The organism is Nocardiopsis deserti, from assembly GCF_008638355.1.
GTDB lineage: Bacteria > Actinomycetota > Actinomycetes > Streptosporangiales > Streptosporangiaceae > Nocardiopsis > Nocardiopsis alborubida.
On sequence record NZ_VWVS01000001.1, the window covers coordinates 574,094 to 631,764 of the forward strand.

Here is a 57,671-nt window from a genome sequence, read left to right on the forward strand (position 1 = left end):
TGCCCGAGGGTGGCGAGGTCGCGACCCAGTTCCACCCCGACACCCTCGACGGCTGGTCCCCGGACGTGCAGACCTACGAGTACGACCCCGACCTGGCCAGGGAGATGCTGGCGGACGCCGGGCAGGAGGACCTGACCCTGGAGTTCTGCTACCCGACCGACGTCACCCGCCCCTACATGCCCGCGCCGCGCGACATCTTCGACGTCATCGCCGCTGACCTGGAGGCGGTCGGCGTCACCGTGGAGCCGGTCACCTACGAGTGGACCGAGTACGTCCCGCGCACCAACTCCGGCGAGTGCCCGCTGTACCTGCTCGGCTGGACGGGCGACTACAACGACGCCTACAACTTCATCGGCACCTGGTTCTCCGGGTACAACAGCGAGTTCGGCTTCCGTGACGAGGACCTGTTCGAGGCCATGGAGGAGGCGAGCACCAACCCGAACCAGGAGGAGCGTGTCGCCGCCTACCAGGAGCTGAACAACCAGATCATGGACATCCTGCCGGGGCTGCCCATCTCCAGCTCCCCGCCGTCCATCGCCTTCGCCGAGAGCGTCAACCCGCCCAACGTCAGCCCGCTGACCCAGGAGAACTTCGCCGAGGCCTCCTGGAAGTAGCCCGAAGCAGTCCGGCCGACCTCCCCGCGGGGAGGGGGAAGGGGCCCGACCGGCCACCGGTCGGGCCCGCCCACTGCCCGGGGCCGCGGTCCACGGTCCGTCCGGGACCGCGCGCCCCGCGCCGCGGCACCACCCGGCAGGGCGCGCCGCCCGCGCGCCGCCCGGGCTCCTGACCAACCACCCGCTCGAACTCCCGCCGCGATCCGGCGGGGACGCTTCGCGTCCATCGTTCCCACCACTGGCGAAAGGCGGCGAAGGTGCTGCGATTCATCGTCAGGCGTCTCCTCCAGCTGATCCCGACACTGGGCGGCCTGTCGATCCTGCTGTTCGTCTGGCTGCAACGGCTGCCGGGCGGACCGGAGTACGCCCTCCTCCCCGACGACGCGACGGCCGAACAGCGTGCCGCGCTGCGTCGTTCCCTCGGCCTGGACGAACCGATCACGGTTCAGTACCTGGCCTTCCTGCGCCGTATCCTCCAGGGCGACCTCGGGACCTCGCTCTCCACCGGGCGGCCGGTCACCGAGGAGTTCCTCACCCGCTTCCCGGCCACGTTCGAACTGTCGCTCACCGCGATACTGATCGCGGTCGCCGTCGGCGTCCCCCTCGGCTACCTCGCCGCGCGCAGACGCGGCTCCGTGCTGGACTTCGCGGCCGTGGGCGGATCCCTCCTGGGCATCTGCACGCCGGTGTTCTTCCTCGCCTTCATCCTGAAGGTGGTCTTCGCCGAGCAGCTCGGGATGTTCCCCTCCGCCTTCAGGCTCTCCCCGGGACTGTCCCGCACCGACCTCACCGGGTTCGTCGTCCTCGACGGCCTGCGGACCGGGGAGTTCGACGTGGTGTGGGACGCCCTGCTCCACCTCGTGCTGCCCGGGGTCGCGCTGGCCTCGATCCCGCTCGCCGTGATCGTCCGGATGACCCGCGCCAGCGTCCTGGAGGTGGTCGGCGAGGACTACGTGCGCACCGCCAACGCCAAGGGGCTGCACCGCAACACCGTGCGCACCCGCCACGTGATGCGCAACGCCATGCTCCCCGTGGTCACCTCCGTCGGACTGCTCACCGGAAGCCTGTTCGCCGGGGCGGTGCTCACCGAGAGCGTCTTCGCCTTCCCCGGCATCGGCTCGTTCGTCTACGCCGCCACGCAGGGGCGCGACTACCCGGTCCTCACCGGGTTCATCCTGCTCATCGCGACCATGTACGTGTTCATCAACCTGTTGGTGGACATCTCCTACAGCCTCCTCGACCCGAGAGTGCGGGCCCAGTGATGCCGACGACACCGAGCTCCCAGAACAGGTCCGAGCCCGTGGACGCCCCGGAGCCCGAGGGCACCGCGGCCCAGCGCACGCCCCTCCTGGGACGCAAGGCGGCCAGGGTCGACCGGCTGGCCGAACTCATGGGCCAGCACGAGCAGGGCGAGCACGGCTCGGGGATCTGGCGCACCGCGTTCGAACGCATGCGCCGCAGCCCCATGGCCATCACCGGCGCCGTGATCGTCGTGGTGTTCGTCGCCGTGGCGCTGTTCTCACCGCTCATCGCGCCCTACGACCCCGTCTCCCAGAGCTGGGGCGACGAGGTCTTCCCCAACCGCAACGTGTTCGTCGGCCCGCGCGCCGAGAACTGGCTGGGCCTGGACAACCTCGGCCGCGACCAGTTCTCCCGCATGGTGATCGGCGCCCGCCAGACCCTCCTGGTCGGCGTGGTCGCCACCCTGGTCGGCTTCGGCGTCGGCGCGGTGCTCGGCGGCGCGGCCGGGGCCGCCGCGGTCCTCGGCGGCCGTTGGGGGCGTCAGGTCGACAACGCCGTCATGCGCGTCATCGACATGATGCTGGCGCTGCCCACCCTGCTGCTCGCGGTCACCATCGCCGCTCTGGTCGGCCCCAGCCTGACCACGGTCATGTTCGCGGTCGGCGTGGCGCAGATCCCCATCTTCGCCCGCCTCCTGCGCGGCGCGATGCTCTCCCAGGGCAACCGCGACTACGTGCTGGCCGCCCGCGCGCTGGGCGTGCGCAAGCACAAGATCGCACTCGTGCACATCCTGCCGAACTCGCTCGGCCCGGTGATCGTGCAGTCCACGCTCACCCTGGCCACCGCCATCATCGACGCGGCGGCCCTGTCCTACCTGGGCCTGGGCAACCCGGACCCGGCCTTCCCCGAATGGGGGACCATGCTCGCCGACGCCCAGCGGTTCCTGTCCAGCGCGCCGCAGCTGGCCGTGTACCCGGCGCTGGCCATCATCGTCACCGCCCTGGGCTTCACCCTGCTGGGTGAGGCGATGCGGGAGGCGCTCGACCCCAAGCTGAGGAAGTGACATGAGTTCCAGCACGCCGCTGCTGGCGGTGGACGAGCTGTCCGTGGTGTTCGACGGACGCGGCTCCGACGAGGTGCGGGCCGTGGACGGGGTGTCCTTCACCCTGGAGGAGGGTCGGGTGACCGGCCTGGTCGGAGAGTCCGGCTGCGGCAAGAGCGTCACCTCGCTCGCCCTCATGGGCCTGCTCCCCGACCGGGGGGTGAAGGTCGGCGGCAGCGCCGTCATGCAGCTGTCCGACGGCCCCGTCGACCTGCTGAAACTGCCGCAGAAACGGATGCGCGACCTGCGCGGCTCCCAGCTGGCGATGATCTTCCAGGACCCGCTCAGCTCCCTCAACCCCGTGGTGCCCATCGGCCGCCAGGTCACCGAGATCCTGCGCCGCCACCGCGGACTGCGCGGTTCGGCCGCGGAGAAGGAGGCCGCCGACCTGCTGGACCGGGTGGGCATCCCCGACCCCGGACGGCGGCTGCGCGAGTACCCGCACCAGCTGTCGGGCGGCATGCGCCAGCGCGCGCTCATCGCCATGGCGGTGGCCTGCCGTCCCCGCGTGATGATCGCCGACGAGCCCACCACCGCCTTGGACGTCACCATCCAGGCGCAGATCCTGGAGCTGCTCCGGGACCTGGTCACCGAGGAGGGCACCGCCCTGCTGATGATCACGCACGACCTGGGCGTGGTCGCCGGGCTGTGCGACGACATCAACGTCCTGTACGCGGGACGGGCGGTGGAGACGGCGCCGCGCGCGCCGCTGTTCGCCGACCCCACCCACCCCTACACGGTCGGCCTGCTGGGCTCCATCCCCCGGCTGGACGCCCCTCGCGGGGAGCGGCTCACCCCCATCCGGGGTTCGGTCAACGACAACATCGCCTGGACGCAGGGGTGCGCGTTCGCGCCCCGCTGCGACCACTACACGATGGAGTGCCTCCAGGGGCCTCCGGAGCTCGTGGCGGTGGGTGCCGCGGCGGGCGTGGAGGGTGGCGGCCGCTCCGGGGAGAACCCCGCGGCCGCACACGTGCACCGGTGCGTGAACCCCGTCCGGGACGCGGACGCGGCCGACCGGCCCGCGCTGGACGGCCCGGACGGTCCGGACGGCGACGACGAGGAGGAGCGCGGATGAGCCTGCTGCGGATCAACGACCTCAAGGTGCACTTCCCCATCAGGAGGGGGGTGCTCTTCGACCGCACCATCGGTCACGTGCGCGCGGTCGACGGCGTCAGCCTGGAGATCGAGAGCGGCCAGACCTACGGCCTGGTGGGTGAGTCCGGCTGCGGCAAGACCACCCTGGGCCGCGCGGTGCTGCGGCTGGTGGACGTCACCGAGGGCGAGGTGCTCTTCGGCGGACAGGACCTGGCGGGTCTGGACGAGGAGTCGATGCGCCGCCAGCGCAAGAACCTCCAGATGGTGTTCCAGGACCCGCTGGGCAGTCTCAACCCCCGGCAGAACATCGGTTCCATCCTGCTGGAGGGCTTGCAGACCCACGGGATCGGCGGCCCCGCGCCGGGGGAGGGGCCCTCCGGCGGCAGGGAGCGCCGCGCCCTGGTCCTGGAGGACCAGCGCAGGCGCGTGGTCGACGCCCTGGAGAGGGTGGGCCTGTCGGCGAAGGCGCTCACCCGCTACCCGCACGAGTTCTCCGGCGGCCAGCGCCAGCGCATCGGCATCGCCCGCGCGCTGGTGCTGGAGCCCGACCTCATCATCTGCGACGAGCCGGTGTCGGCGCTGGACGTGTCGATCCAGGCGCAGGTGCTCAACCTGCTGGAGAGCCTCCAGAAGGAGCTGGGACTGACCTACCTGGTGATCGCGCACGACCTGGCGGTGGTCCGCCACGTCAGCGACGTGGTCGGGGTGATGTACCTGGGCGGCCTGGTGGAGGAGGCCTCCAGCGACGACCTGTACGAGACGCCGATGCACCCGTACACGCGCTCGCTCATGTCGGCGGTGCCGGTCCCCGACCCCGAGGTGGAGGACAGCCGCGAGCGCATCCTGCTGGCGGGCGACCTGCCCTCGCCCGCCGACCCGCCCAAGGGCTGCCGCTTCCACACCCGCTGCCCGTGGCGGCAGGAGGAGCGGTGCGACACCGAGCGGCCAGAGCTGCGCCCCGTCGGGAACGCCGCCGAGGGCGGTACCCACCGGGTGGCCTGCCACTACGCGGAGCAGATCCTCTCGGGTGAGATCCGCCCCAGGGAGGGGATGGCCGAGCGCATCGTGCACGGCACCGGTTGAGCCGACCGGCGGCGGGCGGTCATCCGGGATCCGGGTGGCCGCCCGCCGTGCCGTGCGGGGTCACCGTGCGGAGGCCCGTGCGTTGGCGTCCTCCCGGGCCGCGACGTCGGCCAGCATCCGGTTGCGGCCGTAGCGCTGCCACAGGTAGGCGGCCAGGAGCAGGGCGAGCCCGTACAGCCCCCAGGGCAGGGGCGCCAGACCCAGGACGAGGAGGGAGACGGGCATGAGCACCAGGCCCGCCATCCAGCCCCTGAACCCCTGGAAACCGCTCAGGTAGCTCCGCACGTTCGCGGGGACGGCCAGGATCCTGGCCAGGTGCCAGGAGGGCAGGGCGACCAGGACCAGGGTGAACACGGCGCCGAAGATCCGCGCTGAGGCCTCCTCATGCGTCGCCAGCGCCCCCGTCAACAGGCAGAACGGTGTGACGACGGTGGCGTAGTGGTTCACCCGCAGCCCGATGCGCAGGATCCCCGCGTACATGATCCGGGAGGCGCCCTGGGCGCGCGGGTTGAGCGCCATCAGCAGCGCGCCGTGGTCCGCCGCGCCGCGCAGCCTGCCCCGCATCGCGCTGAGCGCGCTCAGGCCCCGGACCGCGTCCTCGTACTGGGGGTCCAGCTCCAGGGCCCGCCGGTAGGCCGTCTCCGCGTGTTCCAGCAGCTGGAGCGAGCGGTACACGTCCCCCGCCTGGCTGTGCGTGGACACCCTGTCCGGATCCAGCGTGGCCGCCCGGTTCAGCGCATCGTGGACGGTGTTGAGCGACTGCGGGTTGCGCATGCCGATGGACAGGTGCAGACGGGCCAGGGCCTTGGCCGCCAGCAGGTGGTGGACGCCCTCGTCGGGCTTCCTGGCCACCAGGTCGTTGAAGACGCGCAGGGCCTCGTTGGTGTGCCCGCCCAGCAGCAGGGACTGGCCCAGCACGTTGAGGGCCGTGGTGTCCCCCGGATCGAGCCGCAGGCACTGGCTCGCGTCCCCGTGCGCCTCCGGAAAACGGTGCAGCTCCAGGTGGCAGACGGCCCTGAGCCGCCAGGCGGCCGCGCTGTCGGGGTACTCGCCCAGCAAGCGACCGGCCTCGGCCGCCCCCTCCTCGCACCGTCCGGTCTGCAACAGCATGTGGATCCGTTGCAGCGACTCGGCGACCTCCTCCGTCACCGCCGGGATCCGCCGTGCCCGCGCAGGTACTCGGCCAGCTCCTGGTAGCTGTTGTCCTTGTTGGCGAAGGCCACGGCTGCGCGGGCGCCCTCGAACCAGTCGCCGGTCGAGGGGCGCACCTCCGCCAGCGCGTGTTCGAAGTCCGCCATGCCGATGGGGCGGACCCGGCCCAGCCGGGAGGAGTCCAGCAGCGCGCGCTCGGCGGCGCTGTCGCACAGGTGGGACAGGTCGGCGCCGGACAGGCCCTCGGTGCGGCGGGCCAGCGTGGTGACGTTCAGCCCCTCGGTGGGGCGCTCGGTGAGGCCCGCGGTGAGGATGGCGGCGCGGGCGGGCTCGTCCGGCGGGGGCACGAACAGCATGCGGTCCAGGCGGCCCGGGCGGCGCAGGGCCGGGTCGATGTCCCAGGGGTGGTTGGTGGCCGCCAGCAGGAACACGCCCTCGTTGTTCTCGGAGACCGAGTCCAGCTCCGTGAGCAGCTGGGTGACGACGTTGCGCAGGTAGGGGCCGACCTTGTTGCGGCGTCCGCCGATGGCGTCGAGCTCGTCCAGGAAGACGACGCACGGGCTGTACTCGCGGGCGCGCTGGAACAGCGCCTTGATGTTGCGCTCGCTGTTGCCCATGTAGCGGTCCAGGACGTCGGCGAGGGAGACGGTGAGGAAGTCCGCGCCCATCTCACCGGCCACGCCCCGGGCGAGGAAGGTCTTGCCGCAGCCGGGAGGTCCGTACAACAGCAGGCCGCCGCGCAGGCTCTTGCCGAAGGCCCTGCGCAGTTCGGCGTTGCGCATGGGCGCCAGGAAGGCCGCCTCCAGCCGGTCCTTGACGGTCCGCATGCCCGCGACGTCGGCCAGGGTCGTGCGCGAGGAGGTGAACTCGTAGTCGTCGGGCCGCAGGGGGCCGCCGTCGTCGTAGGAGGGCCCCGGCTGCTCCCTGCGCTCGGCGGACGGGGGCGCCGGACGGTCGGAGGGCTCCTCCGGCGCGGGCGGGGGAGCGGAGCCCGCCGGGTCCGGGACCCGGGGCGGAGCGGGGGAGTCCGAGGCGGGGGGTGACGGGACCGTCGGGGTCGCCGCGGTCGTTCCGGACGAGGGCGCCGGGGACGCGGGGGCGGCCGGGGCGGCTGGCGCGGCAGAGGGTGCGGGGGGCGCCTCGGACGGAGACGCCTGAGGTGCCTGAGGTGCCGGGGGAGGCGACGCGGAGGCGGCCGCGGGCTGCTGACCGGGGTTCAGCGCCCGCGCCATCAGCTGCCGGGCCCGCTCCGAACCGGGATCCTGCTGTAGGGCGGTGGCCAGGTGGGGAATGGCCGTCTGGACGTCTCCGGCGTCCAGCAGCAGTCCGCCCAGGTGCAGACGCAGGACCGCGTCGTCGGGGGCCGCCGTCACGGCGGAGGTCATGCTGGCGATCAACAGGGGGTCTGGGGAGGACAATCCTCGCTCCTTCGTGGTCACGGGACGTCACTGATCCTCGCGGTGGGAATTGTAGCCACGATGGCAGAGAACCCTTGTTTCGCCCTGACCGGAACAGGGAACCCCTCGCGTCCCTGTGCCTCCGGACATGACACCTGTCATCGCGAAACCGCGTGATCCTCACGGCCGACGGATGACAGCGGCCTCTTCACGCCGCGCCCCCGCTCCCGGCAGGCTGGGCTGGACCCGGGCCTCCCGTCGGTTCCGGTCCCGGCCCCCGCGGGGGCGGTTCCACCCGGCTCCCCCCGGCGGGCGGCCCCCTCCGAACCCGTGACGACTCCTGATGGTGGTGCTCCGCCCGTGCTGTTGGCCCTCCTCCTGTTGCGCCGCGCGACCCTGGTCCTCCGGCGCCTGGCGGACCGGCTGCGGCTCGCCCACCTCGCCTCGGGAGCCACCGCCTGGCTGGCCTCCGACCACTGGCGGGACGACTGGCAGCTCACACCGATGGTCCTTGGCGCACTGGGCGCGGGCCTGGCGGCCGCCGCGGTCACCGTCGGCGCCTGGTACCTCCTGCGGGGCCCGGTGGGGGTCGCAGGGCGGCACCGGCCGCACGCGCCGGTGCCCGTGGCGGCGGCGGTCTTCTGCCTGACCCTCGGTTCCCTGACGGTGTGGACCCTGGCAGTCGGTGCCTGATCCGGTTCCCGGGGACATGGTCAGGTGCAGGTGAGGGGCGCTCCGTATTTTTGGCGATCTGTAATGCGATTATCGGTCTTTGTATGGGGGAGCCAAGGTAGATTGGCTCACTGTCTGCACGTGAGCCCGATCAGTCACACGGGCATCCCTCATCACAGGAGTCCCCCTTGTCCCCCAACCCCGGTGCGGGCGCGTTCGGCGCCCGGCTGTTCCTCGGTGCCGCCCTGGTCGCGGGCACCGTTCTCGGCGGCGCCTCCGCGGCGTTCGCCGCTTCCCCCGCCAGCGCTCCCGGAGACAACGGGACCGTGAAGATCCACGACCCGTCCACCTCCGAGCAGGACAACCGCAACGAGCCCAAGGTCTGCGACTTCCAGATCGTCGCCGACAACTTCGACGCGGTCCAGGAGGTGTCCTGGGAGATCCTGGCCAAGGCCGGGAACGGCGGCTGGAAGGACGTCGTGCTGGAGGGCACCCTCGTCCTCGACGGCGAGGGCTCGGGCAGCACCGAGACCCTCGAACTCGACGACGGACACTACAAGCTCGACTGGACCTTCGAGGGTCAGCGCGGCAACGACGCCAAACACAAGGTCTTCAAGGTCGACTGCGGGGACTCCCCCGAGGAGCCGGGGCCGACCACCCCCGAGGAGACCCCTGACGAGGAGCCCTCCGCGCCTCCGGCCGAGGAGGAGACCCCGGACGAGTCCCCCGCCCCGACCGACCCCGTCGAGCCCACCGCTCCCGAGGAGACCGAGGACCCGACCGCTCCCGCCGACCCGGCTGACCCGACCGCGCCCGAGGGCACGGAGCCTGAGGCCGACGAGGGCAACGCCCCGGACGGTGCCGAGCCGTCCCTGCCCGTCACCGGCTCGGCCCTGACCGCTCTGGTGGCCGCCGGAGCCGTCGCCGTCGCCGGCGGTGGCTCGGCCGTCTACTTCGCCCGCCGCAGGAAGAACGCCGACGCGCAGGAGTAGGACCGCAGGACCGCAGGACCGCAGGACCGTGAGGGGGGTGGCCGCGACCGCGGCCACCCCCTTCCGCTGTCTTCACCCGCTCCGCCCGCAGGGCCGCACGGACCCGGGCCGCCGCGGCCTGACCCGGGGACGGCCCCGGCGGCTCCCCGAGATGGCACGGCTATCGTGGGGCACCCGCCATCCGCCGGGACGGAGAACCCGCGCACTCCCGGCGTTCCGACGGAAGGAGCCCCCTTGCCACCGTTCCTCGCGGACGCCGCTTCCGACAGCACCGAACCCCTGACCGGCTGGACCATGGTCCTGGTCCTGGCGGTCCTGGCGGTCGCCCCGGCAATCCTGATCGCTTCGGGCTGTCTGGGTGCTCGGGGTCTGCTCCGCCCCAACCTGGTGTTCGGCATCCGCACGGCGTACACCCTCTCCGACGACGACGCCTGGTACACCGTGCACTCCCTGTCCGCGCCCTGGACGATCGCCTCGGGGGCGGTCATGGCACTGTCCGTCGTCCTGCCCCCCTTCTTCACAGACGACGTCCGTCTCCAGACGGCCGTGATGCTGGCGCCGGTGGGCGCGGGCCTGGTGCTGCTGTGCCTGGGCGTGCGGCGCGCGGAACGGGCCGCACGGACCCGGGCCGCCCGCGACACCGACGCCCGCTGAAGGGAGCGGAGGCGGACACCGCGCGGCGGCTGTGCGGTCGCTCACACGGGGGCCCGGAGCGCCAGGTGGGGCGGTCCCGTGCGCGACGGGCGGCGAGACCATCCGCCGGAACCGGGAGAGGGCGCCCCCGGCGGGCAGGATGCTGGCATGAGACCTTCGCTGGACACCGTCCCCGGCACCGGGGCGTTCCTGTACGACCGGGACTGCGGGTTCTGTAAGCGCTCGGTGACCTTCGCCCGCGACCGGCTGCACGCCCGCAGCCGGTTCGTGGCCTGGCAGGACTTCGACCTGGACTCGGCGGGGCTGACGCCGGAGCAGACCGACGCCAGCGCCTGGTTCGTGTACGCGGACGGACGCCGCTTCTCCGGGGGCGACGCCGTCGCCGAACTCCTGCTGCACGGGCGCCCGCTCACCCGGCCGCTGGGCCGCCTGGCGCGCCTTCCGCTGCTGCGCGCGCTCAACCGGGCCTCCTACCGCTGGGTGGCCGCCAACCGCCACCGCATCCCCGTCCCCGGAGGAGCGCCCTCCTGCGGCCTCGATCCCGAGGATCCCCGTCCCGGGGGCGGATGACCCGGCGCCCCGTAACCGGTGGCCGGTCGGCGGACACCGGTGCGCCGACCGCGCGTCCGACCGGCCGGGGGCTTCAGGCCGTGCGCAGGGCCCGGCACACGTCCAGCAGCCGCTCGCGCAGCACCGCGCCGCGCTCGGCGAAGTCCCGCTGCGCCTCCATGTACTCCGCCTTGCCCTCGGCGGTCTCGATCCGCACCGGCGCGTACCCCCACGCAGCCAGGTCGTAGGGGGAGGCGCGCATGTCCAGCGTCCGGATCTCCCGCGAGAGTTCGAAGCAGTCCACCACCAGCTCGGAGGGCACCGCCGGGGCCAGCTTGTACGCCCACTTGTACAGGTCCATGTTGGCGTGCAGGCACCCCGGCTGGTCCAGCTCGTCCTGCCGCTCCCGGCTGGGCTGGAGCGTGTTGAGCGGTCGCGCGGCGTCGGTGAAGAAGCGGAACGCGTCGAAGTGCGAGCACCGGATCCGGTGCGTCTCCACGACCCGGTCTGTACCCTCCCGGCCCAGCCGCAGAGGCACCTGTCCGTGCCGCACCTCCCCGGCCCGGTACACCATCGCCCACTCGTGCAGCCCGAAGCAGCCCAGGTGGGCGGGGCGCCCGGCGACCGACGACAGCAGCCGCTCCACGAAGTCCAGCACCGGCCGCGCCGCCAGGAACGCCGCGGTGTCCAGGCCCACCGCGCCCCCGGGCAGCTCGGTGTAGAACCGCTCGTCCAGGCGGGCGCGGGCGCCCTCGCCCAGCAGCACCGTCCCCGCGCCCGGGTGCCAGCGCCGCAGCTGCGCGGGCTTGAGGTTGTAGTAGGTGAAAAGGAAGTCCTCCACCGGGTGGCGCACGCCCTCCCGGCGGCGGCGCAGGTGGTCTCCGACCAGCGCGTCCACGCGGTCGCGGTGCCTCTCGGCGCGCTCGCGCCACCGCTCCTCGGGCAGGGCGGCCGGCGCCCGCGTACTCGCTTCCGTCACGGCCCCCAGGGTATGCGCGCCGCGGGATCTCCCGTCCTCCGTCCCTCGGGCGGCCAGCGGGGCGGAGCCTCTCCGGCCACGGCGAACCGGGCAGCGGATTCTCTCCGACCCCGCGTCCCGTCTCACACGTTCTTGTACGATCCGGCGCATGGGCGTGCGGAACTATCTGGTCGAAGGCGTTTCCGGAACCGGCAAGACCTCGGTCTGCGGAGAACTGCGGCGGCGCGGTCACCACGCCGTCGACGGTGACCTCGAACTGGCCTATCAGGGCGACCCGGAAACCGGCGAGCCGACGGACGGCATGAGGCACGAGCATCATGTCTGGCATGTCGACAGGGTGAGGTCCCTGGTCGCCGACCAGGGCAGCGCGGTGACGTTCTTCTGCGGCGGGTCCAGGAACTTCCCGGAGTTCCTGGACCTGTTCGACGGCGTGTTCGTCCTCGACGTCGACCTCGAGACACTGAACCGGCGGCTTGGCGAGCGGCCGGAGGGCGAGTGGGGCGGACGCCAGTCGGAACGTGACCTCATCACGCGCCTGCACCGGACGAAGGAGGACGTTCCGAAGGACGGTGTCGTCATCGACGCCACCAGGCCGCTCGCGAGCGTCGTCGACGAGATCATCCGCCGGGCCGCGGGATAGACGCTTCCCGCGGCGCGGGTTCCACGCCGGTCCACGCGCTCCCGGGCACGGCTCAGTTCGACTGCTGCACGGGCAGGTGGCGGCCCAGGTAACCGATGTAGACGCGGTTCGTGGTGCCCGGCCCCAGGTGGGGGTAGAAGTACAGCCGCGGACAGATCCCGTACTCGATGTCGAGCTTGATGTGCGCGTACATGGGCAGCCGCCCGCTCGGCTCCACCTCCTCGGGCACCCGGAAGAGGCGCTTGTCGTTGAGCTTGCCCCGGTTGCGCACGTGGTCCGACTCCTGCGAGGCCAACCGCTTGACGGGGATCACCTGGTACCCGTCGGGGGTCTCGCGCAGGTAGGAGTGGAAGCCCAGCCCGGTGCCGGGGTTGTCGAACTGGTAGCGCGCGTAGTCGTTCAGGGCCAGCAGTGCCTCCCACGCGCGGGTGACCCACAGGGGCTCCTTGCGGCTGTCGGACAGCTCGTAGACCGTGGCGTCCTCGATGGTGAAGTACAGGTGCGGCAGGACGGAGTCGTCGGTGATCCGCTCCAGCAGTTCGCGCACGCTCATCGGGGCCCGCCGCTGCGGGTCGCTCGGCGCGGGCGCCGCGGCCAGCCGGAACAGTCCGGCCTCGCGTGCCTGCTCGCGCAGCCAGCGGGCCTCGTAGCGGGCGGCGCGCGCCTGCTCGCGCGCGGTGTCGAGCTCCTCGCCCAGGTCGGCGGTCTCGGCCAGGAGCTCGTGGCGCTCATCGGAGAGCTCGCTGACCCGCGCGCCGAGCCGGGTGACCTCCTCCCGCAGCCGCTGGGCCTGCTGTTCCAGGGCCTCGCGTTCCAGCGCCGAGGCGGTCCCGGCCGGATCGGCCCCGCCCTGCGCCGCCTGGTGCACGATGGCCGCGCCCCGGGCCGCGGGTACGCTCACCCGCGGTCCCGCCGTGCTGGGGCCGGACCGCCGCAGGTCGTCGGTCTCCTCGTCCAGCAGGGCGTCCACGGCCTGGAGCGGTTCGGGCAGGCCCACCTCCAGCGCGTTGTCGCGCACCCGCCGCGAGAGGGCGGCGCCCACCCAGTTGCGGATGCGCTCGCCGTCGCGCGCGGTGTCCAGCGTGGCCGGGCTCATCCGGGGGTGGCGGGCGGCGTCCGCCTCGTCACGTAGGTCCACCCCCGGTAAGAAGGTGCGCACCCCGCCGGAGGGGACGTCCAGGCCCGGCGGCAGGAGCGCGCCGACGCGCTCCAGGGCGGCGGCGTCGAGCACGTACCCGGAGCACATGCCGGTGCAGCGCGACAGCGCACCGGCCATGGCCCCGCGCCAGTCGGCGACGGTCACGTCCCGGGGCGAACCGGTGGCCACCACCGCCATGCGCCGCAGGGGGTCGCGGATCGTGGCCACGAGCGTGTCGACGAGGTCGTCGTCGCGCCCGCGCACGATCCGGGGCGCGGGCGGCAGCGGGTGGCCGCCGTCGTGGCCGTGCACCGCCTCCAGGAGCATGCGCGCCGCCTCGGGCGGCATGACGTCCAGCCGGGGCTGCTCGGAACCCTCCCCCACCAGGGGGGAGGGGGCGACGGTCATGTCGATCCACACGTACCGCCACGGGGACAGCGCCGGGTCGACGACCGCGGTGGCGACCGTCCGCCACACCCCGTCCGTCTTGTCGGACTCGGTGGTCAGACGCAGGAAGGACAGGCCCTCGTCGGGGTTGTCGTGCCGGACGACCAGGGCGCGGGAGCGGTTGCTCAGCTCATGGCGTCCCGACACGGAGAAGTCCACGCGCGCGCCCGAGTTGCCGCGCTTGCTCAGCCACCGCGACAGGACCGTCGAGGTGACGGCGACCAGGTCGCCGTCGTGCTCCGGGACCGCGACGAGCGTGCGGTAGACAAGCGGCAATGGGCACTCCCGGGATCCCGTCGGCGGTGGCGGACCCGAGGGTCCGGCCGAACCCGCTGGCAGAGCCCTCCTCACCACTGTGGACGAAGGAAGCCGCCGGCGCCAGTCGGCCGACCAAAGATCCCCGGTCAGGCTGTCGGATCCTCAGACGATACCGCCCGTCAACCCGGTGTACACCCCCCGCTGTCGGCACTGTTCGGAGCACGGAGCCGTGTGCGTGTCGGCCTTGCGCCATCGTGGCCAACTCCCGTGCCCGGGTTGGCAACCGTGGACAAGGCATGCCGGGAGAGCTGGGCACTAGCGTCACGGGCATGTCTACGCGTCCGTTCTGGCTGGCCGGCACCGCCGCGACCGGCGACACCGAGATCACCGTCGTCAACCCCTACACCGGCGAGGACGCGGGTACCGTCTCCGTGCCCACCGCCGAGCAGATCGAGGAGGCCGTGGCCGCCGCGCACGCGGTCGCCGCCGAGGCCGCCGCCCTGCCCGCCCACGTGCGGGCCGACGCCCTCGACCACGTCTCCCGGCGCATCGGCGAGCGCGCCGAGGAGATCGCCCGCACCATCACCGCCGAGAGCGGCAAGCCGATCAAGTGGGCCCGCGCCGAGGCCGGACGCGCCGTGTCCGTGTTCCGCTGGGCCGCGGAGGAGGCCCGCCGCGACAGCGGTGAGCTCCAGCGCCTGGACACCGATCCGGGCGGCACCGGTCGCATGGCCCTGGTGCGCCGCGTTCCCAAGGGGCCGGTCCTGGGCATCTCGCCGTTCAACTTCCCCCTCAACCTCGTCGCCCACAAGGTCGCCCCGGCCATCGCCGTCGGAGCGCCGATCCTCCTCAAGCCCGCCCCCGCCACCCCGATGACCGCACTGATCCTGGGCGAGATCATCGCCGAGACGGACCTGCCCGGCGGCATGGTGTCGGTGCTGCCGATGCCCAACGACCGCGCCGCCTCCCTCATCACCGACGAGCGCCTGCCCGTCATCTCCTTCACCGGCGGCGCCTTCGGCTGGCAGCTGCCCCGCCTGGCCCCGCACAAGCACGTCACCCTGGAACTGGGCGGCAACGCCGCAGCCGTGGTGCTCGCCGACGCCGACCTGGACTGGGCGGCCCAGCGGGTGGCCCTGTTCGGCAACAACCAGGCCGGGCAGGTGTGCATCGGCGTGCAGCGCGTCATCGTCGAGGACGCCGTGTACGACGAGTTCGTGTCGCGCCTGGTGGAGCGGGTGGAGGCGCTCGGAGTGGGCGACCCCGCCGACCCGGCCACCGACGTGGGCCCGCTGGTGGACGCGGCCGCGGCCGAGCGCGTGGCCTCCTGGATCGACGAGGCCGTCACCGCCGGGGCCAAGCTCCTCACCGGCGGCACGCGCGACGGCGTGACCGTGGCGCCGACCGTGCTCGCCGAGGCCCCAGGCGACGCCCGGGTGGTGCGCCAGGAGGTCTTCGGCCCGGTGCTGGTCCTCCAGCGCGCGGCCGACACCGACGCCGCCTTCGCCGCCGTCAACGACAGCGACTTCGGGCTCCAGGCGGGGGTGTTCACCCGCGACCTGCCCACCGCGTTCCGCGCCCACCGCGAGCTGGAGGTGGGCGGCGTGGTCATCAGCGACGTGCCCACGTTCCGCGCCGACCAGATGCCCTACGGCGGCGTCAAGGGGTCGGGCGTGGGCAAGGAGGGCGTGCGCGCCGCCATGACCGACCTGTCCTACGAGCGGGTCCTGGTGCTGACCGGAATCGACCTGTAGGACCGCCGGGGTCCGCCCCGCGTCCGCGACGAGCGGTGCCCCCCGGCGACGGGGCCGGGGGACACCGCTCGCCGCGCGGAACCCTACAGCCGGGCGGCCTGCTCGTACAGGTCGCGCGCCTCCTGGCCGAGCCGGGGGCCGTACTGGACGCTGCGGTCGTCGGCGTACTTGAAGCTGACCACCGAGGTGATCGTCCCCCGGCCGGTACCGGTGTCGAAACCGGCGAACCAGGGGCCGCCGCTGGAGCCCTGCGTCATGGAGCAGCGCACCCCGTTGGCCGTGGTGCCGCCGGTGTCGGGCTCGGTGCGGCCCGAGCAGTAGTGCAGGTGCCTGCCCTCGTACGGGGACGCAGACGGGTACCCGAACGTGTACACCTGCACCCCCTCGCGCACCTTGTCCTCGGTCCAGGCGCCGAACGCGATCCGCTGGGATCCCACCCGCTCCTGGACGGTGGTGCCCCCGTCGGGGTTGAGCACCACCATGGCGAAGTCGTAGCTGTCGTCGGCCTCGCGGGACCACTCGGGCGCCACCAGCAGGTCGCTGGCGGTGAACCGCCCGTAGGGGCTCTCCCCGTCCGCGTGGCCGGGCACGAAGGTCCAGTTGCGCGCCCACGAGCCCCGGCCGTCCTTGGCGCAGTGCCCGGCGGTGACCACGGTGCTCCGGTTCGCCGCGTCCACCACCGACGCCGAGCACGTGAAGTCGCGCCCGTCCATGGTCAGGTAGACCTTGCCGGTGGTCCTGGTGACCAGTCCGCCCGAGGTCCAGCGCTCGCCCCGGCTGTCGGGGCGGGGCGCGGCCTGGTGCTCGACGCCCTCGTCCGGCGCGGCCGCGCTCTCAGCGGGCAGGAGGACGTCCTCCAGCATGCTGGTGATGGGCTGGGCGGCGGCCATGCGCTCCTCGGTCCAGTAGTCCAGCACGGCCTGGTGCTGGTCACCGGTCACGGCGGCGCTCTGGTGGGAGAGCCCCGCCACGCGCGCCAGGGCCTCGCGGTCCTCCTGCGCGGGAACCGCGGGGGAGTGGATGGCCTGGGTGACGGCGGACGCGGGCGCGGGGAGCTGCTCGGCGAGGAAGAGACCCCCGGCGGCGACCGTCGCGGCGGCGAGGGGTGCGAGGATCCTGTGTGCGGTGGACGAGGTCATGACCAGCATCCTCGCATACTTTCGGTAGTCGAGTTGCTACTTTGTGTTTGTGTCGCGCGCGGCGGGGGAAGAAGGGGCCGCCTCCGGCGCGGGGGGCGTGCCGGAGGCGGCCGGAGGGTGCCCGGACCGACGCCGCGGGAGACCGCGCCGTTCCGGGTACCCGTCAGGCGAGCGGCACCGTGATCTGGGCGGGGGCCTCCTCGGGAGAGGCCACGCTCACCCGGTCCCCGACGTCGCTCTCGTCCTGGTAGCGCGCGTCCATGCTGTCCACCACCACGGCCAGGCGGTGCCCCGCGGGCACGTCCCACACCACCGGCGCCAGCTCCGTGTCCACCGTGACCGGTTCACCGGGCGTGGCCCCGCGCACGGTGTAGGGCGTGTGCGAGAGCAGGGAGCCCGTCCCCCGGCCGTCGACCGCGTACAGGTACACGTACACCGACTGGTCCGGAGCGGTCGGCGTGAACGTGAGGGAGACCTCCGGCGTCCCCGCCACGCGCGCCCCCTCGGGGTAGGCGGGACTGGTCCACACGGCGGCCCGGTAGCGGTCCACCGTCGGCAGCAGCACCCCGGTCGGGATGTCGAAGAACTGCTGGAGGGCGCCGGAGACCATCACCGTGCCGCTCTCGGCCGGTGTGCCGATCCCCGTCCGGAAGCGGTAGCTCCAGCCGGTGGAGGGATCGGGTTCCATGGCGCCGCTGCTCTGCCAGCGGAACCAGTCGGTGCTCGGCTCGGCCAGGTAGTACCGGTCGGTGCCCGCGGTCACCGACGGCCAGTCGGGGTGCGTGGACCAGTCGCCGCGCCCGTTGTTGGGCCTGACGTGCACGGGCCCCTCGGCGTCCACCTCGTTGGCCCGGCCGCGCAGGTGGTGGTCGAACCAGTCGCCCAGGGCCTCCCACACCTCGTTGGGCAGCCCGGCCGCGCCGAACAGCTCCTGCGTGGCGTGGTCGCCCGGGGTGAGCATGAGCCGCTTGGGGACCTCCAGCTCCTCGTAGAAGTCGGTGATGTGGCCGACGGGGAAGATGCCGTCGTTCCAGGCGTGCGCCATCATCACGGCCGTGCCGTTGGCGTTGATGGCGTCCACCTTGGTGGCCGCCGACCGGTCCGGGGCCACGTCCAGGGCGGGCTGGATGTCGCCGCGCCGGTAGGCGGCCCCGATCCCGGCCAGCTCCTCGCCGGGGGTGCCGGTGAGGTTGCCCGCCAGCAGGAGCAGCTCGGCCGACTGTGCGTCGACGGTCTCGTTGGGGTACAGGGAGACGGCCAGGTCGGCCCAGCCGCTCAGCGAGGCCACGGCGCGGATCCGCTCGTCCTCGGCGGCGGTCAGCAGGCTGATGCCGCCCCCGTAGGAGATCCCGGCCATGCCGATGCGGTCGGGGTCGGCGTCGGTGTTCTCCAGCGCCCAGTCGATGACGGCGCTGGCGTCGGCGCGGTCCTCGGGACCGGCCACCCCGATCCCGCCGCCCGAGTCCCAGAAGCCGCGCGAGGTGTAGGCCACGACCTGGTAGCCGGACTCGTGCGCCAGCCTGGCGGCGGCGCCCACGTAGAGGAGGTGGGGCGTGCCCCAGGCGGAGGGCATGACCAGCAGCGGGTGCGGGCCCTCGACCCCGGTGGGGGTGATGACCTTCGCTTTCAGCTCGGTGCCGTCGTGGCTGACGATGGTCTCGTAGCTGATGCTGGCGCCGACCGCGGCCGAGGCCGGGGCGGGTGAGAGGACGGCGGCGGCGAGCACGGCCGCCAGGGCGAGGGACAGCAGGCGGAGGAGGAGGAGCGCGACGGCGCGGATTCCGGAAGCGCTCGGGGGCGGCCCGCCCTCGGAGGGTGCGGGGAGGGAGGGGTTTCTGGCAGGGCGCATGACGGGGGAACCTCAGGGGGACTGGCGGGCGGGGGTGACCGATGGGTCGTCGCGCCGTCTCGCCATCGGGGAGGCCGGGACCCGGGGGTCCGGCGGAGGCGTCCGGGGGAGCGCCTCACGGGGGTCGTCCTGCCCGGTGGTCCCACCGGGCTGTCCTAACTGGGGGGTAACTTACTCACCGGTTAAGTTAGGCCACCCGCCACCGGTTGTAAAGACCCGGTGACGCACGATCCCGTTGGTCCCGCCTGTCGGCGCCACGGGCCCCGCCTGTCGGCGGAGGGTCTGTGTCCCGCCCGTGCGGTAGGGGCGTTCCCCCGCGTGCGCGTCACCCGGACCGGTTCCCCCTTGCGGCGGGCCCCGGAGCGCGCTCCGCCCCGACCTCCGGGGCTTGTCCACAGCCCCCGCACTCTCCCCGGCGGATTGCGGAACAATGGGGAGCGTGCGAGAAGAACAGCGAACAGCAGTGATCCTCGGTTCCACCGGTTCGATCGGGACCCAGGCCATCGACATCGTCCAGCGCAACCCCCGACGCTTCCGCGTGGTGGGCCTGGCCGCGGGCGGCGGGCGCGTGGACCTGCTCGCCAAGCAGGCGGCCGAGCTCGACGTCCCGCTGGTCGCCGTCGCCGACCCCGACCGCGCGGCCGAGCTCGCGCGCGCCCTCGCCGGGCACGGCAGCCGCGCCACCGTCCTGGCCGGGCCCGAGGGGGTCGCGGAGCTGGCCGGAAGCGAGTGCGACGTGGTCCTCAACGGCATCACCGGCGCCCTGGGCCTGGAGTCCACCCTCGCCGCGCTGCGCGCCGGGCGCACCCTCGCACTGGCCAACAAGGAGTCCCTCATCATCGGCGGGCCGCTCGTGCGCGGACTCGCCCGGCCGGGCCAGATCGTCCCGGTCGACTCCGAGCACTTCGCCATCGCCCAGTGCTTCCCCCACCTGCCCGAGGGCGAACTCGCCAGTCCCGCGCAGGGCCACGTCCACGCCCGCCGCGACGAGGTGCGCCGCCTGGTCGTCACCGCCAGCGGAGGCCCCTTCCGCGGTCGCGGCCGCGACGAACTGGCCTCCGTCACCCCCGCCGACGCCCTCAACCACCCCACGTGGAGCATGGGCCCGGTCATCACCGTCAACTCCGCCACCCTGGTCAACAAGGGGCTGGAGGTCATCGAGGCCAACCTGCTGTTCGACGTGCCCTTCGACCGGATCGACGTGGTCGTCCACCCGCAGTCGGTCGTCCACTCCATGGTCGAGTACGTGGACGGCTCCACGATCGCCAAGGCCAGCCCGCCCAGCATGATGATCCCCATCGCCTACGGGCTCGGCGCGCCCGACCGCGTGCCCGACGCCGCGCCCGGCATGGACTGGACCCGCGCCCACACCTGGACCTTCGAGCCCCTGGACCACGAGGCCTTCCCCGCGGTCCGCCTGGCGTGCGAGGTCGGCGCCGCGGGCGGGACCGCGCCCGCGGTCTACAACGCGGCCAACGAGGAGGCGGTCGACGCCTTCCTCCATGGAAACCTCGCGTTCCCGGCCATCATGGACACCGTCTCCCAGGTAGTCTCGGAGCACCAGCGAACAGAACGTACCGGGGGAGCGTCCTCCCGCAGAGGACACCTGAGCCTGGACGACGTGTACGCCGCTGACACCTGGGCCCGCACGCGTGCGCGCGAGCTGCTCGCGCGCCAGGCCTGACACCGCCCTGAGGAGAGATGCATGGTCGCCCTGATGACCGTGGTCGGGATCGTCCTGTTCGTCTTCGGCCTGCTGTTCTCGATCGCCTGGCATGAGCTGGGACACATGTCCACGGCCAAGATGTTCGGGATCAAGTGCACCGAGTTCATGGTGGGCTTCGGCAAGACCCTGTGGTCCGTCCGCAGGGGCGAGACCGAGTACGGCATCAAGGCGGTGCCGCTGGGCGGGTTCGTGCGCATGGTCGGCATGCTCCCGCCCTCGCGCCAGACCGCCGACGGCGGCTCCCGCAAGCTCTCACGCTGGCGTGCCATGGCCGAGGACGCCCGGGAGGCGTCCTACGTCGAGCTCTCCCCCGAGGACCAGGACCGGCAGTTCTACCAGCGGGCGCCGTGGAAGCGCCTCATCGTGATGTTCGCCGGGCCCGGCATGAACGTCATCCTGGCCGCGATCCTGCTCGCCGTGCTGTTCATGGGCATCGGGGTGCCGCAGAGCACCACCCAGATCGCCACGGTCACCGAGTGCGTGGTCCCCGCGGGCAGTTCCGTCACCGGCTGCGAGGACGCCCCGCCCACGCCCGCCGCCGAGGCCGGGATGCTGCCCGGCGACGTCATCGTCTCCGTCGGCGGCGAGTCCACCCCGGACTGGAGCACCGCCAACCGGCAGATCCGCGAGGCCATGGGCGGTACCGAGATCGTGGTCGAGCGCGACGGTGAGCGGCTGCCGCTGGACGTCGACATCGTCGAGAACGAACTCCCGGCCCGCGACGCCGAGGGCGAGCTGGTCTACGAGACCGACGCCGACGGCGAGCCGGTCTACGACGAGCAGGGCTACCGCGTCTACGAGACCGAGGTCGTGGGCTTCCTCGGCATCATCTTCGCCACCGAGCGCGCCCCGCTCACCCTCGCCGAGTCGGCCGCCGAGATGGGCGGCATGATGATCGGCGTCGGCGAGGCCCTCATCTCCCTGCCCAGCAAGGTGCCCGACGTCTTCGCCGCCGCCTTCCTGGGCGAGCAGCGCACGCAGGACTCCCCGGTGGGCATCGTCGGCATCTCCCGCATCGGCGGCGAGATCATGGCGCAGGGGCTCCCCGTGGCCGACACCGCCGCGATCATGATCCAGATCCTGGCCGGGGTGAACCTCTTCCTGTTCGCCTTCAACCTGGTGCCGATCCTGCCGCTGGACGGCGGGCACATGGCCGGTGCCATCTGGGAGTGGATCAAGCGCGGCTGGGCCAGAGCGTTCCGACGGCCCGAACCGGCGCCGGTGGACGTGGCGATGCTGACACCGGTGGCCTACGTGGTCGTGGCCTGCTTCCTGGTGTTCAGCGTGGTCCTGCTCGTGGCCGACCTGTTCAACCCGGTCAGACTCTTCGGCTGACGCCCGTCCCGGCGGCCTTCCGGCCGCCGGGGTGAGGGCCCTCCGGTCGCTCCGGCGATCCGAGGGCGTGTACCGGGACCGCTCCTCGTCACCGCTCCGGTGACCGCGCGACCGGTGCTGGACACCCCCGCGGCGCCGGGCGTTCACCCTGGTACGCCTGGTCCGCATCCCGTGCCGGGCAGGCCTCCGGGTACGGGTAACCTGGGGGCGCGATCCGGGAACGACGGCGTAGCCAAGGCCGCCGAACACGGTGATCCCCGGACGCGGACCCGCGCGCTGCGCCGGACACCCATTCCCGAAACGGACGAATCAAGTGCCGCCCCCTCTCCGGCGGCAGACGAGGTGAATCAAGCGTGACCGTCGATCTCGGTATTCCCGCCGCACCGCCGCGCCCGCTCGCGACCCGGCGCAAGACGCGGCAGATCATGGTCGGGAACGTTCCCGTCGGTGGGGACGCCCCGGTGTCCGTGCAGTCGATGACGACCACCCGTACCTCCGACATCAACGCGACCCTCCAGCAGATCGCGGAGCTGACCGCCGCGGGCTGCCAGATCGTCCGCGTGGCCGTGCCCACCAACGACGACGCCGACGCCCTGGCGATCATCGCCAAGAAGTCGCAGATCCCGGTGATCGCCGACATCCACTTCCAGCCCAAGTACGTGTTCCAGGCGATCGACGCCGGATGCGCGGCCGTGCGCGTCAACCCGGGCAACATCAAGAAGTTCGACGACAAGGTCGCCGAGATCGCCAAGGCGGCCGGTGAGGCCGGGACGCCGATCCGCATCGGCGTCAACGCCGGTTCGCTGGACAAGCGCCTGCTCGAGAAGTACGGCAAGGCCACCCCGGAGGCGCTGGTGGAGTCGGCGCTGTGGGAGTGCTCGCTGTTCGAGGAGCACGGCTTCCGCGACATCAAGATCTCGGTCAAGCACAACGACCCCGTGGTCATGGTCAACGCCTACCGCCAGCTCTCCGCGGCCTGCGACTACCCGCTGCACCTGGGTGTGACCGAGGCCGGTCCCGCCTTCCAGGGCACCATCAAGTCCGCCGTGGCCTTCGGCGCGCTGCTCTCGGAGGGCATCGGCGACACCATCCGCGTGTCCCTGTCCGCGCCCCCCGCGGAGGAGGTCAAGGTCGGCAACCAGATCCTGGAGTCGCTCGGGCTGCGTGAGCGCGGCCTGGAGATCGTCTCCTGCCCCAGCTGCGGCCGGGCCCAGGTGGACGTGTACACGCTCGCCGAGGAGGTCACCGCGGGCCTGGAGGGCATGGAGGTGCCGCTGCGCGTGGCCGTCATGGGCTGCGTCGTCAACGGCCCCGGTGAGGCCCGCGATGCCGACCTGGGCGTGGCCTCCGGCAACGGCAAGGGGCAGATCTTCGTCAAGGGCGAGGTCATCAAGACCGTGCCCGAGTCCCAGATCGTGGAGACCCTCATCGAGGAGGCCATGCGCATCGCCGAGGAGATGGGCGAGTCCGGCGCCGAGGGCGCGCCCACGGTCTCCGTGGCCGGCTGACCCGCCCCGCTGCCCCCGACGGCCGCGCCGCCCCTCCCGGGACCGGCGCGGCCGTTCGCGTGTGCGGTGCGCACCCCACGGCAGCGCGACGGAGTCGTCGCTCTCCGTTGTGCTCCACGCGCCCAGCGGCCATGATGGGACCGGCAACAGCCGGAACGACACCCCCCTCAGGAGCCCTCGTGTCCCCCTCACGGACCAAGGTGCGTTTCACCCCGGTCGTCGGAGTCCTCCTCCTCGCACTCGGCCTGCTCAACCTCGTCCTCGGTGTGTGGCTGCTGGGACTGGGGGAGCCCACCATGAGCCTGCTCATCGGTGTCGTCGTCACCGTCGTGGGAGCCGTGCAGCTGACCAGGACCTACTTCTGGTTCGACCCCGAGATCGGGGCGGGGTGGTCGTCCGTCTCCGGTCCCGGAAGGTTCGGCCCGCTCGCCAGGGGAGTCACGGCCGAACGGGGGGAGCGCTTCGCCGCCGAGGGCGCGGGCCTGGTGCACGTGGCCGCCGACGGGACGCGCACCCCCGTCCCGGTGCGGCGGTGGATGGCGAACAGGGCCGACTGGCGTGCGCTGGAGGCCGCCCTGTCGGACCCGGCCCGGTCCCGGGACCCCCGGACGCCGGACGGCGGCGCCGCCTGACCACCGACCCCGGCCGCACGTCGGGGGGAAGGTCGCGGGCATGGAGGGTCGGGCGGGGGAGGTCATCGAGGTCCGCGGCTCCGACGGCAGCCCGCCCTACGTGGTGCGCTTCTCCGACGGTCGCGAGAGCCTCGTCCGCCCGGGTCCGGACGCCGTGGTCGAGTCCGGGACTCCGTCGCGCGCCCCTGACCAGCCTGTTCGCTGTCCGAAGTGGTGGCGGTCACCCAGAGTGATTTTATGTGGCATCACTCACAGGGACGTGCGTTTCCTTGCGCGGTCGCGCACGATCCCGCCGCTTCAACCGGACAGACGCAATGAATGTGGGTCATGTTACGTAGGTAACGCGGCTACCGTTGCTGAGGGCTTCGGGCCGCTCGGATGTGTGGCGGCCGGGCCCCACCCCCCTCCGTGCCTCCCTCGGGGGAGCGGTGTGCCCACGTACATGAACGAGGAGTAAACACGTGGTGGACCAGAAGAGCCCGGCGGGCACCCGCGGGGCCGCAGGCCCGGGCGGTGCGCCCGCGCTGAGGCAGCGCCTCACCAGGCGCAAGCCGATCGAGAGGCTCGTCGCCGAGACCCAGGACTCCGAGGGCAGCGGCCTCCAGCGGCACATGGGCTTCTGGCAGCTGTCCATGATCGGCATCGGCGCCACCCTGGGCACCGGCATCTTCGTCGTGCTGGGCGAGGCCGTCCCCGTCGCCGGACCAGCCGTCATCGTCTCGTTCGTGCTCGCCGGGATCACCGCGCTGTTCTCCGCGCTGGCCTACGCCGAGATGGCCGGGATGATCCCCGCCTCCGGCTCCGCCTACTCCTACAGCTACGCCACCATCGGCGAGTTCATGGCGTGGGTGTGCGGCTGGTGCCTCATGCTCACCTACGGGGTGTCGGTCGCGGCGGTCGGCGTCGGCTGGGGCGAGTACATCAACGAGCTCCTCCAGCTCACCACCGGCCTGTCCCTGCCGGGCGCGGTGCTCGCCGGTCCCATGGAGGGCGGCGTGATCAACCTGCCCGCCGCCGTCGTGGTCCTGCTGTCCATGTTCGCCCTGCTCGCCGGTGTCCGCGAGAGCAGCCGCGTCAACGCCGTCATGGTCGCCGTCAAGGTCGCCATCCTGGTGATGTTCGTGGTCATCGCGATCACCGCCGTCCAGGACGGCAACTTCGCCCCGTTCATGCCGATGGGCATGGCCGGTGTCAGTGCCGCGGGCGCCACCCTGTTCTTCTCCTACATCGGCTTCGACTCGGTCTCCACCGCGAGTGAGGAGGCCAAGAACCCGCAGCGCGACCTGCCCCGGGCCATCATGTTCGCGATGATCCTGGTGACGGCGCTGTACTGCCTGGTCGCCTTCGCGGCGGTCGGCGCGCTCGACTGGACCGGCTTCGTCGACGGCGAGACCTCCCTCGCGGGCATCCTGACCGCTGTCACCGGCACCCCCGTGTGGGCGGTCATCTTCGCCGCCGGTGCGGTCCTGGCCCTGGCCAGCGTGGTCCTGGTGGTGCTCTACAGCCAGACCCGCATCCTCTACGCCATGTCGCGCGACGGGCTCATCCCCAGGGCCTTCTCCACCCTCGACGCCAAGGGCACCCCGCGCACGAACACCCTCATCACCTCCGCGCTCATCGCGGTGCTCGCCGCCCTGGTCCCGCTCGGGCCGCTCGCCGACGCCACCGCCATCGGCACCCTCTTCGCCTTCGCCCTGGTCAACGTGGCCGTCCTGGTGCTGCGCCGCCGCAGGCCCGACCTGCCGCGCGCCTTCCGGGTGCCGGGGGCGCCGGTCACGCCGGTCCTGGGCGTGCTGGCCTGCGCCTACCTCATGTTCAGCATGTCGATGAGCGTGTGGGCGGCCTTCCTGGTCTGGCTCGCCGTGGGCGTGGCGGTCTACTTCGCCTACGGCATGCGCCGCTCCGTCCTGGAGAGCGACCCCGAGGCCGCCGAGGTCCGCTCCTAGCCGGACCGGGCGGGAACCGCGCGCGAGGGGGCCGGGGGATTCCCCCGGCCCCTCGCGTGTTCCCGGGGAGGGTCCGGCGCACGGCATGCTGCGCGCATCCGCCCCCGGGCGCAAGAAACAGCTGCATACCGCTGGAAAGACGCGGGAATCCTCGGATCGGGTGCACTGTTTCGACGCCTTCGCCCACCTAGAGTGGACGCGGCCCCGAGACGACGGAGAAGAGCGAGGTGAGGCAGTGACACGCGGACCCCTGCGCGTGGCCCTTGACCAGGGCACCGGACCCGGCGCGGACCCCGCCGCCGCCCTCGACCGGCTGGCCGACCGCGCCAGAGCCGCCGCCGACGCCGGAGCCCGCCTGCTCGTGGGACCCGAGATGTCCCTGACCGGCTACAACCTGGGCCCCGACCTCCTGTCCCGGCTCGCCGAACCCTTCGACGGTCCCCTCAGCCAGGCGGTCGCCGCCATCGCGGCCGACACCGGTGTCGCCATCGTTCACGGTTTCCCCGAGCGCGCCGACGGCACCGTGTACAACGCCGTCCAGCTCGTGGACTCCAACGGCGCCCGCCGGACCTACCGCAAGACCCACCTGTTCGGCGGCCTGGACCGAGGGGCGTTCTCCCCGGGCACGGAGCCGGTGGTCCAGGCCGACCTCGACGGGGTCCGCGTCGGCCTGCTGGTCTGCTACGACGTCGAGTTCCCCGAGACCGTGCGCGCCCACGTCCTCGCCGGTACCGAACTCCTCGTCGTCCCCACCGCGCTCATGCTGCCCTTCACCGAGGTGCCCGAGCGGATCGTGCCCGTGCGCGCCCTGGAGAACCAGATCCACCTGGCGTACGTGAACCGCTGCGACACCGAGGGCGACCTGCGCTACGCGGGACTGAGCACCCTGATCGCGCCCGACGGCTCCGAGACGCTGCGGGCCGGTCCCGGCGAGGAGTTCCTGGTCGGTGACGTCGACCCGGACGCCCTCGCCCGCGCCCGCCGCGAGCAGTCCTACCTGCGCGACCGCCGCCCGGCCCTGTACCGGACGCTCACCGCGTGACCGCCGCCTGAGGCGGGCGGCACCGCGCCGCCCGGCCCCGCGCGCCCTCGCCGAGGCGGACCCGCACGCGCCCCCGAACCCGCCCGAGCCGTTGACCCATCCACCACGACCCGTGCCACCGCGCACGGACACCGACCGGCGTCCCCGCCGGACCACACCCACGAAGGAGGGGTTGGAGAATGACGTCTGCCGTGCCCACGGCCGCCGGTGCCGCACCCGAGCGGAGCACGCCGCTGAACATGTGCGGGCCGGACTTCCCGTTCGCCTACGACGCCTACCTGGAGCACCCCGCCGGACTCGGGCAGGTCCCGGCGGAGCGCCACGGCACCGAGGTCGCCGTCATCGGCGGCGGGCTGTCGGGGATCGTCACCGCCTACGAGCTGATGAAGATGGGCCTCAAGCCGGTCGTGTACGAGGCCGACCGCATCGGCGGGCGGCTGCGCACCGAGAAGCTCGCGGGCTGCCCCGACGACGTGGTCGCCGAGATGGGCGCCATGCGCTTCCCGCCCTCCTCCACCGCCTTCTGGCACTACGTGGACCGGGCCGGTCTGGAGACGGCGCCGTTCCCCAACCCGCTCTCCCCGGCCACCCCCAGCACCGTGGTCGACCTCAAGGGAGAGTCCCACTACGCCACCTCCCTCGACGACCTGCCCGAGGTCTACCGCGAGGTGGCCCGCGCCTGGGACGCCGCCCTGGACAGCGTCCAGCACACCCGCATGCAGAAGGCCATCCGCGAGCGCGACGTGGCCACCCAGAAGGAGATCTGGAACGAGCTGGTCGCCCGGCTCGACAACCAGACCTTCTACGGCTTCCTGTGCGACTCCCCGGCCTTCGCCTCCTTCCGCCACCGCGAGATCTTCGGCCAGGTGGGCTTCGGGACCGGCGGCTGGGACACCGACTTCCCCAACTCCATCCTGGAGATCCTGCGCGTCACCTACACCGGCGCCGACGACGACCACATGGGCATCGTGGGCGGCGTGGAGCAGCTGCCGCTGCGCCTGTGGGAGGACGCCCCGGACAAGATCGTGCACTGGGCGCAGGACACCACCCTGGCCTCGCTGCACGAGGGCGGCCCGCGCCCGGCCGTCACCGCCCTGCGCCGCACCGCGGCCAAGGGCTCCCCGGCGGGCAACATCACGGTCACCGACGCCTCGGGCTCCACCCGGACCTACGCGGCGGCCGTGTTCACCGCGCAGAGCTGGATGATGCTGTCCAAGATCGACTGCGACGAGGACCTGCTGCCCATCGACCACTGGACGGCGATCGAGCGCACCCACTACATGGAGTCCTCGAAGCTGTTCGTGCCGGTGGACCGCGCGTTCTGGCGGGACCGCGATCCCGAGACCGGCCGCGACGCCATGAGCATGACGCTCACCGACCGCATGACCCGGGGCACCTACCTGCTGGAGGGCTCCGACCCGGACGGTCCGGCGGCGATCTGCATGTCCTACACCTGGTGCGACGACTCGCTCAAGTGGCTGCCGCTGTCGGCCAACGAGCGCTTGGAGGTCATGCTCTCGTCGCTGTCCAAGATCTACCCGGGCGTGGACATCCGCTCGCACATCACCGGTGACCCGGTGACGGTGTCGTGGGAGGACGAGCCCTACTTCATGGGCGCGTTCAAGGCCAACCTGCCGGGCCACTACCGCTACCAGCGCCGCCTGTTCACGCACTTCCGCCAGGACGACCTGGAGGAGCGCCACCGCGGCCTGTTCCTGGCAGGGGACGACGTGTCCTGGACGGCGGGCTGGGCCGAGGGCGCCGTGCAGACCGCGCTCAACGCCGTGTGGGGCGTGGTCCACCACTTCGGCGGCGAGACCGACCCGTCCAACCCGGGCCCCGGCGACGTGTTCGAGGACCTCGCGCCGGTGGCCCTCCCCGAGGACTGAGGTGGTACCTCTTCGGTGCTCCGCTGCGCTTCGCCCCGTGTTTGGGGCTCCTCCCCGCGGTCCCGCCGCGGGGAGGAACCTCAGGGAAGGTCGGCCGTCCCGGCGAGGATGGGCTGGTCCACCAGGCGCGACAGCACGAGCGTGCTCTTGGTCCGCACCACGAACGGCTCGGCGCCCAGCCGCTCGATGACCTCCTCCAGGTGGTGGGTGTCGCGGGCGCGGACCTGCACGATGGCGTCCGCCTCCCCGGTGACGGTGCACGCGGAGGTGATCTCGGCGTAGCCCGCGAGCCCCGTCCGGATCTCGCCCGGCGACGTGCGGGCCCGGCAGTACAGCTCGATGAAGGCCTCGGTGGTCCACCCCACGGCCTGGGGCTCCACCACCACGGTGAACCCGCGCACCGCGCCGGACTCCACCAGCCGGTCCACGCGGCGCTTGACCGCCGAGGGGCTCAGGCCGACCCGCTGGCCGATCTCGGCGAAGCTCATCCGCGCGTCCGCGCCGAGTATCGCGATGATCCGCTCATCGACACGATCCAGCCGCATTGCGCTTCGTCCCTGTCTGTCCACGTCTGATTGAGGCAGGGCACATGTTACCGGGGTGTGTCCCCCTGGGGGCTCGTGTCGCATCCAGTCATCACCCTCCGAAGTGATAACAATTCATAGAGTAACGAACCGTGTGAGGGAGTGGACGAGTGCGAGCACGAACCCGGGCCGGCGTCTCGGCCGTGGCGGTCCTGGCCTCCCTGGTCGCGGCGGTCCCCGCGCAGGCCGGTCAGACCACCCGCATCGACCAGGGGGGACTCGACTGGGCCCCCTGCGAGGACATCCAGCCCGTCGCGGACGAGAACCTGGAGTGCGCCACCCTCACCGTCCCCCTCGCGCGCACCGCCGACGGCGAGCGGCTCAGCGGCCGTGACGACACCGTCGAACTCGCGCTCTCGCGGGTCCCCGCCAGCGGCGAGTCCCGCCACACTCTGCTGGTCAACCCCGGAGGCCCCGGCAGCGCCGGGCGCCAGTGGGCCTCCTACACCCACTGGCGGATGCCCGTGGAACTCCGCGAGACCTACGACGTCGTCTCCTTCGACCCGCGCGGCGTGGGCGCCTCCACCCCGTCCATCACCTGCGACCCCGACCACTTCACTCCCGTGCGCCCCGACACCGTGCCCGCCGACGCGGCCGCCGAGGAGGCGCTGCGCGCCGACGCCCAGGCCTACGCCCGGGACTGCGCGGACAACACCGGCCCCCTGCTCGGACACACCCGCACCGTGGACACCGCGCACGACATGGACGCCATCCGGGCCGCTCTGGGCCGGGAGCGGATCGACTACCTCGGCTACTCCTACGGCAGTTACCTGGGCACCGTCTACTCCGCGCTCTACCCCGACCGCGTCCGCTCCCTGGTCCTGGACAGCGTCGTCAACCCCGACAAGCCCTGGTACGAGAGCAACCTCGTCCAGAACCGCGCACTGGACCGCGCGGCGAACGACTTCTTCGCCTGGACCGCCCGCCACGACGACGTCTACGGGCTCGGCACGACCGGCGAGCAGGTCGCCGAGGCCTACTACGCGCTGCGCTCGGAACTGGCGGACGAGCCCGCCGAGGGCACCGTCGGCCCCACCGAGCTGGAGAGCACCGCCATCGTGGTCGCCTACAGCAGCGCCTACTGGCCCCCGGTCGCCGCTGCGCTCTCGGCCCGGACCACCGGGTCCGACAGCGCCCCGCTGCTCGCCCTGTACGAGGCCTACGGCGAGGACGCCGGTTCCGACCGCGGTTACGGCGGCTACCTCGCGGTCCAGTGCACCGACTCCCACTGGCCCCGGGACTGGTCCACCTGGCACGCCGACGCCGGGAAGTCCCACGCCGAGGCGCCCTTCATGAGCTGGAACAACACCTGGTACAACGCTCCGTGCGCGACCTGGAGCGCCGGATCCGACGACTGGTTCCAGGTCGGCAACGGCCCCGGCGAGCACCCCGCCTACGAGGGCGACGTGCTTCTCGTGCACGCCACCGAGGACGGCGCCACCCCCGTCGAGGGCGCCTTCGCCCTGCGTGAGCGCCTGCCCGGATCGGCCCTGGTGACCGAGGAGGGCGGCCACACCCACGGTGTCTCGCTCACCGGCAACGACTGCGTGGACGAGATCGTCACCGCCTACCTCCGGGACGGAGAGCTGCCCGAGCGCGCCGGGGGCGAGGGGCCCGACGTCACCTGTGAGGGACGTCCCGAACCCCAGCCGCGTACCGCCCAGAACGCACCTGGGACCATGGTGGAGCGCCCCGCCCCGGTACCCGGACACCACGTGGGCGCGATCGTGGAGTCCGGGGCGGCGGAGCAACCGGTCGAATAGGCTGGAACCGGCGCGAACAGGCTTGGTTGGTCGTCCCCCGGCGCCCGCACGAGGGCACTGGGAAGATGGGGGAGATGCGATGCTGCGGACCTCGCCGGTACGGATCCTCGGAGAACGCGACCGGGAGGCCGTCCGCGCGCTCCTGGACGCCGACCCCGTGGGCAACGTCTTCGTCACCTCCCGCCTGATGGCCACCGGCCTCTCCGGCGGCGCCAACGGCGCCGAGGTGTGGGGGCACGTGGAGAGGGGACGCCTGACCGCCCTGTGCTACTCGGGGGCCAACCTCGTCCCCGTCAACGCCGGACCGGCCGCGATCCGCAGCTTCGCCGACCACGCCCGCTGGAGGGGCCGCCGCTGCTCCTCGATCGTCGGACCCGTCGACGCGGTCAGCGACTTCTGGCAGCAGGTCACCCCGGCGTGGGGGCCCGCCCGCGTCATCCGCGCCAGACAGCCCGTCCTGGAGATCAGCGGCCCGCCCTCGGTGCCCGCCGACCCGCTGGTGCGCCGGGTCCAGCTGTCCGAGCTCAACACCATCGTGCCCGCCTGCGTGGCCATGTTCACCGAGGAGGTCGGAGTCCCGCCGGACTCCGGCGACGGCGGCGCGCTCTACCGGGCCCGGGTGGCCGAACTGGTGCGCACCGGCCGGGCCTTCGCCCGCATCGAGGACGGTCGCGTGGTGTTCAAGGCCGAGATCGGCGCGGTCACCCGGCACGCCTGCCAGGTCCAGGGCGTGTGGGTGCACCCGGACCTGCGCGGACAGGGCCACTCCACGGCGGGGATGGCCGCCGTGGTCGAGTACGCGCTCGCCGAGATCGCGCCCCGCGTCACCCTCTACGTCAACGACTTCAACACCCCGGCCCGCGCCGCCTACCAGCGGGTCGGCTTCCGCCAGGTCGGCGAGGTCATGTCGGTGCTGTTCTGAGCGCGCCGCGCCCGGAACCGCGTCCCGCACCGCCGACGGCATTCTGACGGACTCGCGTCAGATCCGACCCCGCACCGCCTCCGGGGGAGCCGCGGCCGGTTAGCCTGGCCCCAGGTCCGTGGCGCCCCGCGCCCTCTGCCACCCACGAGAGAGCGCCATGCAGCACAACCCCACCGGCCGGGCACGCCTGGGCCTGGCCCTCCTCCTCGGCCTGCTCGCCGTCCTGGGCCCGCTCAACATCGACATGTACCTGCCGGCCTTCCCCGACATCGCCGCGGACCTGGGGGCCAGCGCCTCCCACGTGCAGCTCAGCCTGACCACCTGCCTGGTCGGCCTCGCCGTGGGCCAGGTGGTGGTCGGCCCGATCAGCGACGCCCGGGGACGCCGCGGTCCGCTCCTCACGTCCCTGGTCCTGTTCGTCCTGGCGTCGCTGCTGTGCGCCCTGGCCCCGAACATCGCCGTACTGGTGCTGGCCCGTTTCCTCCAGGGGTTCACCGCCTCGGCCGGGGTCGTGCTCTCGCGCGCGGTCGTGCGTGACGTGTTCGACGGCACCGAGCTGACCAGGTTCTTCGCCCTGCTGATGGTGATCAACGCGGTCGCGCCCCTGATGGCGCCGATCGCGGGCGGCGCCATCCTGTGGCCGTCCTTCGCGGGCTGGGAGGCCGTCTTCCTGGCCCTGGCGCTGCTGGGCGCGGTGATCGTCGTGGTCGTGGCGCTGCGGCTGGAGGAGACCCTGCCGGTGGAGCGGCGCATCCCCGGCACGGTGGGCGGCACCCTGCGGACGGTGGGGGCGCTGCTGAGGGACCGCGCCTTCCTCGGCTACGCCCTGGTGGTCGGACTCGTGCACGGCGGCAGCTTCGCCTACGTCGCCGGGACGCCGTTCGTCTACCAGGACCTGTACGGGGTGTCGCCGCAGGTCTTCGGTGTGCTGTTCGGGATCAACGGCGCGGCCATCATCGCCGGGAGCTGGGCGGTGGGCCGCTTCAGCGCCCGGTTCGGCGAGCGCGCACTCCTGGTGTGCGCGGTCTCCGCCGCGGTGGCGGCGACCGGGGTGCTGCTCGCGGCGACGCTGTGGGACGGCCCGCTGGTGGCCCTCGTGGCGCCGATCTTCGTCTACATGACGTGTATGGGGATGATCCTCACCAGCTCCTTCGCCCTGGCCATGCGCGGCCAGGAGCGGCGGGCGGGCAGCGCCAGCGCCGTGCTGGGCGCGCTGCCCCCGCTGCTCGGCGCGGCGGTGGCGCCGCTGGTGGGACTGGACGAGAGCACCGCCGTGCCGATGGGCGCCGTCCTGTTCACCACCTCCCTCCTGGGCCTGGGCGTGCTGCTGACCCTGACCCCGCCGCGCGTGCGCGGGCGCGTGGCCGACCCGGCCCCGTGACCCGATCCGGTGCTCAGCCGGCGAGCGCCGCCGGGCCCATGAGGAAGCCGGGGTCCAGCTGGGCGGCCAGGTCCGCGCCCTTGGCCTCGTTGCCCCAGGCCCGCGCGTTGCGCAGGTGGAACTCGGCTGACTGCCGGGTGAAGCGCTCCCAGTCCTTGGGCGCGGCGTCCGCCATGTCCCGCATCAGGGCCAGGATCTTGACGTTGTCCTCCTCCAGGTCCGCCAGCTCCGGGTGGCGGCCCTTCTCCATCGAGCGCACGAACCCCGAGTGCGTCATCCACCCCGCCAGCGCGTCGCCCACGTGCTCGCGCAGGAACTCCACGTCCGCCTCGTCCTGCACCTTGTTGCCGATCACCCGGATGGCGACCTCGTGGTCGCGGGCGTACTCGGCGTACTGCCGGTACACACCCACGCCGCGCACGGTGGGCTCGGCGACCAGGAAGGTCATGTCGAAGCGGGTGAACATCCCCGAGGCGAAGGAGTCGGCGCCCGCGGTCATGTCCACGACCACGTACTCCCCGGGCCCGTCCACCAGGTGGTTGAGGTACATCTCGGCCGCGCCCACCTTGGAGTGGTAGCAGGACACGCCCAGGTCCGACTCGGCGAACGGGCCGGTGACCATGAGCGTGGCGCCCCGGACGGACGCGCCGAAGCGGACGTGCAGCGGGTTGTCCCCGGTCACCGTCAGCAGGCGCGACCCCCGGCCCGGCGGCGTGGTCTTGATCATCGCCTGCGCCGAGGAGATACGCGGGTTGTCCCCGCGCAGCAGCTCCTTGATCTCGTCCAGGTGCGCGCCCAGCGCAGGAAGGGCGGCCAGGTCCTCCTCGGCCGCTCCCAGGGCGGCGCCCAGGTTCTGGTTGATGTCGGCGTCGATCGCCACCACGGGCAGGTGCTGGGCGGCCAGGTAGCGGGTGAACAGCGCGGAGAGGGTGGTCTTGCCGCTGCCGCCCTTGCCCGCGAACGCGATCTTCATGTGAGCCCTTCGGAACGGGAGTGTGTGTGCCGGGCACGCGGCGGCGGCCCGCCCGACGTGGGGCGGGCCGCCGCGGCCCGGGTACGGTAACGATTATCGTTCCTGTGGCTCGTGCTGTCAGCCGAACGGCCCCGTCACGCCGCGTATTGCCAACGTGTTACACCTCACATGGGTGTCCCTGGAGTCCGGACTGTTTCCTTTGTCCATATCGGGGATGACACGTGACAGGGTTTTGTGGCCAATCCCCGACAGGGAGAACAAGGGTGTGCTGTTCTGGAGCCAGCACACCCTTGTCTAAGGTGAGTGCAGGCGGCGCAACCCGCGCGTCCGTCGCGGGTGATTGGAGTGACCGGATGGCTGAGGCGAGGCAACTCCGGGAATACGTGCCCGCGGAGGTGTCGGAGGGCCCGGCTCCGACCGCACCGACCATCGAGCCGGGGGACCTCACCGGAGGGGCCACCGACCACACGGTGTGGAGCTGCGCCGGGAACCTGACCGCGGTGCGGTCCATCCGCTCCCGCGTGCGCGAGTTCCTCGCCCGCATGGACCATTCCGAGGGCTCCCTGGACGACGCCGAGCTGGCCGTCAGCGAGCTGGCCACCAACGCCCTGCTCCACTCGCGCTCCGGGCAGAGCGGCGGCGTCATGACGCTGTTCATCCGCTCCGACGACGGGCGCCTGCGTGTGGCGATCGCCGACCAGGGGGCGCGCGACGGCGAGAGCGAGCACACGCGGGAGGACGGCGACGACTTCGGCCGCGGCAAGCTCATCGTGGACAGCTGCGCCACCCGCAGCGGCGAGTACTGGAGCGACGCCACGCACGTGGCCTGGTTCGAGATCGACGACCAGCCGGGGGAGACCGCCGGGGGCGAGGGGGAGCGGCCGGAGGCGGAGCTGGTGGTCGACGACTGAGGCGGTGACCGGAAGGGGCCACGGGCCGCCACCCGCGCAGTGATCTTGTACTTATAGCGAGTCTCGGGCACCGAAGTTGGCTATAAGTACAAGATCATCGCAGGCCAGAGCCCTTGGGTCGCACCGACAACGTTTCCGGTCGGCTCGCTGGCCCGCCGGGCACCGCCCTCAGCCGGTGCCCACGGCCGCCACCCGCCGATCGCTCGCCGCCGCGGCCTGGCGGTCCCCGCGTCGCGGTTCCCGCCCGCCGCGCAGCACCCCGACGGCCGCAGCCCGCACCACCAGCCTCAGCTCACGCCGGGATTCACCACCTTCCCGATGGCCCCCACCGCACCAACGAGCCCGCGTTCCCCGAACACGCCCTCGGGTCAGTACGTCCCGCCGGTCGGCGGGTAGGCGATCCGCTCCGGCTCGGGTGCGCAGCGCACCGTCACCTGGCGCCCCTCCGGCGGCGGGCAGTCCGCCCCCGTCAGCACGCAGGCCCCGATCCACAGCGCCAGCGCCACCAGGGTCACCCGTGTGGCCTCGTCGCCGCGCTCGTCCACCGCCACCACGTCGTCGGCGGTCAGCTCCAGCAGGTCCCGCAGCTCCGAGAAGCGCCCCATGAGGTCGTTGTGCGGGTGCAGCGTGGTCAGGAGCCCCCCGCTGGTGTCCTCGTAGCCCAGGATGCCGTTGTCGAACAGGCCGCGCGCGGGGCTGTACCCGTTGCCGTCGGGGCTGGGCTGCAACAGCTCCTCGAAGGGCGTGGTCCCCAGCGCCTGCCCGAACGCGATCACCTGCCGCACCCGAGAACGCTCCGCCAGTTCCAGCGCCGTCTGCGCCATGTCCGCGCTGACCAGCAGCAGGCGGGTGTCGGTCTCGGTGAGCACGGCGCACTGGGTGTCCAGGTCGGACGCGGTCGACAGGGGCAGCGCGCGCCCGCCCACGGCCATCACCGTGTAGGTGGCCAGGAACCGGTCCGGAGAGACCGGCGCGAGCACCCCCACCACGTCACCGAAGCACATGCCCCGGCGGCTGAGCCCCGCCGCGGCCTGCTCCACCGTGGCGGCGAACGACAGGGCGTCCACGCGGTGCCCGACCCCGCGGATCGACCCGCTCCGCGCGGGACGCAGCCGGAGCCGCTCGCACAGGCCCCCGGTCAGTGAGCCGATCGGGTCGTCCCGGCGCGGCAGGTGGCGCCCCGGTCGTCCGGTTCCTGAAGACAGCCCTACCCCCATACGTACCCCCAGTTCGCCCATCCGGCGGTGGTACCGCCGTCCGGGCTCGTCACGCCCCCTCCACGTGGCGAACCCGGCGGCGACGCACCGGCTGGCGGATGCGGTGTCCCTCCCCAGGACGCACCCCGTGCCGACGCGGCCTCCCACCGGCCCCGGAGACCTCCCCGGGGCTGACGCCCGCCGGAAACCGGTGTCACACCGGCGTTCGACGGCCGTTTCCGGGACCTCAGCGATCGTGTCACCGCAGTGCCACGAGCATGGTGTCCCATGGCTCGAAGCCTAGCGCGTTCACAGCCAGATGCACATGCATATTGCTATGCACCTGCATATGTAGATTCGGCGCGGAAGCGGGTTCTCCCGGTGGCGAGCCGGGCGTAACAGGGCAGATCGGGCAGGTTAGTCCGAGGCCCGGTGGCGGCGTACCCAGGACGTGATCTGCGTACGCGAGTGGAAGCCCATCTTGCGGTTGATGTTGGCCACGTGCCGCGCCGCCGTCGACGGGGTGATGAACAGTTCCCGAGCGATCTCCGGGTTACTCCTGCCCCGGCTCACCAGGAGGGCCACCTCCAGCTCACGCCGGGTCAGCCGCTCCTCGGGGGTCACCGACTCCGGTGCCGGGACGGGTCCTCCCCGCTCCCGGCGCCCGCGCGCGGGACGGCTGGGCGGCGCGGCGCGGCGCGGCGGCGGGCGCCGCGCCTCCTCCGCCAGCTGCTCGCCCTCGCGGACCGCGCCCGCCAGGGCCAGGGTCCGGCCCTGCTCCCACCAGCCCACCAGCTGGCGGCGGCGCCGACGGACCTTCTCCACGTCGGTGAACGGCCACGGCGCCTCGTTCGTGGACAGCCCCAGCCGCTCGCGCACGCTCATCGCCGCGCCCGCCAGGCGGCAGGCGGACTCGCGCAGCCCCGCCCCGAACGCCACCCGGGCGATCGCGGTCAGGGCGCGCGCCGCGTCCGCGCGCTGGCCCGTCGAGTGGCTCAGCAGCAGCCCCTCGCTCAGGTAGTCGTAGGCCTGGCCCGTGGACCCCTGCGCGTGCGCCACGCGGCCGATCCCGGCCAGGCAGCGCGCCTCCTCGGCCGCCGCCCCGATCAGCCGCTGGGTGTCCAGCGCCTCCCGGTAGCATCGGTCCGCCGTCATCAGGTCGCCGCTGGCCTCCGCCGCGCGCGCCTGGCCCATGAGGGTGACGCCCACGCCCCACCGGTGGTCGATCCCGCGCAGCAGCGTCAGCGCCGCGTTGTAGTGGTGGTCGGCCGTGGGGTGGTCGCCCTGCTGGGCGACCAGGGCCGCCCGGGTGCCCAGGGCGATCGCCTCGCCCCACAGGTCGCCCGACTCGCGGCACAGCCGCAGTGCCTCCTCCACCCGCACCGCGGCCTGGTCCGACACGCGCTCGCGCACCTCGACCAGGGCGAGCAGGTTGAGTGCGACGCGGACGAACACGTCGTCCCCGGCCTCGCGGCACAGCCGCAGGCCCTCCTCGCCCAGGGAGACCGCCAACCCGTGGTCGCGCCGCACCCGCGCCAGCTGGGCCCGGCCCACCAGCGCCCGCGCGCGGGAGGGCGCCTTCGCCGCGTCCTCCAGCTCCAGCAGGCGGTCCATCCAGTGCGCTCCCTCGGAGTAGCTCTGGTGGCTCACCCAGTGCGCGGTCAGGCTGACGCACAGCCGCAGGCCCGGCTCGGCGGCGCCGTGCTCCAGCGCCCAGCGCAACAGGGAACGCAGTGTGTCGTACTCGGCGATCACGCGCTGGCGTCCCGAGTCGCGCTCGCTCCAGGGCATGACCCGGCTCGACTCCAGCTTCTGGCCCAGGTCCTCGGCCAGGCGCAGCATCCTGTCCAGGAGCCTCTCCTGGAACAGCTCCGCCTCACCCGCCCCGACCAGGCGGGAGTGCGCGAACCGCTGCACGGCCTCCGGCAGCCGGTAGCGCACCCGGCCCTCGAACTCGCCGGTCACCGTGATCAGGGAGCGGTCCAGCAGGGACGTCACGAGGTCGAGGATGTCCGGTTCGGGCAGCGCCTCGTCGGCGCACACCTGCTCGGCCAGTTCCAGGTTCCAGCCACGGAACACCGACAGGCGGCGCAGCAGCACCCGCTCGGCCTCGGGCAACCCGGCGTACACGAAGTCCAGCACCACCGGCAGCATCTCGCTGCGCGGAACCGCCTGCCCCGGACCCGGCTGGACCTCGGGGGAGGACAGGTGCGCGCGCAGCCCCTCGGCCAGTACGGCGGGCCCCACCCCGGGCGCGCTCGCGCCCAGCGCCTCGATCCCCAGCGGGATGCCGCCAGCCAGGTCGCACAGCTCCGTCACGGTCTCCATCTCCTCGCGGGAGAGCGAGAAGCGCGGGTCGCGGGCGCGGGCGCGGTCCATGAACAGCCGCACCGCCTCCGCCCCGGCGGGGTCGGGCTGGGGCCCCTTGCGCGCGGGCAGCGGCAGCGCCATCGGTGTCACCCGCCACACGGTGCCGTCCGCCAGGCGGACCGGATCCTCGCTGGTGAGCAGGATCGACACGGACGGACAGGAGGCCAGCAGGGCCTCGCCGACCTCCGCCACCTGCTCGGCGGCGTGCTCGCACGCGTCCAGCACCAGCAGCAGGTGGCGTTCGCACAGCGCCTCGGTCACCGTGACCGACAGCGGCTGTCCCGGCTCCTCCACCACGCCCACGGCGGCGGCCACCCGCGCGTACACCTCCAGGGTCGTGCGCGCGTCGGCCATGCCGACCATCCACACGCCGTCGGGGAACCATGCCGTGGACTGTTCGGCCACGCGTATCGCCAGACGCGTCTTTCCCAGGCCGTCGGTTCCGCACAGCGTGACGGAGCGGCTGGAGCCGAGCAGACGGAGCAGGTCGCTCAGGTCCCGCTCACGGCCCACGAATCCGGTGCCCGGACGGGGGAGGTTGTGCCGCGCGGGCGCGGTCAAAGGTGCCATGGCCTTCACATGTAGGGGCTGTCGGGGGAGGTTCTCACCAGGGTTGGGGGGAAGGTCGGCAGGGGCGGACATCGTCGGTGTGGGCTCTGGTACCCGGGGTTCCTGTCTTAGCGGGTGCACGCGCACTGTGCAAGTGCGTCCCGCCAGCCGGGACCGTGTCAGCCACCGTCACCCGAGACGGCCCAGCCGGTCAACTGCGTCCTTGAGGAAATCGAGAGTTTTCTGAAGATGTTCGCGATGTGGCGGGCCGCCGTCGCGTGGCTGATCGTCAGTCGCTCGGCGATCTCGCGGTTGGACAGGCCCTGTTCGGCCAGCTCGGCGACCTCCCTCTCCCGGGGGGTCAGCGAGTCCGGACCCGAGGGTCCCGAGGGCCCCGAGGACTGCGGCCGGGGGAAGGCCAGCGCGCGGTCGAGCACCTGCTCCAGGGGCAGGGGGCGCCACGCGTTCCACGCCTCGGCGGTGCGCGTCGCGCCCACGCGCCGCTCCGCCGCCGACCGCAGCCGCAGCGTCTCGGCCGAGGGGCGGTCCAGCGCCGACCTCAGGTCGGCGGCCACTCCCACCAGGGCGGCGGCCCGCTCGGCCTCCTCCTCGGCCAGGGCCAGTTCCGCCAGCGCCTCCAGTGCCCGGGCCACCGCGAGCCTGCGCCCGGAGGTGAAACTCACCCGCAGGCACGTCGCCAGGGGCTCCCGGGCGAGCAGCGACTCGCCCTCGGCCAGGTACAGGCGGCCCAGTTCCCGGGCGCAGTGCGCGGTGGCCGGGGCGGCCTCCAGTTCGCCGAAGACGGACAGGGCGTCGGAGAACAGCTCCCGCGCCCGGGCGAAGCCGCCGCGCTCGGCGGCGATCGAGCCCAGCCCGTGCAGGGCGCGTGCCGCGCTCCACCGGTCGCCCAGGTTGTCGGCCACCGTGACGCTGTGCTCCAGGAGGGCCGTGGCCCGTTCGGTCTCACCGCGGCGGCGGGCCAGCTGGGCCAGCACGTCCAGCGTGGCCGCCTCGGTGATGGGGTCGCTGACCTGGGAGGCCCACTCCCCGGCCCGGACGGCGTGCTGCTGTCCCTCGTCCAGCGTTCCGGTACGCAGGCACAGCGCCGCCAGGGTGGCCAGGGCGGAGGCGGCGGCCCCCGCCTCGCGGCAGGCCCGCGCCGCCTCCAGGGCGCACAGGGCCAGGGTGGACACGCGCGGCACCGCGTCCAGGTCCAGCCGCAGCTCGGCGTGCAGGGCCAGGGCGCGCGCCCGCAGGTGCGGGGACTGAGCGTCGGGGTCGGTGGACAGCGCCCGCTCCAGGAGGCGGCTGCCCTCGGCGGCCAGGTCGCGCACGATCCAGTAGGGGCGCAGCGCCACACACACCCGCAGGGCCTCGTCCACGCGCCCCCGGGACAGCGCCCAGTCCACCACGCGGGCGTGGTTCTCCCGGTGGTGGTCGAGCAGCCGCAGGCGCCCCAGGCGCTCGCCCCACGGCATCGGCGCGCAGCAGCTCTTGGCCCACTCCTCCAGCCAGGCGACGCAGAAGCGCAGGTAGCGTTCCCACCGGTCGTCCCCGCCGCCGCTGTCGGCCAGGTGCTCGGCGGCGTAGGCGCGCACCGTCTCGGTCAGCCGGTAGTGGGTGGTGCCGTCGACCTCGGCGTCCATCACCACCAGCGACTTGTCCAGCAGGGAGAAGTGCAGCGGCAGGATGTCGGCGGGGTCGACCCCCTCGCCCGAGCAGACGTCCTCCGCGGCCTCCAGGTACCAGGTGGAGAACACCGACAACCGGTGCAGCAGGCGCCGTTCCGGCTCGGTGAGCAGGTCGTGGCTCCACTCCAGGACCGCGCGCAGCGTCCGCTGGCGCGGCGGCAGGTCCTCCGAGCCGTCACTGGTCAGCAGCTGGAAGCGGTCGTCCAGACGGCGCAGGATCTGCTGCACGGACAGCACCCGCACCCGGGCGGCGGCCAGCTCGATCGCCAGCGGCATGCCGTCCAGCATCCGGCAGATCTCCGCGATGTAACCGGAGTTCTCCCTGGTCATCTCGAACCCGGCGCGCGCGGCGTGCGCGCGGGTGACGAACAGCCGCACCGACTCGTAGCGCTGGGTGTCGCGCCGGGGGATGGGCGCGGGGTCGGCGGCGTAGGGGTCGGTGGGGGTGGGCCGCGCGGGCAGGGACAGCGGCGGCACCCGCCAGATGTTCTCCTCGGGCACGTGCAGGGGCTGGCGGCTGGTCACCAGGATGCGCACCCGGGGGCAGTCACGCAGCACGGCCTGGCACAGCTGCGCCATCGGCCCCACGGCGTGCTCGCAGGTGTCCAGGAGCAGCAGCAGGTTGCGGGTGCGCAGCGAGGTGATGACGGCGTCCGTCATCGTGCGCGAGTCGTCCTGCACCGCCTGGAGGCTGCCCGCGACCGCGCGCAGCGCCTGGTCGTGGGTGGAGGCCTCGCTCAGGTCGACGAAGCGCACGCCGTCGGGGAACCGGCGCATGACGCGCTCGGCCAGGTGCAGGGCCAGGCGCGTCTTGCCGATACCGCCGGTACCGGTCAGCGTGACCATCCGGGCGGTGCCCAGGAGGCGGCCCAGGTCGACGATGTCGCGCTCGCGTCCGACGAAGCTGATGAACTCGCCGGCGGACAGGGGCAGGTTGTGGCGGGGAGGAGACATGGCCTCGATTACTGGGCAGTGCTTCTTTGGGGCTCCGCTTCTCCCGCCCGTCACCCTCCACCACCCTCAACGGACGGCCTGCGGCTGCAGCCTTCCTGTGTTCAGGCGCCCCGAAGGCAGGAATCGGGTTGAAGCAGGCACAGCGGCACCTCCGGTGAGACGGCTCGTTCCTCGCAGTCTCACCTCCGGCACCTCCAGAACCCTGTCGGCGCTTGAACGACAACCCCCAGGGGCTGAACAAGCATCCACCACAGGCCCCAGGAGGCCGCGCCGCCGCTGCGGGGGCGACGCGGGGAACGCCGTTCCCAGTGTCGCACCCGCAGTCCCCGGTTGTCCTCCGAATGGCCGGTTCCGGCATGAGCGGACAGAAACCGCCCACGCCGGTCGGGAAGGTGCTATGGAGCGGTTACTCCGCGCTTTCCGGGCTCACGGGAGTCCAGGTGGCGGGGTCGGCCGGGCCCTGCTCCCCCGACCCCATGTCCTTGACCTCGTGGCCGCCGTCCTCACCGAACGGCGGGAACCACACGAAGGGGATGCCCTTCTTGGCGGCGTACTGGATCTGCTTGCCGACCTTGGCGGTGGAGTGGAACACCTCGGTGTTGAACCCGCGCCCGCGCAGCAGCTCCCCGGTGCGCAGGGCCTCCCTGCGGCGCTCGGCGCCGGGCACCACGACCATCACGTCGGTGGGGCAGGCGCGCCCCTCCTCGATCCGGCCCTCGGCGACGAGCTTGGCGAAGATGCGGGTGAGGCCGATGGAGATGCCCACGCCCGGCAGCCGCCTGCGGATGAACTGCCCGGCCAGGTCGTCGTAGCGCCCGCCCGCGCAGATGCTCCCGTAGCCGGGGTCGTCGTCGAAGGAGGCCTCGTAGACCGTGCCCGTGTAGTAGTCCAGACCGCGGGCGATGGACAGGTCGGCCACGACGCTGCCCTCGGGCAGGTCGGCCAGGTCCTCCAGGACGAAGGAGAGCTCCTCCAGCCCCTCGTCGAGCAGCTCGGAGGCGACCCCGAGCCCGCGGACCCGCTCGGCGACGTCGGAGCCGGTGCCCCGGACGCGGGCCAGCGCGAGGCAGGCGTCGGCCTGCTCCCCGGTCAGGCCGTCGGCCAGCAGGATCCGGCGCACGCCGTCGTCGCCGATCTTGTGCAGCTTGTCCACGGCGCGGATGACCGCGATCGGGTCCTTGATGCCCAGGCCCTCGTAGAAGCCCTGGAGGACCTTGCGGTTGTTGACGTTGAGCGTCCAGGCGGGCAGGTCCAGCCCGCTGAGCACCCGGTGCACGATGCGCGGCAGTTCGGCGTCGAAGTGCAGCGGGACGGAGTCGACGTTGATGACGTCGATGTCGCACTGGGTGAACTCGCGGAAGCGCCCCTCCTGGGGACGCTCGCCCCGCCACACGCGCTGCATCTGGTAGCGCTTGAAGGGGAAGGCCAACTCGTTGAAGTGCTGGGCCACGTACCGCGCGAAGGGCACGGTCAGGTCGAAGTGCAGTCCGAGCCTGGCGTCGGAGTCGTCCTTGGCGTCGGCCTGGAGGCGGTGCAGGGTGTAGACCTCCTGGGAGGTCTCGCCCTTGGCCATCAGCACGTCGAGGTTCTCCACGGACGGCGTCTCCACCGACGCGAAGCCGAAGGACTCGAACCCGGCGCGGATATGGTCCAGCCAGCGCTGCTCCACGGCCCGGACCTGGGGGGACCACTCGGGGAAACCGCTGATGGGAGTGGGGCGGACGACGCGCTGATCGGACATGTGGGGTTCTCGGCTCACAGTTTCGTCTCGGCTTGCTGGCCCCGTCCGCGCCGCGGCGCGCGTGCGCGCGCGGGTTCGCTCGTCGGGCGGGGGGAGGGCCGGTCCAGTCTACGGGGAACCCGGGCGGGAGGGTGGCGCGACGAACGGAACGCCGCCGCGACCGCTCCCCGCGGTCCGGCCACCACCGGCCCACGTGGACGGTTGTGGGCCGGTGGGGCGCTGGCGCGCCGGACCGGAGTGTCGACCGGACCGACGCCGAAGAGCGAGACGTCGGTGGGTGGCCCTGTGTCCGGGGGCGCCGCCGGGGCTCCCGCGGATGGTCGCGTCCTCGTGCCAGGAGTCTGCTCCGCGACCGCACTTGCCGGTGCGGGGGCCCTGCCTCCACCGTAGACTCCGCGGACCCCGCCGGACAGGGATCAGCGCGGCCGAAAGCGGCCGAAAATGACCGCTCACAATGTCGTAAAGTCGACCTTCCGGGGTACAGGTGTGTGCTTATCTGTTCACGGTCGGTTTCGGGCGGGGGACGCACCGCCACGGAACGGCCACCCGACTCCCGCGGCTCCTCCCTCTGCCCGGGAGCCGCGAACCCCACGAGCCGGCCGTGTGGCATGTCGCACCACTGGGCCAAAACGCCTTCCCCATCGGCCATCCGGTGTTAGGTTCCAGGAACGGTGCCTCCCGCGTCGGTACCGACCCCGGCGGGTCGCGTACCCCGAGGACCGGACCGTGCGCGCCGTCCGTCCCGCTGGCCCGGCACTCCCGCTAGGACTAACTGTGATCGATCCAGTCAACAGCACGAACAACGTCCACGCCTCCACCGAGTTGTCCACCAAGATCATCGTCGCCGGGGGGTTCGGGGTCGGGAAGACCACGTTCGTCGGCACCGTCTCGGAGATCCCGCCCGTGCGCACCGAGGCCGCGGTCACCGCCGCCAGCGCGGGCGTGGACGACCTCTCCCACACCCCGGACAAGACGAGCACCACGGTCGCGATGGACTTCGGCCGCATCTCGCTGGACACCGACCTGACCCTCTTCCTGTTCGGAACCCCGGGACAGCAGCGCTTCTGGTTCATGTGGGACGACCTGGTCCGGGGCGCGCTGGGCGCCGTGATCCTGGCAGACACCCGCCGCCTGGAGGACACCTTCCAGGCCCTGGACTACTTCGAGCGCCAGTACCGGCTGCCCTTCGTCGTCGCGGTCAACGAGTTCGACCCCGAGAACCTCCACAGCCCCGAGGAGCTGCGCGACGCCCTGGACCTGACCTCGGACGTGCCCGTCGTGCACTGCGACGCCCGCGACCGCAACTCCGTCGTCCGGGTCCTGGTGACCCTGGTCAAGCACGCCATGGCGGTGGAGGCCCGCCAGCGCCACCAGCGCCAGTTGGCCTGAGGCGCCGGGCGCCCCGTGGCAGACCGGGGGCGGTTTCGACGGAACCGTCCGCACATGTGGGCGCCCGGGGTTCTCTCAACGGTTGTGTCCGGCGTTACCCTGTGGTGGTGTTCGGACGAATGGCGGAAGGCGTTCGCCGCTTCCTGGGTAAGCCCGGTGCGGTGGATCTGCGGCCCTATACCAAGCTCCTGTCGGCGATCGAGGCCGAGGAGGATGGTCTGCGTGCGCTCAGTGACACCGAGCTGACGGAGAAGGCCATCGAACTCGGCAACGCCGAACTCCCCTACGAGCGCGACGACCTCGTGTCGCTGTGCGCGGTCGGCCGCGAGGCCGCCCGGCGTTCACTCGACGAGCGACCCTTCGACGTGCAGCTCCTCGGTGTCATGGCCCTGCTCGACGGCCACGTCGCCGAGATGGCCACGGGCGAGGGCAAGACGCTGGCGGGCGCCCTCGCCGCCGCCGGGTTCGCCCTGCGCGGCCGGCGCGTGCACCTGCTCAGCGTCAACGACTACCTGGCCCGGCGCGACGCCGAGTGGATGCGCCCCCTCTACGACATGCTCGGCGTCACCGTGGGCTGGATCACCGAGGACTCCACTCCCCAGGAGCGCCGCGCCGCCTACTCCTGCGAGGTGACCTACGCGGCCGTCAGCGAACTGGGCTTCGACGTCCTGCGCGACCGCATGGTCACCGACATCGCCGACCGGGTCGTGCCGCCGCCGCAGGTGGCGATCATCGACGAGGCCGACTCGGTGCTCGTCGACGAGGCCCGCGTACCGCTGGTCCTGGCCGGCGCCGCGGAGAGCGTGGACGCCGACGTGGAGATGGCCGACGTCGTGCGCGGGCTCAAGCCGCGCCTGCACTACGAGGTCGACGGTGAGGGGCGCAACGTCCAGCTCACCGACGCCGGCATCGACGCGGTGGAGAAGGCGCTGGACGGGGTCGACCTGTACTCCGAGGACGACACCTCCGTCCTGCCGCAGGTCAACCTGGCCCTGCACGCGCACGTGCTGCTCCAGCGCGACGTCCACTACGTGGTGCGCGACGGCGAGGTCCGCCTCATCAACGAGTCGCGCGGACGCATCGCCCTGCTCCAGCGCTGGCCGGACGGCCTCCAGGCCGCGGTCGAGGCCAAGGAGAAGGTGGCGCTCAGCGAGACCGGCGAGGTGCTGGACTCCATCACCGTGCAGTCGCTCGTCCTGCGCTACCCCACGCGCGCCGGCATGACCGGTACCGCGATGGCCGTCGCTGAACAGCTCCGCGAGTTCTACGAGCTGGAGGTCGCGGTCATCCCCTCCAACAAGCCCAACGTCCGCGAGGACCACGGCACGCGCCTGTACGCCACGCGCGAGGAGAAGGAGGACGCCCTCCTCGCCAGGGTGGAGGAGGTCCACAAGTCCGGGCGGCCGATCCTCATCGGCACCCAGGACGTGGCCGAGTCCGAGCTGTTGGCCGGGCGCCTGCGCGAGGCCGGGCTGGAGTGCGTGGTCCTCAACGCCAAGAACGACGCCGACGAGGCCTCCATCATCGCCGAGGCGGGCACCCACGGCGCCGTCACCGTCTCCACCCAGATGGCCGGGCGCGGCACCGACATCCGCCTGGGCGGCAGCGACATGGCCGACCGCGAGCGGGTGGTGGAGACCGGCGGCCTGTACGTGATGGGCTTCGGCCGCTACCCCAGCAGCCGCCTGGACGGGCAGCTGCGCGGCCGCGCGGGGCGCCAGGGCGACCCGGGCGACTCCATCTTCTTCGTCAGCATGGACGACGACCTGGTGGTCAACCACGCCCCCGAGACCACGGGCTACCAGACCACCTCGGAGGGGGAGATCACCGACCAGGGCTGGCTGGCCATGGTCGACCACGCGCAGCGGGTCGCCGAGGGGCAGCTGCTGGAGGTGCACCGCAACACCTGGCGGTACAACCAGCTGATCGACGTGCAGCGCGACGTGGTGCTGGAGCACCGGGAGATGGTCCTGACCGGGGACCAGGGCGACCGGCAGATCAGGGCCGACCGCAAGAAGCGGCACGAGGAGCTGCTGGAGGAGCTGGCCGGGAGGGGCGCCGGGGGCGAGGAGAGCGCCGGAGCCGAGGAAGCCGCCGAGGTCGAGGAGAGCGCCGAGGCCGCCGGGCGCGGGCAGGAGGCCGAGGAGGCGGAGAGGAACGAGGAGAAGGTCGCCCGGGCGGCCCGCCTCATCACCCTCTACCACCTGGACCGGGGCTGGACCGACCACAACGCCTTCCTGTCGGAGCTGCGGGAGGGCATCCACCTGCGCTTCCTGGGCCGCCGCGACCCGCTGGACGAGTTCAACCGCGACGCGGTGCCGGTCTTCAAGGGCTTCCTGGACGACGCGCGCGCCCGGGCCGCCGATAGCTTCGAGGAGCTGGAGGTCGTGGACGGCGAGCTGGACGTGAGTTCGGTGGGCGTCAAGCGCCCGTCGATGACGTGGACGTACATGGTGCACGACCACCCGTTCAGTTCCGCGTTCGAGACACTGGTGGGCAGGCTCAAGGGTGGCCGGGGGAGCGGGAGCTGACCGTTCTCCCACGGACGGATGCGCGGGTCGGGACCAAAGTCCCGGCCCGCGCATTACTTTTGTCAGCTACTCTGCTCGAAACGCCCCACAAGCCCGAAAACGGCATCACCAATTGCCCCGTCCGGGTTAACATGGCTGCGTTTTCAACGAAACCCGAGACGGTTGGGACGAAATTCACCGTGATCCACGAGGTCGGTGCGCAAGAGAAGATCAGTTATGGACGGAACGACCGATTCGCGGGCGGTCCGGTGGGCGGGGGCAGTTTCTGGGTGGGTGACGACGGCCAGCCGGTCGCCAAGATCGGCGGACCGAAGGAGTGGCGGCCCACGCCCATGATCGACGTCCGGGTGGGTGACGTGTTCAGTGTCGGCGGACAGGCGTGGAGGGTGACCGACATTGTCGACGCGGATACTCCCTCCGCATATCTGCTGGCCACGCGAATAAGTTGAGACTCGGGGCCCCGGGCGAACGCCCGGGGCCTTCGCTCTCCTTGTTCCGGTCGGGGTTCGCAACCCCCTGCAACCTTTTACCGATGGGGGATTGCCGGCCCCCGGTTTTGTCGCGGACCCTCATTTCGGGTGCCGCCCGGCGGGGTTTTTGGTGTCTATGTGGCTTGTGTTAACCCTGGGGCTCCAGAGGTGAAGTGCCGGGTAGGAACGCACATCGGCGCAGGTCACGGATGGGAGTGGCGCGTTCACCAGTGTGAATCGAGACGTTCCGGTTATCTGATGGAGGGTGTTCGTGTTACCGGTTCCTCGTTAACGTCTGTGGAGCAGGGCGCGCCCCGGCAGCGGCCAAAGGGAGGGTCCCCCCGCTCTCGGAGAGTCCACGGGCCGCTGCGCCCTGCCGCCCCAAGGCCGGTCCCAGGGGCTGTCCCCCGCCCCTGGGCCTGGCCGCCCCGCGTAGGCGGGGAGGTCCCTCCCCGGACCCCGCGTCCCGCGCGACGCCGCGCGGGGCGGCTCCTCCCGTTCCGGTGCGTGTACGCGTTTCCTGCCAGGTGCCTGCCGAGCGGTGCCCCGACGCCCTCAGAGCCTCTCCGCCCGGCGTCGAGTAGATCCTGTTCCACGGGCCAGCGCTCCCTGTCCTCCCCGGTTTCCGTGATGGTGTTCGGAAATTCGGGTCTTGCGCTAGAACGCGTTTCAGTATTAGTCTCCGGAGGTGCCTGGCCCGGTGAGGGCGCCCGACGGCTCGACCGTGGGGCGCCAGCGGACGGCAGGTGAGGACGGTCGTCCGTCGAAGTCGGATCGCGCCCCGACTCCGGCGGACGGCGTCCGCCCGTCCGTCGGCCGCCCGGGCTCCGCCGCTAGGCGAGCAGGCGGCAGAGTTCGGTGAAGGTGGGACACGGCCAGGCCAGGCGGCACCCCCGGCAGAGGTCCCCGTCCTCGTCGCCGGGGGCGTGCAGGTGCAGCAGGTCCACGCAGACACCGGCCAGGGCGGACACCTCGTCGCGCGCGTTCGCGTAGAAGGCGACGTCGTTGATCCGGGCCAGGGCGTTGGACGGGCCCGCGGTCGGGATGCCGACCGTGTCCGGTTCCCAGGGGACCGCACGCGCCGAGCGCTCCCGGATTCCCAGAACGCACTGGAGCAGTCTCGCGTGCTCGGAGAGGTGACCCCTCCCCGACGCTGGTCTGGTGAACGGCGACATCGCTGATCTCCCCCACCACGTGGATACGCAGCCTCACGTGGTAACACAGCGTATACCCAGTATCGCTCCTTGTCGCGACACGCGGAGGCGGGGCGGGGAAGAAGGGGGGAGGGGAGAGCGGGCCGCCCGGGGAGGGGCGGCCCGCCGAAGGGGGGAGTGAGGATTCTTCTGGACGCGGGGACCCGCTAGCCGCAGCCTCCGCCGCAGTTGCAGGAGCCGCCGCTCTGACAGCCGCAGCCGCAGCCCGAACCGCAGCTGCATCCGCGCAGGTCGGGGGTTGTGGTCATCTGGTGAGTCACAGTCCCTCCAAGGGGCTCGACAGCACCCGTGCGCGATCACGCCGGAGCCTCCCCGGTGGGAGGGGGCGTCACGGGCGCGTTTCCCGCAGGAGACCGTGCCCGTTCGTCGTCGCCCCCAACCGGGGCGGGCGTCGACGCCGCCGGGCCCGCGGGCTCCCCTCGTCCGTCGCGGGGCGCGGGGGCCGTACTGACCTGCGCGGAGGTCCCGTGCGGGTTCAGGCGAAGAAGGTCGGTGCGACCGCCGGACGGCGTGTCATTCGGTAGAGCCAAACCTGGCCGACGAACATGACCGGAATTACGGGACCGAGGGACGCCCACACGAACACCGCGGTCGTGGAGGGTATCGGCGCCGAGGGCAGCTCCAGCGCCGTCAGCGCCACCAGCAGACCGGGGACGGCGATCGCCACCGCCGACGTGTGCCGTGACAGCATCGGGCCCACCAGGCCGCTCGTCGCCGCCAGGGCCGCCAGCAGCACCGCGGCCAGCGCGGCCGCGGGCCCGGGGGACAGGACCGGATCGCCGGGCAGTGCCGCAGCCACCGCCGCCAGCGCCACCGCCCCCAGGGCGAGGCGCGCGAGCGGGCGCGTGTCCCGGGCGGCCACGTCCGCGCTCTCGGAGTCGGCCGGACCGACCAGCCGCTCGGCCCCGAAGGCCGCGCCGCGCAGCGCGAACAGCGCCGTGACGGCGGCCGCGCAGAGCGGCGTGAACGGGCTCGCGGTGAGACCGCCCGCGAGCAGGCCCGCCACCACCAGGCCCCACGAGGCGGCCAGGGTCCAGCTGCCCGCCACGAGCGCGCAGTCGCAGGCCATCCGCCAGCGGTCGCCGTCCACGCGGGCGCGCAGCCACAGCCCCGCGTCTCGGACCAGCCACCCGGCCAGCAGGACGGCGAGCACGGGCCACAGCTCGGCGACCACGTGGTGCTCCAGGACGGGGAACAGGCCCGCCAGGACCCCGACCGCTGCGACCAGCCACACCTCCGAGGCCAGGAAGTAGGGGGCGACGGCGGCGACCACGCGGCGGCGCTGCTCGGGGCCGCGCGCCAGGCGCGGCATCAGCATGCCCAGACCGATGTCGGAGCCCGCCAGGACGAGGTAGCCCACGACGAGCAGGGCGAGGAGTGCGGAGGAGAGGAGGTCCATGGCTGCGGCCTTCCGGGCTCAGTACGTGTGGACGGGGGCGGCGGGATCACGGGGCTCCGCGGGGTCCTCGGGCGGCCGTGTGCGCGGCTCGGCCAGCGGGCCGCCCCCGGGGCCGCGCCGCGCGTAGCGCACCAGGAGCCAGTAGGTGACGGCGGCCAGGGCCGCGAAGGCCGCGGTGAAGAAGCCGAAGGAGGCCGCGGCCGCGGCCGGGGACAGGGGGGACACCGCGTCAGCCGTGGTCAGGTGGTGCACGACCGTCCAGGGCTGGCGGTTGGTCTCCCGGTACACCCAGCCGCCGACGCTGGCCAGGTAGGGCAGGAACGGCGTCACCACGAGCGGGGCGAGGAACCACCTCCAGCGGTCGAGCCCGCCGAGGGGCCAGGCCAGCAGCATGAGGGGGCCCAGGAGGAACATCAGCGCCCACGACGTCACCATCACCAGGTCGCCGGTCGTGTTGGCCGCGTCCAGGAGGGGCCCGCCCGGGTTCGCCGCCTCGATCGCCGCGATCTCCTCGGCGGTGTAGGTCAGCCCGCTCGTGGGCGGGTCCTGGCCGAACAGCCCGAACTGCACCCCGCCGAAGGCCGACACGGGTACCGGCACGAGGCACAGGACCAGCGTCGCGTAGCGGACGCCGCGCCGGAAGACGCCGTGCGCGTCGTCGCGCCGGACGAGGTGGTAGGCGCTGGTCGCGGCGACGACCAGGGCGCCGACCAGCAGGGAGCCGGTGACGATGTGACCGAAGGCCAGCACGGCCGCCGGGTTGGTCATCAGCGCGACGGGGTCGGTCAGATGCGCCACCCCGTCGACCATCTCGAAGCCCACGGGGTTGCGCAGGAAGCCGTTGGAGACCAGCACCCACCACGCCGAGGCGTACGCCGTCGCGGTCACCACGGCGAAGCAGGCCAGGTGCGCCCACCGGCCCATGCGGTCCCACCCGAAGATCCACAGCCCCAGGAACGTGGACTCGACGAAGAACGCGGTCATCGTCTCCAGCGCCAGGGGAGCGGCGAAGGTGTAGCCGAACACCGAGTGCAGACCGCTCCAGTTCAGTGCGAGCTGGAGCTCCATCACCAGTCCGGACAGGATGCCCATCCCGTAGTTGACCAGGTACAGGCCGCCCCAGAACCGCACGGCGGTCATCCGCGAGCGGTCGCCGCGCAGGATGGCGACCAGCTGGGTGGTGAGGACGTAGGGGGCCAGCCCGAGGGTCAGGGCCACGAACATGTAGTGGGTGGCGGCGGTCAGCGCGAACTGGAGCCGCGCCAGCAGGAGGGGGTCTTCGAACATCGTCGGGCCTCGCGTTCGGCGGTGGGAACGCGGTCAAGCATCCGACTGCGGAAGGGGCGGGCACATCGTCCCGGCGGGGACTCCTCGCCGCCCTCCCCGAGGGTAGGGCGGCGGCGGAGGTACTCCGGTGGGCGTACGGGACGACCCCGAGGCGACCCCGAGACGGCTCGGGTGCTCGCGTCCCGGACTCACCGGCTCCACTTCGGGGTGACCAGGGCGCTCTCGTAGGCGATGACGACCAGCTGGGCGCGGTCGCGCACCCCCAGCTTGACCATGGCCCGGCTGACGTGGGTCTTGGCGGTGGCCGGGCTGAGCACCAGGTGGGCGGCGATCTCCTCGTTGGACAGGCCGCCGCCGACCAGGGCGACCACCTCGCGTTCGCGCTCGGTGAGCCCGTTCAGCCGGACCGAGGGGTCGGGCGCGCTCGGCGGCCGGCGCGCGTAGTCGGCGATCAGCCGTCGGGTGATCCCCGGCGACAGCAGCGCCTCGCCGCCGTGCACCACCCGCACCGCCCGCAGCAGGTCCCCGGGCTCGGTGTCCTTGACCAGGAACCCGCTGGCCCCCGCGCGCAGCGCCTCGAAGATGTACTCGTCCAGGTCGAACGTGGTGAGGATGACGACCCGCGTCGCCTCCAGGACGGGGTCGGCCAGGATGAGCCCGGCGGCGGCCAGGCCGTCCACACCGGGCATGCGGATGTCCATGAGGACCACGTCCGGGCGTTCGGCGCGGGTCAGGCGGACGGCCTCCCCGCCGTCGGCGGCCTCGGCGACCACCTCGATGTCGGGAGCGCTGTCCAGCAGCGCGCGGAACCCCGCGCGCACCAGTGCCTGGTCGTCCGCGAGCAGTACCCGGATCAACGGGGCCTCGTTTCCTCGGTGTCGGGGGAGGGAGCGGCCGGTGTCCGGCGGTCCGCACCAGCGCCGTCGAGCGGGAGCCGGGCGCGCACCCGGAACCCTCCACCCCGGAGGGGGCCCGCGTCCACCGTGCCTCCCACCAGGGAGGCGCGTTCGCGCATCCCGGTGATGCCGTTGCCCGGTACCGGCGGCCCGACGGTTCCGGCGCCGTCGTCGGTCACCTCCACGACCAGTGAGGACGCGCGGTGCTCGATGCCCACCCGCGCCGAGGAGGCCCCCGAGTGGCGGACCACGTTCGTCAGCGCCTCCTGGACCGTGCGGTAGGCGGCGGACTCGGTGCTCACGGGCAGGTGCCCGGGCACACCGCTGACCTCCACGGCCACGTCGATCCCCGCGCGGCGGGTGCCCTCGGCCAGCTCCTCCACGCGGCCCAGCCCGGGGACCGGAGACCTGGGCGCGGCCTCGTCCACGGCGCGCAGCACGCCGAGCATGCCGCGCAGCTCGGTCAGCGTGTCCTTGCTGGTCTGCTTGATGGTGGCCAACGCCTCCGCGGCCCGCTGCGGCTCGGTCTCCATCAGGTACAGAGCGGTGCCCGCCTGCACGTTGATCAGGGAGATGTTGTGCGCCACCGTGTCGTGCACGTCCCGGGCCAGCCGGACGCGCTCCTCGGAGGCCCGGCGCAGCAGCTCCTCCTCCCGGGTGCGCAGGGACTCGGCCTCGCGCTCGCGGTCGGCCCGCAGGTACTCCTGCCGCCAGCGCACGACCTCGCCCGCGCACAGCAGGACGAGTACCCAGCCGATGATGCCGACCGCCTCGGGCCGGAAGGACCCGGTCACGAGGACCTCGTAGCCGTTGACGGCCACGAACTGGCCGACGCCCAGCGTCCAGCCGAACGCGCGGTATCCCCAGCGCACCATGGTGTAGAGCATGACGGCGGTGCACAGCATGACCATGCCGTCGGGAAAGCCCAGGGGGTAGTAGCTGGTCGCCGTGACGACCGAGACGAGTGCGGTGAGGCGGGGCAGGGAGGTCCGCCACAGGACCGGCAGGCACGCGGCGAGGATGAGCGCGTACCCCCACGGCCACGGGTCGCGGTCGTCGGGGATCGGGTCGACCAGTTCGATGACCAGGACGCTGCCCAGGGACAGAACGAGCAGGGCCAGGGCGATCCACGCGTCGGTGCGCGCGGGACGCGCAAGGCGGAGGAGTAGTGCTGCCACAACCCCGACAGTACGGGGGTCCCCCCGGGGAGGCCGTCACCCCGGGGGAGGGTTTTCCGGAGGCGGGCTACTCCCCGGGGAGTAGCCCGCCTCCGGAGGAGTCTGCGGGGGCAGGCAGGGCGTCCCTCGGCGGTGCGCAACCACCCGCCGGTAGAGCGCGGGCTGGTGGAGGATCCAGCTGGGTTGGCGTAGAGCGTCACTGGGTCAGCAAGTTAATGGGACTGTGATTTCGGTCTCCGGCCGCGCTCACGTTCACCCGTAGGGGGTTTTGAACCCCCCCACGGACTGAGGCCGCCTGAAAAGGGACACCCCCTGCGGCCGGAGCGCCGCTGTCCGCTCTACGGGTGGGTGGTTGCCCTTTGCGGAGGGCTCCACCCCCCTGCGGTGCACCGCCAGCCCGCGCTCTACGGGTACACGGCTGGGGTTTCCCGGGTGCTCTCTCCGGCTAGAAGACGCCGTCCGGCGGGGCCGGGGAGTCGACGGCGTCGGCGTCGCGCACGGGGGACCGGCCCGAGACGAAGCGGTCCAGCTCCTCGCCCTCCAGCAGGCGGGCCATCTCCGGGTCCCGGTGCGCGCGGCGGCCCAGCTCCTCCACGGGCAGGGGGCTGTGCGAGGCGGTCAGGACCAGGTTGCCGAACCGCCGTCCGCGCAGCACGCCCGGCTCGGCCGACAGCGCCGTGTGCGGCAGCGCCGTCCGCGCGGTCGCCACCTGGCCCCGGGCGTGGGCCAGCCCCCCGCCGTCGCCGATGTTGACCACCAGCGTCCCGGACGGCCGCAGGACGCGCGCCAGTTCGGCGTAGAACTCCACCGACGTCAGCCGGGCCGGGGTGCGCGCACCCGCGAACACGTCGCTGACCACCAGGTCCGCGCTGTCGGCGTGCCGGGCGGCGATCCACTCCCGGGCGTCGCCGATGCCCACGCGCAGCTGTGCCCTGCGGTCCCAGGGCAGCCGCCTGCGCACCATCTCGACCAGGGGCGCGTCCACGTCCACCGCGCGCTGCCGGGAACCGGGACGGGTGTGGGCCACGTAGCGGGCCAGCGTCAGCGCGCCCGCGCCCAGGTGCAGGGCGTCCACGGCCTCCCCCGGCGGCGCCACGAGGTCGGCCGCGTGCGCGATGCGGCGCACGTAGGAGAAGTCCAGGTACGCGGGGTCGGCCAGGTTCACGTGGGACTGGGGCGTACCGTCCACGACCAGGAACCACGAGTCGGACCGGTCGGCGTCGGCCAGCAGCTCCGTGCCCGAGTCCCCGTCGGCCTCAGGTTCCTCCCGCGCGCCGCGTCTGCCCACTTCCGCCTCCGTTCGTCGGCCCCAAGACTATGCACAGGCCCGAGCGAGCGTGCCCGGGGTGGCGCTAGCCTGGGGATCCCAAGTTTCGTTGCCAGGCTCCTACCTGGCATTGCAAGTTCCCTTGCGTATCCCACGAGGAGTGGCCGTGCTACTGCGGATGTCGACCCTGTTCCTGCGCACCCTGCGTGAGGACCCGGCGGACGCCGAGGTGCCGAGCCACAAGCTGCTCGTCCGCGGCGGGTTCGTGCGCCGTGCCGCCCCCGGCGTCTACACCTGGCTGCCCCTGGGCAAGATCGTCCTGGAGAACGTCTCCCGGATCGTGCGCGAGGAGATGGACGCCATCGGCGCCCAGGAGGTGCTCCTGCCCGCGCTGCTGCCCCGCGAGTACTACGAGGCCACCGGGCGCTGGGAGGAGTACGGCGACACCCTGTTCCGCCTCAAGGACCGCAAGGGCGCCGACTACCTGCTCGGCCCCACCCACGAGGAGCTGTTCACGCTCCTGGTCAAGGGCGAGTACTCCTCCTACAAGGACTTCCCGGTCACCCTGTACCAGATCCAGGAGAAGTTCCGCGACGAGGCGCGTCCCCGCGCGGGCGTGCTGCGCGGCCGCGAGTTCCACATGAAGGACTCCTACTCCTTCGACATCGACGACGAGGGCCTGCGCGCGTCCTACGCCGACCACCGCGCCGCCTACATCCGCGTCTTCGACCGGCTGGGCCTGGAGTACGTGATCGTGTCGGCCACCTCGGGCGCCATGGGCGGATCGGCCTCCGAGGAGTTCCTGGCCGTCGCCCCGACCGGCGAGGACACCTTCGTGCGCAGCACGGAGTCCGACTACGCCGCCAACGTCGAGGCCGTGGCCGTCCCGGCCCCCGAGGCGCTGCCGGTCGAGGGGCTGCCCGAGGCCGCGGTCCACCACACCCCGGACACCGCCACCATCCAGACTCTGGTGGACTTCCTCAACGGCGCCGGGCTGGGCCGCGACTTCAGCGAGGCCGACACCCTCAAGAACGTCCTGGTCAAGACCCGCACGCCCGGCGCCAAGGAGTGGGAGCTGCTCGCCGTCGGCCTGCCCGGCGACCGCGAGGTGGACTTCAAGCGACTGGAGGCGGCGCTGGAGCCCGCCGAGGTCGCCCTCCTGGAGGAGGCCGACTTCGCGGCCAACCCCTTCCTGGTCAAGGGCTACATCGGCCCCCGCGCGCTGCTGGACAACAAGGTCCGCTACCTGGTCGACCCCCGGGTGGTCACCGGCACCGCCTGGGTGACCGGCGCGGACGAGGCCGACCACCACGTCGTCGACCTGGTCGCGGGCCGCGACTTCGTCCCGGACGGCACCATCGACGTCGCCGAGGTGCGCGACGGCGACCCCTCGCCCGACGGCAGGGGCACCCTGTACACCGCGCGCGGCATCGAGATCGGCCACATCTTCCAGCTGGGCCGCAAGTACACCGACGCCTTCCAGGTGGACGCCCTGGGTCCCGACGGCAAGCCCCGGCGGGTCACCATGGGCTCCTACGGCATCGGCGTCTCGCGCGCCGTCGCCGCGGTCGTCGAGCAGTCCCACGACGACAAGGGCGTCGTCTGGCCGCGCGAGGTGGCGCCCGCCGACGTGCACGTGGTCGGCACCGGCAAGGGCGAGCAGGTCGAGGAGGCGCTGCGGATCGCCCGGGAGCTGGAGGCCAGGGGCCTGCGCGTCCTCGTGGACGACCGCAAGGGGGTCTCGCCCGGAGTCAAGTTCACCGACGCCGAACTCCTGGGCATCCCGACCGGCGTCATCGTCGGCCGCGGCCTCAAGGACGGCCTGGTGGAACTGCGCGACCGCGCCACCGGCGACCGCGAGGAGGTCGCCCTGACCGAGATCGTGGACCGCGCCGTCGCCGCCTGCCGCGCGTAGCGGGTGACGGAAAAGGGGGGGAGGGCCCGGGCCCTCCCCCCCTTTTCCGTCACCCCGGAGCCCTTCGCGCATCGGCGGCCGCCCGCGACGCCGAGGGTTCCGTCAGCGGCTATCCGGCCTCGTCGAAGCCGGGCAGGGCGTCCAGCGCCCCGCCCCACTCCAGCATGCGCACGGTCGTCTCCTGCAGTGCCCGGGCGCCCGTCACCCGCAGGTCGGTGTCCCGTGAGGCGGTCAGCCACAGGTGGGCGCGCGC

At 72.6% G+C, this 57,671-nt stretch carries 46 protein-coding genes (2 of these 46 running past the window's edge); 27 read left to right on the forward strand and 19 right to left on the reverse strand.

Translation table 11 applies throughout. From position 1 onward, the window contains the following. From FYW99_RS12225 to FYW99_RS12245, 5 genes are all read left to right on the forward strand, one after another. Window positions 1-614, forward strand: partial view of an ABC transporter substrate-binding protein gene (locus FYW99_RS12225; protein WP_150252108.1) — the end only. Its footprint begins 1,054 nt before the window's first position; only the last 614 of its 1,668 coding nucleotides appear in the window; its start codon lies off the left edge, out of view; the stop codon is at window positions 612-614. Window positions 615-871: 257 nt separating this feature from the next. Then, window positions 872-1,876, forward strand: coding sequence for an ABC transporter permease (locus FYW99_RS12230; RefSeq protein ID WP_150252109.1), 1,005 nt, complete (start codon window positions 872-874; stop codon window positions 1,874-1,876). Further along, window positions 1,876-2,919 (forward strand): ABC transporter permease, encoded by a 1,044-nt coding sequence (locus tag FYW99_RS12235; protein WP_150252111.1) that lies wholly within the window; start codon window positions 1,876-1,878, stop codon window positions 2,917-2,919. The genes FYW99_RS12230 and FYW99_RS12235 overlap by 1 nt, the downstream gene beginning before the upstream one ends. Window position 2,920: 1 nt before the next feature. After that, the gene (locus tag FYW99_RS12240; RefSeq protein WP_150252113.1) at window positions 2,921-4,036 is read left to right on the forward strand and encodes an ABC transporter ATP-binding protein; all 1,116 of its coding nucleotides are present in this window, start codon (window positions 2,921-2,923) and stop codon (window positions 4,034-4,036) included. Beyond that, window positions 4,033-5,139: an ABC transporter ATP-binding protein gene (locus FYW99_RS12245; RefSeq protein WP_150252115.1), complete on the forward strand. Its 1,107-nt coding sequence runs from the start codon at window positions 4,033-4,035 to the stop codon at window positions 5,137-5,139. The genes FYW99_RS12240 and FYW99_RS12245 overlap by 4 nt, the downstream gene beginning before the upstream one ends. 60 nt (window positions 5,140-5,199) lie before the next feature. Here FYW99_RS12245 and FYW99_RS12250 read toward each other — a convergent pair whose 3' ends face one another. Together FYW99_RS12250 and FYW99_RS12255 are read right to left on the reverse strand one after the other, a co-directional pair. Next, the gene (locus FYW99_RS12250; protein ID WP_150252117.1) at window positions 5,200-6,288 is read right to left on the reverse strand and encodes a tetratricopeptide repeat protein; all 1,089 of its coding nucleotides are present in this window, start codon (window positions 6,286-6,288) and stop codon (window positions 5,200-5,202) included. Beyond that, window positions 6,285-7,709, reverse strand: a complete 1,425-nt coding sequence (locus tag FYW99_RS12255) for an AAA family ATPase (RefSeq protein WP_223838941.1) — start codon at window positions 7,707-7,709, stop codon at window positions 6,285-6,287. The genes FYW99_RS12250 and FYW99_RS12255 overlap by 4 nt, the downstream gene beginning before the upstream one ends. 339 nt (window positions 7,710-8,048) lie before the next feature. On the opposite strand from FYW99_RS12255, the gene FYW99_RS12260 reads away from it, so the two are divergent. The 4 genes from FYW99_RS12260 to FYW99_RS12275 all read left to right on the forward strand — a co-directional run bounded on the left by FYW99_RS12260 (window position 8,049) and on the right by FYW99_RS12275 (window position 10,576). Continuing rightward, window positions 8,049-8,381, forward strand: a complete 333-nt coding sequence (locus tag FYW99_RS12260) for a hypothetical protein (RefSeq protein WP_150252119.1) — start codon at window positions 8,049-8,051, stop codon at window positions 8,379-8,381. 167 nt (window positions 8,382-8,548) lie between these two features. Continuing rightward, a complete protein-coding gene (locus FYW99_RS12265; protein ID WP_150252121.1) occupies window positions 8,549-9,352 on the forward strand; it encodes an LPXTG cell wall anchor domain-containing protein in 804 nt (267 codons plus the stop codon). A 234-nt stretch (window positions 9,353-9,586) separates the two neighbouring features. Continuing rightward, the gene (locus FYW99_RS12270) at window positions 9,587-10,006 is read left to right on the forward strand and encodes an SdpI family protein (RefSeq protein WP_150252123.1); all 420 of its coding nucleotides are present in this window, start codon (window positions 9,587-9,589) and stop codon (window positions 10,004-10,006) included. A gap of 147 nt (window positions 10,007-10,153) precedes the next feature. Then, entirely contained in the window at window positions 10,154-10,576 is a 423-nt protein-coding gene (locus FYW99_RS12275; RefSeq protein ID WP_150252124.1) for a thiol-disulfide oxidoreductase DCC family protein, read from the forward strand. A 73-nt stretch (window positions 10,577-10,649) separates the two neighbouring features. Here FYW99_RS12275 and FYW99_RS12280 read toward each other — a convergent pair whose 3' ends face one another. Then, on the reverse strand, window positions 10,650-11,534 hold the full coding sequence (locus FYW99_RS12280; RefSeq protein WP_150252126.1) for a 3-methyladenine DNA glycosylase: 885 nt from the start codon (window positions 11,532-11,534) through the stop codon (window positions 10,650-10,652). A gap of 148 nt (window positions 11,535-11,682) precedes the next feature. Here FYW99_RS12280 and FYW99_RS12285 point away from each other — a divergent pair, with 148 nt between their 5' ends. Continuing rightward, complete coding sequence (locus FYW99_RS12285) at window positions 11,683-12,174, forward strand: AAA family ATPase (protein ID WP_150252128.1); 492 nt, start codon at window positions 11,683-11,685, stop codon at window positions 12,172-12,174. Window positions 12,175-12,226: 52 nt separating this feature from the next. Here FYW99_RS12285 and FYW99_RS12290 read toward each other — a convergent pair whose 3' ends face one another. Beyond that, window positions 12,227-14,035, reverse strand: coding sequence for a coiled-coil domain-containing protein (locus FYW99_RS12290; RefSeq protein ID WP_150252130.1), 1,809 nt, complete (start codon window positions 14,033-14,035; stop codon window positions 12,227-12,229). A gap of 311 nt (window positions 14,036-14,346) precedes the next feature. On the opposite strand from FYW99_RS12290, the gene FYW99_RS12295 reads away from it, so the two are divergent. Then, the gene (locus tag FYW99_RS12295) at window positions 14,347-15,771 is read left to right on the forward strand and encodes an aldehyde dehydrogenase family protein (protein WP_150252132.1); all 1,425 of its coding nucleotides are present in this window, start codon (window positions 14,347-14,349) and stop codon (window positions 15,769-15,771) included. Between the two features lie 83 nt (window positions 15,772-15,854). On the opposite strand, the gene FYW99_RS12300 is transcribed toward FYW99_RS12295, so the two are convergent. Together FYW99_RS12300 and FYW99_RS12305 are read right to left on the reverse strand one after the other, a co-directional pair. Next, entirely contained in the window at window positions 15,855-16,910 is a 1,056-nt protein-coding gene (locus FYW99_RS12300) for a trypsin-like serine peptidase (protein ID WP_150252133.1), read from the reverse strand. Window positions 16,911-17,073: 163 nt separating this feature from the next. Continuing rightward, entirely contained in the window at window positions 17,074-18,759 is a 1,686-nt protein-coding gene (locus FYW99_RS12305; protein ID WP_150252134.1) for a CocE/NonD family hydrolase, read from the reverse strand. A 463-nt stretch (window positions 18,760-19,222) separates the two neighbouring features. Here FYW99_RS12305 and dxr point away from each other — a divergent pair, with 463 nt between their 5' ends. From dxr to FYW99_RS12345, 8 genes are all read left to right on the forward strand, one after another. Beyond that, a complete protein-coding gene (gene dxr, locus FYW99_RS12310) occupies window positions 19,223-20,443 on the forward strand; it encodes a 1-deoxy-D-xylulose-5-phosphate reductoisomerase (protein WP_223838968.1) in 1,221 nt (406 codons plus the stop codon). Between the two features lie 21 nt (window positions 20,444-20,464). Further along, complete coding sequence (locus tag FYW99_RS12315) at window positions 20,465-21,820, forward strand: M50 family metallopeptidase (RefSeq protein WP_150252136.1); 1,356 nt, start codon at window positions 20,465-20,467, stop codon at window positions 21,818-21,820. Window positions 21,821-22,173: 353 nt separating this feature from the next. Then, the gene (gene ispG / locus FYW99_RS12320) at window positions 22,174-23,328 is read left to right on the forward strand and encodes a flavodoxin-dependent (E)-4-hydroxy-3-methylbut-2-enyl-diphosphate synthase (RefSeq protein ID WP_150252137.1); all 1,155 of its coding nucleotides are present in this window, start codon (window positions 22,174-22,176) and stop codon (window positions 23,326-23,328) included. A 179-nt stretch (window positions 23,329-23,507) separates the two neighbouring features. Continuing rightward, the gene (locus FYW99_RS12325; protein WP_150252138.1) at window positions 23,508-23,960 is read left to right on the forward strand and encodes a hypothetical protein; all 453 of its coding nucleotides are present in this window, start codon (window positions 23,508-23,510) and stop codon (window positions 23,958-23,960) included. Next, complete coding sequence (locus FYW99_RS33070; RefSeq protein ID WP_394350351.1) at window positions 23,887-24,417, forward strand: DUF1918 domain-containing protein; 531 nt, start codon at window positions 23,887-23,889, stop codon at window positions 24,415-24,417. Before FYW99_RS12325 ends, FYW99_RS33070 begins: the two co-directional genes overlap by 74 nt. Before the next feature lie 4 nt (window positions 24,418-24,421). Further along, entirely contained in the window at window positions 24,422-25,906 is a 1,485-nt protein-coding gene (locus FYW99_RS12335; protein ID WP_150252139.1) for an amino acid permease, read from the forward strand. A gap of 235 nt (window positions 25,907-26,141) precedes the next feature. Beyond that, window positions 26,142-26,948 carry a carbon-nitrogen hydrolase family protein gene (locus FYW99_RS12340; protein WP_150252140.1) on the forward strand — a complete coding sequence of 269 codons (807 nt, stop codon included), beginning with the start codon at window positions 26,142-26,144 and terminating at the stop codon, window positions 26,946-26,948. Window positions 26,949-27,127: 179 nt separating this feature from the next. Beyond that, on the forward strand, window positions 27,128-28,837 hold the full coding sequence (locus FYW99_RS12345) for a flavin monoamine oxidase family protein (RefSeq protein WP_150252141.1): 1,710 nt from the start codon (window positions 27,128-27,130) through the stop codon (window positions 28,835-28,837). A gap of 80 nt (window positions 28,838-28,917) precedes the next feature. Here FYW99_RS12345 and FYW99_RS12350 read toward each other — a convergent pair whose 3' ends face one another. Then, window positions 28,918-29,382 carry an Lrp/AsnC family transcriptional regulator gene (locus FYW99_RS12350; RefSeq protein ID WP_013154624.1) on the reverse strand — a complete coding sequence of 155 codons (465 nt, stop codon included), beginning with the start codon at window positions 29,380-29,382 and terminating at the stop codon, window positions 28,918-28,920. A gap of 149 nt (window positions 29,383-29,531) precedes the next feature. Between FYW99_RS12350 and FYW99_RS12355 the strand changes: the two genes are divergently transcribed. The 3 genes from FYW99_RS12355 (at window position 29,532) to FYW99_RS12365 (ending at window position 33,487) form a co-directional block, all read left to right on the forward strand. After that, entirely contained in the window at window positions 29,532-31,184 is a 1,653-nt protein-coding gene (locus tag FYW99_RS12355) for an alpha/beta hydrolase (RefSeq protein WP_190394631.1), read from the forward strand. 79 nt (window positions 31,185-31,263) lie between these two features. Further along, window positions 31,264-32,106, forward strand: a complete 843-nt coding sequence (locus tag FYW99_RS12360) for a GNAT family N-acetyltransferase (protein ID WP_150252142.1) — start codon at window positions 31,264-31,266, stop codon at window positions 32,104-32,106. Between the two features lie 157 nt (window positions 32,107-32,263). Beyond that, the gene (locus FYW99_RS12365; protein WP_150252143.1) at window positions 32,264-33,487 is read left to right on the forward strand and encodes a multidrug effflux MFS transporter; all 1,224 of its coding nucleotides are present in this window, start codon (window positions 32,264-32,266) and stop codon (window positions 33,485-33,487) included. Window positions 33,488-33,500: 13 nt separating this feature from the next. Here FYW99_RS12365 and FYW99_RS12370 read toward each other — a convergent pair whose 3' ends face one another. Next, complete coding sequence (locus FYW99_RS12370) at window positions 33,501-34,460, reverse strand: ATP-binding protein (protein ID WP_150252144.1); 960 nt, start codon at window positions 34,458-34,460, stop codon at window positions 33,501-33,503. Between the two features lie 353 nt (window positions 34,461-34,813). Between FYW99_RS12370 and FYW99_RS12375 the strand changes: the two genes are divergently transcribed. After that, the gene (locus FYW99_RS12375; RefSeq protein ID WP_150252145.1) at window positions 34,814-35,371 is read left to right on the forward strand and encodes an ATP-binding protein; all 558 of its coding nucleotides are present in this window, start codon (window positions 34,814-34,816) and stop codon (window positions 35,369-35,371) included. Between the two features lie 368 nt (window positions 35,372-35,739). On the opposite strand, the gene FYW99_RS12380 is transcribed toward FYW99_RS12375, so the two are convergent. The 4 genes from FYW99_RS12380 to hisS form a co-directional block, all read right to left on the reverse strand. Beyond that, complete coding sequence (locus FYW99_RS12380) at window positions 35,740-36,735, reverse strand: AMP-binding protein (protein ID WP_150252146.1); 996 nt, start codon at window positions 36,733-36,735, stop codon at window positions 35,740-35,742. Between the two features lie 249 nt (window positions 36,736-36,984). Continuing rightward, entirely contained in the window at window positions 36,985-39,498 is a 2,514-nt protein-coding gene (locus tag FYW99_RS12385) for a LuxR C-terminal-related transcriptional regulator (protein ID WP_150252276.1), read from the reverse strand. Between the two features lie 167 nt (window positions 39,499-39,665). Further along, a complete protein-coding gene (locus FYW99_RS12390) occupies window positions 39,666-42,131 on the reverse strand; it encodes an ATP-binding protein (protein WP_150252147.1) in 2,466 nt (821 codons plus the stop codon). 406 nt (window positions 42,132-42,537) lie between these two features. Further along, on the reverse strand, window positions 42,538-43,872 hold the full coding sequence (gene hisS / locus FYW99_RS12395; protein ID WP_150252148.1) for a histidine--tRNA ligase: 1,335 nt from the start codon (window positions 43,870-43,872) through the stop codon (window positions 42,538-42,540). A gap of 774 nt (window positions 43,873-44,646) precedes the next feature. On the opposite strand from hisS, the gene FYW99_RS12400 reads away from it, so the two are divergent. From FYW99_RS12400 to FYW99_RS12410, 3 genes are all read left to right on the forward strand, one after another. Continuing rightward, on the forward strand, window positions 44,647-45,261 hold the full coding sequence (locus FYW99_RS12400) for a GTP-binding protein (protein ID WP_150252149.1): 615 nt from the start codon (window positions 44,647-44,649) through the stop codon (window positions 45,259-45,261). 119 nt (window positions 45,262-45,380) lie between these two features. Continuing rightward, window positions 45,381-47,792 carry an accessory Sec system translocase SecA2 gene (secA2, locus tag FYW99_RS12405; protein WP_150252150.1) on the forward strand — a complete coding sequence of 804 codons (2,412 nt, stop codon included), beginning with the start codon at window positions 45,381-45,383 and terminating at the stop codon, window positions 47,790-47,792. Window positions 47,793-47,971: 179 nt separating this feature from the next. Further along, window positions 47,972-48,241 (forward strand): DUF6406 domain-containing protein, encoded by a 270-nt coding sequence (locus FYW99_RS12410; RefSeq protein WP_061079880.1) that lies wholly within the window; start codon window positions 47,972-47,974, stop codon window positions 48,239-48,241. 854 nt (window positions 48,242-49,095) lie between these two features. On the opposite strand, the gene FYW99_RS12415 is transcribed toward FYW99_RS12410, so the two are convergent. The 6 genes from FYW99_RS12415 to FYW99_RS12440 form a co-directional block, all read right to left on the reverse strand. Next, complete coding sequence (locus tag FYW99_RS12415) at window positions 49,096-49,437, reverse strand: hypothetical protein (protein WP_150252151.1); 342 nt, start codon at window positions 49,435-49,437, stop codon at window positions 49,096-49,098. Between the two features lie 514 nt (window positions 49,438-49,951). Continuing rightward, window positions 49,952-50,875, reverse strand: a complete 924-nt coding sequence (locus FYW99_RS12420; protein WP_150252152.1) for a cytochrome d ubiquinol oxidase subunit II — start codon at window positions 50,873-50,875, stop codon at window positions 49,952-49,954. 18 nt (window positions 50,876-50,893) lie between these two features. Further along, complete coding sequence (locus tag FYW99_RS12425) at window positions 50,894-52,162, reverse strand: cytochrome ubiquinol oxidase subunit I (protein ID WP_150252153.1); 1,269 nt, start codon at window positions 52,160-52,162, stop codon at window positions 50,894-50,896. A gap of 188 nt (window positions 52,163-52,350) precedes the next feature. Beyond that, window positions 52,351-53,019 (reverse strand): response regulator, encoded by a 669-nt coding sequence (locus tag FYW99_RS12430; RefSeq protein WP_150252154.1) that lies wholly within the window; start codon window positions 53,017-53,019, stop codon window positions 52,351-52,353. Continuing rightward, window positions 53,016-54,236 carry a sensor histidine kinase gene (locus tag FYW99_RS12435; RefSeq protein ID WP_150252155.1) on the reverse strand — a complete coding sequence of 407 codons (1,221 nt, stop codon included), beginning with the start codon at window positions 54,234-54,236 and terminating at the stop codon, window positions 53,016-53,018. The genes FYW99_RS12430 and FYW99_RS12435 overlap by 4 nt, the downstream gene beginning before the upstream one ends. A 445-nt stretch (window positions 54,237-54,681) precedes the next feature. Further along, window positions 54,682-55,524, reverse strand: a complete 843-nt coding sequence (locus FYW99_RS12440) for a spermidine synthase (RefSeq protein WP_150252156.1) — start codon at window positions 55,522-55,524, stop codon at window positions 54,682-54,684. Window positions 55,525-55,681: 157 nt separating this feature from the next. On the opposite strand from FYW99_RS12440, the gene FYW99_RS12445 reads away from it, so the two are divergent. Then, window positions 55,682-57,418, forward strand: coding sequence for a proline--tRNA ligase (locus FYW99_RS12445; protein WP_150252277.1), 1,737 nt, complete (start codon window positions 55,682-55,684; stop codon window positions 57,416-57,418). Window positions 57,419-57,527: 109 nt separating this feature from the next. On the opposite strand, the gene FYW99_RS12450 is transcribed toward FYW99_RS12445, so the two are convergent. Then, window positions 57,528-57,671, reverse strand: the end of a protein-coding gene (locus FYW99_RS12450; RefSeq protein ID WP_150252157.1) for a ferritin-like domain-containing protein. It continues 309 nt past the right edge of the window; only the last 144 of its 453 coding nucleotides appear in the window; its start codon lies beyond the right edge, outside the window; its stop codon occupies window positions 57,528-57,530.

Coding starts and splice junctions, on each gene's coding strand:
- FYW99_RS12360 (WP_150252142.1), top strand. CDS start 31,264: ATGCTGCGGACCTCGCCGGTACGGATCCTCGGAGAACGCGACCGGGAG.
- FYW99_RS12445 (WP_150252277.1), top strand. CDS start 55,682: ATGTCGACCCTGTTCCTGCGCACCCTGCGTGAGGACCCGGCGGACGCC.
- FYW99_RS12370 (WP_150252144.1), bottom strand. CDS start 34,460: ATGAAGATCGCGTTCGCGGGCAAGGGCGGCAGCGGCAAGACCACCCTC.
- FYW99_RS12375 (WP_150252145.1), top strand. CDS start 34,814: ATGGCTGAGGCGAGGCAACTCCGGGAATACGTGCCCGCGGAGGTGTCG.
- hisS (WP_150252148.1), bottom strand. CDS start 43,872: ATGTCCGATCAGCGCGTCGTCCGCCCCACTCCCATCAGCGGTTTCCCC.
- FYW99_RS12285 (WP_150252128.1), top strand. CDS start 11,683: ATGGGCGTGCGGAACTATCTGGTCGAAGGCGTTTCCGGAACCGGCAAG.
- FYW99_RS12345 (WP_150252141.1), top strand. CDS start 27,128: ATGACGTCTGCCGTGCCCACGGCCGCCGGTGCCGCACCCGAGCGGAGC.
- FYW99_RS12240 (WP_150252113.1), top strand. CDS start 2,921: ATGAGTTCCAGCACGCCGCTGCTGGCGGTGGACGAGCTGTCCGTGGTG.
- FYW99_RS12275 (WP_150252124.1), top strand. CDS start 10,154: ATGAGACCTTCGCTGGACACCGTCCCCGGCACCGGGGCGTTCCTGTAC.
- FYW99_RS12415 (WP_150252151.1), bottom strand. CDS start 49,437: ATGTCGCCGTTCACCAGACCAGCGTCGGGGAGGGGTCACCTCTCCGAG.
- FYW99_RS12305 (WP_150252134.1), bottom strand. CDS start 18,759: ATGCGCCCTGCCAGAAACCCCTCCCTCCCCGCACCCTCCGAGGGCGGG.
- FYW99_RS12235 (WP_150252111.1), top strand. CDS start 1,876: ATGCCGACGACACCGAGCTCCCAGAACAGGTCCGAGCCCGTGGACGCC.
- secA2 (WP_150252150.1), top strand. CDS start 45,381: ATGGCGGAAGGCGTTCGCCGCTTCCTGGGTAAGCCCGGTGCGGTGGAT.
- FYW99_RS12295 (WP_150252132.1), top strand. CDS start 14,347: ATGTCTACGCGTCCGTTCTGGCTGGCCGGCACCGCCGCGACCGGCGAC.
- FYW99_RS12300 (WP_150252133.1), bottom strand. CDS start 16,910: ATGACCTCGTCCACCGCACACAGGATCCTCGCACCCCTCGCCGCCGCG.
- FYW99_RS12390 (WP_150252147.1), bottom strand. CDS start 42,131: ATGTCTCCTCCCCGCCACAACCTGCCCCTGTCCGCCGGCGAGTTCATC.
- FYW99_RS12350 (WP_013154624.1), bottom strand. CDS start 29,382: ATGCGGCTGGATCGTGTCGATGAGCGGATCATCGCGATACTCGGCGCG.
- FYW99_RS12245 (WP_150252115.1), top strand. CDS start 4,033: ATGAGCCTGCTGCGGATCAACGACCTCAAGGTGCACTTCCCCATCAGG.
- FYW99_RS12365 (WP_150252143.1), top strand. CDS start 32,264: ATGCAGCACAACCCCACCGGCCGGGCACGCCTGGGCCTGGCCCTCCTC.
- FYW99_RS12425 (WP_150252153.1), bottom strand. CDS start 52,162: ATGTTCGAAGACCCCCTCCTGCTGGCGCGGCTCCAGTTCGCGCTGACC.
- FYW99_RS12315 (WP_150252136.1), top strand. CDS start 20,465: ATGGTCGCCCTGATGACCGTGGTCGGGATCGTCCTGTTCGTCTTCGGC.
- FYW99_RS12420 (WP_150252152.1), bottom strand. CDS start 50,875: ATGGACCTCCTCTCCTCCGCACTCCTCGCCCTGCTCGTCGTGGGCTAC.